The sequence below is a fragment of the Streptomyces sp. enrichment culture genome (genome assembly GCF_964272855.1).
Taxonomy (GTDB): domain Bacteria; phylum Actinomycetota; class Actinomycetes; order Streptomycetales; family Streptomycetaceae; genus Streptomyces.
Window position 1 is genome coordinate 1 of the sequence record NZ_OZ186849.1, and the last position, 56564, is coordinate 56564.

The following is a 56564-nucleotide window of genomic DNA, read 5'->3' on the forward strand; positions in this document are numbered from 1 at the left end:
CGGGCGGGCGGTTCGCGGTTCGTCCCCGGAGCGGGGCTGGGGTTCGTTCACGTTGTCACCTCCCCGGGCTCGGGTGGGCCGGTTGCGTCGGGTCACAGGCCGGGGGCGCCCCAGAGCGGGAACCAGCGGCTCAGGTCCTGCTCGATGCGCAGGTCGTCTTTGAGTACGGTCTTGACCCAAAGTTCCAGCGGGTTGTCGCGTGTGTTGGCGAGCAGCGGGGCGAACGGGTGGAAGGTGTCGCGCTTGGAGAGGTAGACGAGCGCGAGCGGGCGCAGTTCGGCGTCGTGGAAGGCGACCAGGGAACAGAGGAGGTGCGGGCCGAAGTCGCTGTCCTGCAGGGAGGTGTTGACCGCGTGGAGGTCGCTCACGAGGGCGGGCAGGTCGTCCGGTGGACGGCGGGAGAGCAGCCAGGAGTATCCGTAGGTGTCGCGGCTGAACTCCACCGGGGAGCCGCCTCGTTCGGAGTCGGCGGTGAGGAGGGCTCGGACCTCTTGCTGGACGTGAGCGAAGGCGCCGCCTTCGATCGCTGCGAAGTACGCCGTCCCATGCCGGTCGGGGTGAAGCCGATGGCCGCCTGGAGGTGATCGCAGCCGGGGGCAGGGCGAAGAGCTGGTCCAGGTCGGGCCGGATCGGCTTGCTCCGGCCGAACAGCACATCCCAGAAACCCATGGGCCAGCGTCTCCTTCGCTCAGTGCCTGCCTGGTTCGCCGCCCGTCGCCAAGCTCTGCGGAGAGCTCCGCGAGCGACTCCAGCCGGCTTTCCAGGGTGGGGTGGGTGGAGAACAGGTTCGCCACCGCGGTGCCGGGCCCGAGTGCGGGGGTGAAGAAGAACGCGTTGAACGCCTGGGCGGTGCGCAGGTCCTCGGTTGGGATGCGGGCGATGTTGCCGCTGACCTTGGTCAGTGCCGAGGCCAGGGCGGATGGCTTGGCGGTCAGCATGGCCGCGGCCCGGTCGACGGCCGGCTCGCGGTGGCGGGACAGGGCCCGGATGAGAAGGAAGCTGACGGCGTGGACGAGGGCCGAGACGGCCGTCACGGCCAGGAAGACGGCGGCGGTGTTCTGGTCCCGCTGGCTGCGCCCGCCGAACAGCTGGGAGCAGTAGGCGAAGCGGACGATCAGCCCGGCGATGACGCCCAGGAACGAGATGGTGATCACCGCCACGTCGCGGTGGGCGACGTGGGAGAGTTCGTGGGCGAGGACGCCTTCGAGTTCCTCGGTCTCCAGACGGCGCATGAGACCGGTGGTCACGCAGACCACGGCGTGGTCGGTGTCGACGCCGGTGGCAAAGGCGTTGGGCAGGTCCATGTCGGAGACCGCGACCCGCGGCTTGGGCATGTCCGCGCTCGCGCACAGCCGGTCCACGACCCCGTGCAGCCGCGGCTGCTCCTCGGGCGTGACGAGCCGGCCGCGCATGGCGTACAGGGCGATGCGGTCGGAGTACCAGTACTGGGCGCCCAGCAGGGCCGCGGCGATGACGACTACGAGGACGACGGACTTGAGCAGCACGATCAGCGCGGCGATGAACGCCACGTAGAGCAGTCCGAGCAGGAACATGGTGACCGCCGTGCGGGCGGTCAGCTGTCGGTCGGGCTCGAATCGGCTGCGCATCGCCATCACCCCGTCAGTCTGGGATCAGGCCCTCGTCGGACAGCAACTCGCGTACCTGCGGCAGGCTGGTCGTCTCGTCGGGCAGCACCAGATCCGATGGAGTGATCCGCTCCTCGGGCAGCGGTGTGCCGAGGCTGCGTACGGCGTCCAGCAGCGCCGACAGGGCGGTGGCGAAGGCCGTCTCGTCACCGGCGTCGGCGGCTTTCTGCAGGGCGGTGTCCAGGTGGTTGAGCCGGTCGAGGTGCTCGTCGGCGATGTCGTACTGGCCCTCGCCGAGAATCCGCATGATCATGACTTCTCCTCCTGTTCCGGCCGTCCTTCCCTTGCTTCCACCGCCTGCGGAGCGGACCCGCTCGGCAACTGTGCCTTCATCCTGGCCAGTTCGAGCTCCACGTCCTGGTCCGCGGTGACGCGCTCCAGTTCGGCCTGGATGTCGTCCCGGCCGGCCGGCAGGGTGGCGTCGTCCAGTGCACCGGAGGCGATCAGTTCGTCCAGGGCGCCGGCGCGTGCCTGCAGCTGCTCGGTCTTGTCCTGGGCGCGCTGCATGGCCAGGCCCACGTCGCCCATCTCCTCGCCGATGCCGGTCACGGCCTCGGTGATCCGGGTCTGGGCCTCGGCTGCGGTGTAGCTGGCCTTGATGGTCTCCTTGCGGGTCCGGAAGGCGTCCACCTTGCCTTCCAGGCGCTGTGCGGCGAGCGTGCTTGTCCTCCTGCTCCTTCAGCGACGTGTGCTCGGCTTGGAGGTCTGTGATCTGCGCGGCCACAGCGGTACGGCGGGTGAGCGCCTCGCGGGCCAGGTCCTCGCGCCCGGCGGCCAGCGCCTGCTCGGCCTGGCCCTGCAGTTTGTCGGTGGACTGCTGGAGTCGGCTGAGCTGGAGTTCGACCCGCTTGCGGCTGGTCGCCACGTCGGCCACCCCGCGCCGCACGCGTTGCAGCATCTGCAGCTGCTGCTCGTAGGAGTAGTCCAGGACCTCGCGCGGGTCCTCGGCCTTGTCCAGCGCCTTGTTCGCCTTGATCGGGAACAGGGTGGTGATGCGTTGGCCATCTGCAGCTGCTGCTCGTAGGAGTAGTGATGCTGGTCATGGTGACCTCCTTGCTCGCCGGCTATCCGTCGGGTTCGCGGGTTCAGCCCCCGGCCGCGCGGCTGCGCCACCGGCTCGCCCGCTGCTCACCGGCAGCCGAGCACCACTTCCATTGTCCGGGCGTGGGTCCCGCGTGGCAGTTTGATCGTGTGCCGTGCGGCCTTGTGCTGGTCACGGTCTGCTCCCGGAATCAGGTGGAGAAAGAGAGAAGCACCCGGCGGTGCCGGGTGCCGTGAGGCAGGTGTGACGCAGCCGCAGGATCACTGGAGCACACCTTGCACCGCGCAGCCCGCTGCCGCGCGACCCTGAGCTCGCCTCCGAGCCGCATTACCGCCCATGCGGCGGCCACCGCCGAGCAGTGACACCGGCAGCCCGTGGCGGGCACGGGATGCCGGGGCCTTCTCAAACGCCGACGGGCTTGCCCGGGCCAGGCACGTGGCGGAAACGGAACGGCTCCGGGTCGCGTCCGGGCCTTCTCAAACGCCGACGGGCTTGCCTGGATGAACCAGCACTCCCCGGTGCCGTCGCCGGTGACGATCCGCAGCACCGTGTCCGCCACGGCCTCGGCCGGGATGATCGGCATTTCCTGCTCGGAGAGCATGTCGCGCAGGTGGTCGATGATCCGTGACTCGGCGAACCCCCGGGCAGACGGCGTTGAAGCGCACGTTGTGCGGCGCGAGAGCCGGTCCCAGGGAGCGTGCGAGTCCCACGACCGCGTGCTTGTTGGCCGCGTACAGCGGATCCAGCGGCACCGCCGCCAGCCCCGCCAGGGACGCGGTCGCGACGATCGCTCCTCCGCCGCGGGCCCGCAGCGCCGGCAGGACCGCGTGCGTGCCGAACACCACGCCGTCGAGGTTGGCGCCCATCGCACGGCGGTAGCGCGCCGGGTCGAAGTCCTCACCGATGCCGCATCCGGTCGCCACCCCCGCGTTGAGGAACGCGATGTCGACGCCGCCGTACTGCTGCTGGGCGAATTCCACCAGCGCACGGTTGGCCTCCAGGTCGGAGACGTCGCAGGCACGGAAATGGCCGCCACCCCCGCGTTGAGGAACGCGATGTCGACGCCGCCGTCGATCATCTCGGCCACCTCGCGGCCGCCCCGCGCGTCGAGGTCCGCGACCACGACACGCGCGCCCGCCTTCGCCAGCGCCAGCGCCGTGGCCCGGCCCAGTCCGCTGGCGCCGCCGGTGACGATCGCCACCTTGTCCTGGAGCGCGGCCCCGCTCCCGGCGGCCGTCATGCCAGCTCCAGGACGAGCTTGCCGACGTTCTCGCCGCGGAAGAGCATCTGCAGCGTGTCGGGGAAGTCGTCGACGGTCCCCCTGACCACGTGTTCCTTGACCTTGATGCGGCCGGCGCCGATCCAGGCGGCGATCTCCCGGGCGGCCTGCGCGTAGCGCTCGGCGTAGTCGAAGACGACGAAGCCCTCCATGCGGGCGCGGCGCACCAGCATCGAGAGGTAGTTCGAGGGGCCCTTGACCGGGGTGGCGCTGTTGTACTGGCTGATGGCACCGCACACCACGACGCGCGCGTGCACCATCGCCAGCCGGGTCAGGGCCGCGTCGAGGATGTCGCCCCCCACGTTGTCGAAGTAGACGTCGATGCCGTCGGGGGCGTGGTGGCGCAGCGCCTTCCTGACGTCCTCGGCGCGGTAGTCGATCGCCGCGTCGAATCCCAGTTCGCCGGTGAGCAGCGCGCACTTCTCCGGCCCTCCGGCGATGCCCACGACCCGGCAGCCCTTGGCCTTCGCGATCTGACCCGCGATGGTGCCGACGGCGCCGGCCGCTCCCGACACCACTACGGTCTCGCCGTCCTTCAGCGCCCCGACGTCCAGCAGGCCGAAGTAGGCGGTCATGCCGGGCATGCCCAGCGCGCCCAGATACGTCGAGGGCGGGGCGAGGGACGTGTCGATCTTCATGGCGCCCTTGCCGTCGGAGACCACGTACTCCTGGACGCCGAACGTTCCGACCACGTGATCACCCGGCTGGAAGCCGGGGTGGTTCGACGCGGTCACCTCGACGACCGTCCGGCGCGCATCACCTCACCGATGCCCACCGGCGGCAGGTAGGAGGGACGGTCGTCCAGCCAGCCCCGCATCGCCGGGTCCAGGGAGATCACACGTGTCCGGCCCGCGAACCGGCCCGGGCCCGGTTCATCGACGGAACCCGCACCGTGCTCCCAGTCCTGGGGTTTGACTTCGCCCACGGGGCGGGCTGCCAGACGGATCTGGCGGTTGGTCGCAGACATCGCGCCTCCTGTCGTCGCGGCTCTCCGCGAGGATACCGACCAGTAGGTACGCCAGATGCCGTGATATTGACCACAAGCCGTCGGACGCCGGGAGCGACGGCACGACACCCCGCGGTGACGCCGGCACACCCACACGTCTTGACGCTGGGCCCGCCTGGAATCGGCAAGACCCCACATCGCCGTCGCCCTCGCCGTCGCGGCTTGCCGGGCCGGCTACTCGATCTTCGCCTACGAAAGCCCCACTTCACCGCGGTGACGATGCCGACGTCACAGGTCAGCGCCGTCAAGCCGGCCGGGAAACCTCCGGTGGCAGTCGCGGAGGCCGGACTCAAGGCGAGCCGGATCGCCCCGTACCCGAACTCAGGGCTTCAAGATCATCCCGTGGCCCCTTCTGTGCTCATTCCGGCGATCCCCCTGCGCGGAACTCTCCGCCCATGCCTCACTGCACGGTCCTAGGGGGTGTCTCGTCGATCAGGCCGGATCAGGGAGCGGCGTCTGGTGCCGTGCATCGCAAGGCGGAGGAGGGAGCAGATGCGGCGCATCGGGGACCGACGACAACGCGGCGAGGCGCGGTGCCAGGCGCCGCGAGCCCGGCATGATCGGCGAGACGCCCCCTAGCACTGGTCCGCCTTTGGTGGCCCTGGCCCCGAGCAGGACGCGCTCCACCGGGCGCCGACGATACGACGACACCAGCGGCGTACAGGTCGGGCACATCGCACGAAACACTCCGGGGGCACTCCGCGGAGAGCGCGTCGGCGAGCTGATGCACGGACCGGCTCGGTCGTTATGACTTAATGGCCGCGGAGAGCGCGTCGGCGAGCTGATGCACGGACCGGCTCGGTCGTTATGACTTAATGGGCCATCCGGCGACGTGCGAGCCCTCCGGTGCCGGGAGTCGGGCTGAGCAAGATATATGCGTGGTAACGAGCTATTTGCCGCACTTGTTCGGCGCTGCACTCATGTGTAAGGAGTGGTGAGAGTGATGGCGACGTCATCGACATGGTGCTCTCCGTGAGGAGGGCTGGCAGGCCCACAGCCGAAGAACACCTGGCGTCCGGCTCCGCCGTTTGGCCCCGACCACGTCTGAGGCACGTCCTGTCGGCCGCCGCGCTGGTGCTCCTTGTCGGGGCCGGCTGGATCGTGGTCACCGGCCTGCTGGCCCGCGCGGAGCTCCTCGCCGCTCAGCGGTCACTGGAGGCGCTTCGGCACTCGGTCAGGAGTGTGCCAGGGAACGCGGGCCCGGCAGCGGGGACGCCGGACCCGGTGGCGTCGATGCGTTCCGCCGCGGCACGCCGGGAGCGCACACCTCACCGGGCCTGGTATCTCCCGGTGCTCCGTTCCTCGGCCCGCCCGCGCGGACCGTGCGCGGCATCACGCCGCCGACCCGGCTGACGTCACGATGCGTACCGCCGCGGTGCATCGTGCGTCCCGAGCGCATCACCTCACCAGTGGGAAAGGCCTGGTATCTCCTCGAGCGTGCTCCGTTCCTCGGCCCGCCCGCGCGGACCGTGCGCGGCATCACGAGGGCCGCCGACCGGCTGACTCACGAGGTACCTCCGCCGATCGTGCGTCTCCGTTCCGAACTCGCCGGTGACTCCGGTGGGAAAGGCTTTGGAGCCCTGCTGTCCGCGTTGAGCGGTCAGGCTCCCGCTCTGGAGAGGGCGGCGCGGACCGTCGCGGAGCTGCGTGCGGAGGCCGGCGAACTGCCCCGCACCAGCTGGCCGCCCGCGGTCGGTCACGCGCGCGCGCAACTCGTCCTGCTGCTCGACCGGATGGTGCCCGCCACGGCGGATGCCGCGGTGGCGGCCCGGGTACTGCCGCCGTTGCTCGGACAGCACGGTCCGCGGCGGTACTTCGTCGGAACACGGCGGAACGACGGTACCGCGGCATGCCCGGCGCCTTCGCGCTCACCGCCGATCGGGGACAGCTCGCCTTCGAGACCTTCGGCAACGACGACGCGGTGACGGGCGCGAACCCCGAAGTCGATCTGGGCGCCGAGTTCACCGCCCGTTACGGCCGGGCCGAGCCGACCCGGTACTGGGCCAACTCCAATCTCAGCCCGCACTTCCCCCACGCGGCCCGTATCTGGGCGGCGACCTGGCAGGAGCGCAGCGGCCGGCACGTGGACGGGGCGGTGGCCCTGGATCCCACCGTGCTGTCACGACTGCTGCGGGTGACCGGTGCGGGACGACTGGCCGACGGCGCCGAGCTCACCGCGGACAATGTGCTGGATCTCACGGAGCGCACCGGCTATGCACGCTACCCCGACGACGCGGAACGCAAGGCGTTCCTCCTGGACGTGGCGCGCACGGCGACCGGCACCCTGCAGGACGCCTTCCGTGACCCTCGACGGCTCCCCGGGCTGGTCAAGGCTGCATACGACGACGCGGCCGAAGGACGGCTGAAGATGTGGAGTGCCCGGGAGGACGAGCAACGTCTGCTGGCCACACGGCCCTGGGGCGGCACGTTCCCCCAGGAGCCGGGGCGACGCGGCCGAAGGACGGCTGAAGATGTGGAGTGCCCGGGAGGACGAGCAACGTCTGCTGGCCACACGGCCCTGGGGCGGCACGTTCCCCCAGGAGCCGGGGCCCTTCGCGGGACTCGTCGTCAACAACGCCGCGGGCGGAAAGCTCGACTACTACCTCGAGCGGGAGCTGAGCTGGGTCCCCGGCCGCTGTACGTCTCGCGGACGGTTCGTCACCGCGCGGATCACCCTCACGAACACAGCTCCATCGTCAGGACTTCCCGCGTACGTGACCCAGCGGGGCGACAAGCCGTCGTACGGCACCCGGCCGGGCGACAACCGGCTGCTGGTCTCGTACTACGCCAGCGCGGGCGCAAACCTCACGGGCGCGTCCCTCGACGGCCGCCCCGTCATGGCCGCAAGCGGTGTGGAGCGGCAGCACCCGGTCTACACGCTGGATGTGGAACTGCCCGCGCAGAGCACCCGAACCCTCACGCTCAGACTGGTCGAGCCGATCAGCGACCGCGGGCCCCGTGCTGTGGCGCCAGCCACTGGTCACACCACTGCGGGCCCATGTGGCCCCCTACCCGGCCTGCGGTCACTGACCGCGTGGACGCGGCAGCGGGGCCAGGGGCGAACGTGGATTGGGGTCAGCCGACCCGGGCCGCTCTTCCGGCTGTTCCCCGCCTCTTCCGGGCCCCGTCCGCCAAGGTCGCGTAGACATCGTCGAACCACGCGGCGGTGGCGGCCAGGTCGACCGACGAGGTGTCGGCCCGCGCTCCGGCGGAGAGCGCCGCGTGCACCCCGGGACGCATGGCGCGCAGAATGGCCCCGGCCAGCCGCTGCGCGCAACCGGGTTGGACGAGGATGCCGTTCACACCGTCGCGGACCAGGTCGGGAATGCCGCCGACCGCTGGGGCCACCACGGGCACGCCGGACGCGAGGGCCTCCATGACGACCACGGGCATCGCCTCGTGGTGCGACGACAGCACCAGGGCGTCGGCCGCCGCCACCAGCCGGCCTGCCTGCCGCACCCGTCCCAGGTAGCGCACCCGGTCCTGCGAGCATGCCCACGTCGGTCGAGGACGAACAGTGCGTCGGGACGCCGCCGAGCACCTGTTCCCGCAGCGCATCATCGGACCATCACCGCGCGGAGCGACGAAGCCACGAAGCGTGCCGGGACGCCGGCCGAGCACCACTTCGGCCGCGTCGAGCATCATCGGATGGTTCTTCACCGCGCGGAAGTTCGCGACGAAAGCCAGGACGAAGGCGTTGCCGGGGATCTGGAACTCAGCCCGCACCTGGTCCGCCCGCGTGGCCCAGTCGCGCTGGACGGCGACGTCCACGCCGTGGATGCGGGTACGGACCGCACGGGCGCCCCGCACGGTCTCGGAAACGGCCACCTGCGGTGAGACGGCCACCGTCAGGTCGTTCAGACGGCGGGTGGGCCGGTCGAGCAGCCGGGTCAGCGGGTGACCTGACACACAGTGCACCGTCGAGACCAGCGCCGGCCGCCTGCGCATCAGGTGCAGGGCCGGGCGCAGCACCGCAGCGAGCGACGGTGAGTGGACGTTGACCACATCGGGAGCCAGCCGCCGCACCGCGCCGACGAGCCTGAGGTAGCGGAGCCACCGTGGGAAGCACCGGAGGTCGACAACCGTCACTCCGCAGTCCCGGAGCGTGTCCACCAGTTCCTCCGTCGTCGCCCGCAGGAAGACCACCGTGTAGTCGCGGCCCTTCCGCGGTGCCTGACGCAGGCGGTCCACCAGGAGAACCTCGGCGCCGCCCACATCGAGAGTCTTGATCACTTCGCAGATACGTGTCGAGGTCACCACGCCGCCCTCCTTGACGACCGAACCTCGGGCGGCCGCCGCTCAGCTGCTGCCCGACTTTGGTGTCGACGGAAAGCCCGCCGCCGGGAACGGCGCGCCGGTCTCGTCGGCTTCCCGGCTGTGCGGCACTTCCGTCGGCCTGGCCGGCCGGAGGCGACGCCCGAGCGTACCGCCAAGCCTGGCCGGCACGGTCGTTCGGGCGTTCGCGTGTTGCGCGGCACCGGCCCGGACCACGGTGCGCGGGGAGAGGCCTGCCGTGGACGGGATCTTGAGCAGCAGCCGCACCGCTGCGACGGCCACCAGGATGGCCGCAACGAGCGCGCCCGCCGGAGTGACCACCCCGTGCGTCACAAGTACGCCGAACAGGCAGCTCAGTGCTGCGACGAGGCTGAGGGCCCACACGATCTGCGGGACCGTCATCCCCGTCCGGCGCAGCCGGTGGGTCATATGGTCCGTGCCGCCTTGCAGCAGCGGCCTCGACTCCCGGTAGCGGGACGTCATCACCAGTGCGGTGTCCACCGTCGGGATCAGCGTGGCCAGCAGAAGGACGACGGGCCCGGACAGGCCGTCGGCATCCCGGTGGAGCACCACCACCGCGGAGCACAGCGTGAAGCCGAGGAAGAGCGAACCCGCGTCCCCGAGGAAGATCCGTGCCGGGTGCCTGTTGTGGAAGAGGAAACCCAGACAGGCCCCCGCCAGAGCCGCCGTCACCACGCCCAGTCCGCCGGCCTCGGCAGTGAGGCAGGTTACTCCGCCGATGACGGCACACAGCGAGGAAGCCACGCCGTCCATGTTGTCCAGCAGGTTGAACGCGTTCGTCGTGAAGACGATCCACAGGACGGCGAGCACGGTGTCGAACGCGCCGCCGAAGAGCGTCGGATGCCCCCCTACCAGGACCACCGCCGCGGCAGCCGACGTCTCGACGTACAGCCGGATTCCCGGGCCGAGCTGGCGCAGATCGTCGACGAGCCCGAGGACGCACACGATCGCCCCGCCGCCGAGCAGCACGGCGAGCGTCGGGTCGAGGACACCGCGGGCGAACGCGGCGGCGGTGCCCGCGCCAAGGGTGGCGACCGCGACCGCGACACCGCCCAGACAGGGCGTCGGCCGGGGGTGCGCCTTGCGGGCGTTGGGCCTGTCCGTGATCCCATTGCGCAGGGCGAAGCGCCGCAAGGGCTCCGTCAGTACGAGTGCGAGCAGCAGCGCCGCAGCGCCTGCCGCCGCCGTCCATGCCGCTGTGCTCACGCCCGCCACCCTGCCACCGGGGCGGTTTCGGAAGCGTGTGCGCCGGCCGCGGGGACAAGTTGCCCCAAGGGCCCTGAGGCTGCCGGGATGGGCGCCGACAGGGTGCCATGCCATTCGGATCGGGCATCCGCGATCGCGTCCGCGAGGATGTCGGCCAGGGTCCGGCGGGGCCGCCAGCCGGTGAGGTCGCGGAGTTTCGTGGTGTCCGGGACCCGGCGTTCCATGTCCTCGAAGCCGGGTCCGTATGCCTCGTCGTACGACAGATACTCCACGGAGGAGGAGCTCTTGGCCTGGGCGATGATCCGGTCGGCGAGCTCCCCGATACTGATCTCGCCGTCGGAGCCGATGTTGAAGATCTCTCCTTCCGCCTCCGGACGTTCCAGCAGGAGCAGCAGCGCGGCGACGGCGTCGGCGACATGCAGGAAGCAGCGTCTCTGGCGGCCGCTCGCATGGATCGTGAGGGGTTCCCCGCGCACGGCCTGCCGGGCGAAGCGTGGGATGACCATGCCGTACGCCGGGCTCTGCCGGGGGCCCACGGTGTTGAAGAACCGGACCACGGTCGACCTCAGGCCCCGCTCCCGGTGATAGAGACAGGCCATGATCTCGTCCACCGCCTTTGCCGTGCTGTACGACCAGCGAGCCACGGCAGGGCTGCCCAGGATTCGGTCGGAGGTCTCGGTGAGCCGCCCGGAGGAGTTCTTTCCGTAGATCTCCGAGGTGCTGGCGATCAGGATCCTGCGCTCATGACGATGCGCGGACTCGATGACGGTTTCGGTGCCTTTCGTGTTGGTGACGAAGGACGTCAGCGGCTGCTCGACAATGAGTTTGACCCCAACGGCTGCAGCAAAATGGATGACGGTATCGCACTCCAGCACCAGCCTGTCAACGAGCGGTGCGTCCAGAACAGAGCCGCGAACGAATCGGAAAAGCGGATTCGATGCTGCCTGGGCGAGGTTTCCCTGCTGCCCGGTGGAGAGGTCGTCCAGGACGACCACGCTGTGTCCCTCGGCCAGCACTGCGTCCACGAGATGGGAGCCGATGAAGCCGGCTCCGCCAGTGACCAGGTATTTCAAACAACGATCCATGCGCCGTCACTCCGGTTCGGGTGGTGGGTCTCGGTTCCCTGATTCAGCTAGATCACATCACTGAGCCGATTCACCTATGGGATCAACGGAGGTAATTGAAACATCGTCAGCCGCAGTCACGCCCTTCGGCGTTCCTTCTCGTTACGGAATTAGAGTGATGCGCGTCAGACACCTCGCGTACGTGCCGACCGGAGTGACCGCACGTGTATCAATGGGCTCGGCATAAATTGTCGATCGCCGAAAAAATCCGGAGTGATGAGGGTGCAACAGAGCAGCCGTACGGACGGGTGCCAGCTGATCGTCGTCGGCCTGGGCTATGTAGGCCTGCCCCTGGCCATGCGCGCGGTCGAAGCCGGGTGTTCCGTCGTTGGCGTGGACACCGACGAGCTGCGCGTCAAGCGGCTGGGCGCCTGCGACTCCTACATCGAGGGCGTCGACGGGGCGAGCCTGGTGGCCGCGGCGGAGAGCGGCCGCTTCCGCGCCACCACCGACTACGACCGGATCGACGGTTTCGACGTCTGTGTCATCACCGTGCCGACCCCGCTGCGGGAAGGCGTACCCGATCTCAGCTTCGTGGAGTGCGCCGGGCGGAGCATCGCCCCGCACCTCACACCGGGCGCCACCGTGATCCTGGAGTCCACCACGTACCCCGGGACCACCGATTGCCTGCTGCGCCCTCTGCTGGAAGCGGGCAGCGGACTCAAGGCCGGTGCGGACTTCCACCTCGGTTACAGTCCCGAGCGCATCGACCCAGGGAACCGCGACTGGCACCTGGAGAACACGCCCAAGGTCATCTCGGGGATCGACGAGGCCTCGCTCAGCAGCATCGAGCGTTTCTACGGCACCATCGTCGAGCGCACCGTGCCTGTGAGCTCCTGCCGCACCGCCGAGCTGACCAAGTTGCTGGAGAACACCTTCCGCCACGTCAACATCGCGCTGGTCAACGAGATGGCCATGATCTCACGGCAGTTGGGGGCCGACATCTGGGAGGCGGTCGAGGCCGCGAGCACCAAGCCGTTCGGTTTCATGCCGTTCAGACCGGGACCGGGTGTGGGCGGGCACTGTCTGCCGGTGGACCCCTCCTATCTGTCGTGGCAGGTCAAGAGGGAGCTGAGGCGAGACGTCCGGTTCGTCACGCTGGCCAGTGAGATCAACGATCACATGCCCGACCATGTCGTTCGGCGGATCACCCACGGACTGAACCAGCGCGGCAAGGCTGTCAACGGCTCACGCATCCTGCAACTGGGCCTGTCCTACAAGAAGAACACCGGCGACATCCGCGAGTCGCCGGCCCTCGTCCTCGCCCAGTCGCTGCTCGCTCTCGGCGCCCGCCTGGTCGTGGCCGAGCCGCACGCCGAGGCGTATCTCGTTCCTCCGGACATCACCCGGGTGGAACTCACCGAGGAGGAGATCCGGGTGGCCGACGCGGTCGTCGTGGCGACCGACCACGATGCCTTCGACTACGCGCTCGTCGAACGGGCCGGGGCTTACGTCTTCGACGCCCGCAACCGCTGCCGGGGCGAGCGTGTCGAGATCCTCTGACCGCGTACGCGCTGCCCGGAGGTGCGGCGGCAGGTGAACGGATCGTGACGCGCGGAGAGCACACCGAGAGCGACCACCACAAGATCGCCGGGCGTCGGCGAACATTGCGGCGCTGGCGGCATCTGCGCACCTTCGGCTCACTCACCGCCGCCAGCCAGGTGGAATCGGCGGTGTCATTCGCCACCACGGCCACGCTGGTCCGGCACGTCGGCGGCGCGGAGGCGGGGAAAGTGCTCCTGGTCCAGTCCGTGGCGACGGTCTGGTTCCTGCTGTGGGACCCGCGCTTCGAAGACGCACAGCAGCGGTTCGTGCCGTTGGAACAACGTTACGGCCGCGGCCGGGGAACCCGTCTGTACCACAGGCTGCTGTGGCTGGATGTCGCGGCAGGGCTGCTGGCCACGGTCGTGGGTGTCGTAGGGGCGCTGGCCGCCGCGGCAGTCGGATGGATCTCCGCCGAATGGCTCGCCCTGCTCCTGCCGGCCGTGCTGGCGGCCGGCGCGGCCACGCCCTCGGGGAGCGCTTCGGCCGGGTTCGCGATCGCCGACCAGCTCTCCCGGCTCGGCGTGATCCGCCTGGCACTCGCCGTGTTCGGCTGCCCGGTGACGCTGACCGCGCTGCTGATGGTGGGCACGGCGGGCTACCTGGTGGCCACCGCCATCACCGGACTGGTCTACACGGTGGTGGTCACGGTGCTCGCCTGGCGGCAGGTCCGCCGGGCCTGCGGTCCGCCCTCCGCCGACCCGGTTCCGGTGCCACCGGAGCTGGTGCCCTTCCTGGTGAAGAGTTCGGCGACCGGTTCGGTCTCCCTTGCGTCGGACAGCGGCCTCTCCCTGCTGGCTGGGCTGCTCGGCGGCCCCGCCCTGGTGACGTACCTGAAAGTCGCCGGCGCCCCCGGCCGTCTCTTCGCGAGCTTCGTCAACCCGGTGGCGGCTCAGCTCTATCCGCGCCTGGCCCGGGCCGCGGCCCAGGGGAGCCGCACGACGGTGGTGGGCGACGTCCTCCGCTCCAGCGCGCTCACCGGAGGAATCGGGGTGCTTGCGGTAGTGGTCGCGGCTGCTCTCCTCGGCCCGCTCCTCGACCTGGTGTACGGGCCCGAGTACACGGTGCTGTACACGGCGGCGGTGGTCATGCTGATGGGGGCCGCGCTGCGGGGCGCGGTGATCTGGGCCAAGGTGCTGCCCTCGGCCCTGGGATTCCCGGGGGTCAGACTGGTCTTTCTCAGCGCCGAGGGCGTCTGCCAGCTCGCGACACTGGCCGGTGCCATCCAGCTCTGCTCCGGTGCGCTGTGCGGCACGACGGCGTTCGCGTGGGGTTCACTGGGTCTGGTTCTGCTGAGCACGACGGGCTGGTTCGCCGTGCTGTGGTTCCTCCTCCGGTCACTAACCGGACCGGGTGCCTCAGCGGAGACGGGTCCGGCGTTCGGTGCGCCCCGGACTCACCCCGCAGCCTGAGGAGACGTCACCGCATCGTGCCGGTCACCGCCGACCGGCACTGCCGGGGCTTCGGACCGGCCGTCGTCGAGGAACCGGCGGTGTCACTGCCCGGACTGCAGCCGCGCCCGGATCCGCTCCGCATGGTTCTGACCGGCCTGGTGCTCACGTGACAGCGCTGCGGTTTGCGGCGGAACAAGGAACAGGCCCCGTCCGGCGGCGGTGGAGTCAAGTCTGGGCGCCCATCGCGCAGCTCGGAGCTGAGCCAGGCGGCGAGCGCAACCCCGAAGCCCGCCGGAGCGACTTGAGCTCAGAGACGAAGTACCGTGCGGTGCCGTCGCACCGGTGGCATAGCGGCTTCTTGCCGATCCGGTCGCGGCCCGGCACCAGACGCGGACCGACTTCCCTCGTCGGACAACGCACCCGATTCCGCACATCGGACGCCCTATGCGTACGCGGGCAGCGAGCGGAACCAGCGAACGGTCTCGGTCAGTCCCTCTTCCAGCGGAACCGCACGCAGACCGGTGAACAGACCGCGCAGCAGGCCGTCGTCGGCCTGGGAGTCCCGCACGTCGCCGCGACGGGGAGCCTCGTGGCGGACCTCGATCGCCAGGTCCAGCGTCTTGGCGAGGTGATGCGCGAGTTCCAGCACGCTGACCCGGGTACCGAAGGCCAGGTTGACCGGGTCAGCGCACGTGACCCTGCGCTCGACAGCGTCGGCGAGCACCCGGACGACCGTGCCGACGTAGGTGAAGTCACGGGTCTGGTGGCCGTCGCCGAACACCGTCAGCGGTTCACCGCGCAGCGCCGCGTCGATGAAGGACGGAACGACCGCGGCGTAGGCGTGTCCGGCCGGCTGCAGCGGGCCGTAGACGTTGAAGAAGCGGAAGACGAGGGCCGGAAGACCGAAAGCCGACTGGTGGGCGAGCACGTACGACTCGGTCGCGACCTTGCTGGCGGCATAGGGACTGAGCGGACGGGTCGGCAGGCATTCATGCTTGGGCAGGTCGGTGACTGAGCCGTACACCGACGACGACGACGCGGCGACCAGGTGCGTGGCTGCACGGCGACAGGCCTCGACCACGCGCATGCTCCCGGTGGCGTTGACCTCGTGGCTGGCGAACGGATCGGCCAGAGAACGCGGCACGGACGGTCGCGCGGCCAGATGGACGACGGTGTCGGCCCGGGCCACCACGTCGTCGAGCAGTTCGCGGTCGAGGATGCTGCCCTCGACCAGTTCCACGTCCGTGCCCGCGAGGTTGGCCGCGGTACCGGTGCTCAGGTCGTCGAGGGCGACGACCTTGCCGATGGAGGGGCGAACGGCCAGCTCGCGGCACAGGTTCGCTCCGATGAACCCGGCGCCTCCGGTCACTACGACGTTCAACGGTCGGCACCTTTCGGTAGGGGGGCTGGCCACCAGCCGCGCGCCACGGCGATGGAGGCGTAGAGGTCGTGGGTGTCCCGCACCAGGCGCTCGGCCCCGAACCGCTGCGCTGTCCAGGCCCGAGCCTGTTCTCCCATCCGGCGGCGGAGCCCCTCGTCGCGCAACAGGGTGACGGTGTGGCGGGTGAGCTCGCCGGCCTCCGTGCGGGCCAGCAGACCGGTCTTCCCGTCCTGGACCACCTCGGCCACGCTGCCCACGTTCGTGGCCACGGCCGGCACCCCGGCCAGCCCGGCCTCGATCAGGCTGACCGGCATCCCCTCGTTGTCCGAGGTGAGCAGCACCACGTCGGCGGCGGCATAGACAGTCTCCACATCGGCGCGCCAGCCCAGCAGATGGAGCACGTCGCGCAGATCGGCGGCCGATTGCAGGTCGTTGTGCAGGTCTCCGTCCCCGCACACGAGGAATCGGGTGGCCGGTACCGCGCGGCGCACCTCGCGGGCCACCGCCAGGAAGCGGTCGGGCCGCTTGATCCTGGTCACCCGCCCGACATAGGCCACGACGAGGCCGTCGTCCGGGAGGCCGAGCCGCTCGCGCGCCTCCGCGCGCGTGGGAGCCGCGGCCGGTGTGGTGCCGGGCGGTACCACGGCGTACTGCCCGGGCCGACCGATGCCGGCGGTCAGAAGGTCGTCGCGGACGCCGCGCCCCACTGCCACGAGCCGGTCGGTGACGGCTGCCAGGCCCTGCTCGGCCCGGACAACCAGGCGGGTCTTGGCGGGTGAGAAATAGCCGTGCAGCAGATGGCCGTGGAAGGTGTGCACCCGTACCGGCACCCGCGCCAGCACCGCTGCCGCACGCCCGAGCGCTCCAGCCTTGGCGGTGTGCGTGTGCACGATGTGCGGCCGGAACCGGCGCATGGCTACGACCAGGGCGGACAGCGCCCGCAGGTCGTCGGTCGGCCGCACCGCTCGGCCCAAAGTGGGCACCCGGCTGACCGACACGTCCCGTGCCCGCTGCTCCACGTAGTCGGCCTCGTCCGGGCCCACGTACCCGGCGTACAGCCGTTGGTCGAACACCTCCGGGTCGAGCCCACGCATCAGTGTGGAGACCTGGAGGGCCGGACCGCCCACGTTCATCCTCGCGATGACTCGCATCACCCGGATGCGCGAAGGGGCGGCGCCGTTGATGCGACGTCCGGCAATCACCATGCTGTCTCACCGCGTTCCCGGTCGACCGCTGGGTCGGGCACCGATCCCCGCCCACGACGAGCGCTCATGGTGACCCGCCGGGGGCGAAGCGGCGGCATCGACACGCCGCCGGCCGGGGCAGCGGACACACCTACGGCGTACGCGCCTCGCCCGTCCGGCTCGGCCCGCGGGCGCGCCGGCCCGGCCGGCCCTTCAGGGCGGCCGATCCCCATCCCCGCGTAGACGAAGAAGAGCAGCGTCTGCATCGACCCCGCGTACAGGGTCATCTCCGTGAGGGACATGGCGAGCACCGCGACGGTGAACAACAATGGCGCGTCGCGGCGGCGGGCCAGGCGCCGCAGGAGCCCGCCCAGGAACAGCACGAGCGCCAGCAGCGCCGGCAGCCCCACCGAGGCGAACACATTGACGAAGAGGTTGTAGGGCATGACCTGCCGCGTTGCGTCCCACCCGGAGACCAGGAAGTGTTCCATGGTCGACACACGGCCCCACCCGGTGCCGAAGAGCGGGTTCTCCAGGCCGGCACGGATTCCGTTCACGACACTCTGGTGACGGAGCACCGCGCTGAAGCTGTTCAGGCCCAGCCACTCCGTGACCAGGTCGACCGTCTTCAGCCCCGCGAACGCGAGACCCGCGAGAATGAGGACCAGTCTGGCGACTGAGATTTTCCGCTGCACCCGGACGACGAGCACGACAACCGTGGCGAACCACACACTGCGCGTCTGCGTCAGGAAGATCCCCCACAGGAGCAGCGCCCCGACGGCCCACCTGCCACGGAACCGCAGTTCGGAGGTGAGCAGTGGACACAGCGCGGCCAACAGCAGCACGCCGGTCTGAAACGGATCGTCGATGTCCACCCCGACGAGCCGTGCCTGCCCCCCCAACATCCCCACCACGACGTTGACGAGGGCATAGCACAGGACGCCAACGTAGACGAGCCTCCGATCCGTCCCCCGGCGTGACAGGAGCAGGAACACCGCACCGTAGACGGCGATGCGGAGCAGCGGGGTGACCGACGTGCCCGCGCAGAGAGTGGACAGGAACGACCAGGCCAGGAACAGCGCGAGACAAGCGCCGGTCCACCCGTTGCGTTCCCCGCCCGTACGCCACTGGGTGAGACCACGTAGCAGGTGGAGGAGCAACAGCACGTCGGTGATGAGCAGCGGACCCACCAGTGGGGCCTGCAGCGCGGCGATGCCGAGCCCATGCCCCAGCACCACGGCGCCGGCCAGCACGAGTGCGGGTGGCAGGAGCATCCCCAGCATGGCCAGGACGACCAGCGTCGATACCAGAGGCCAGGCCGAGCCGTACGTGACCAGCAGCCCGGCGATCAGCAGTACGCAAGCTGCGCCGGCGACCACGAGCACGACGGACTGCCCGGGCAAGGTCCCGGTGCCGTGCTTCCGTCGGCGGGGCGGCTGCAAGCGCATTCTCGGCAATGTCACCGGCCTCAGTGTGGTCGCGCGGCATGAAACCGGATGTCCGGCACGCGGGAGTCCGCACCCCTCGTACGCCGTTGGAGCGTATCGATTCCCCATGGTCGGCCCGCCGACGTCGCCTGCTGTCTCCGCCCTGCAACGCTCGGGGGAGCACCGCAACTCTGGGGGCTTGGATGCACAGTACGAAGGCGACGTCCGCGGTCCCGCAGCCGGTCCACGAGCTGCGTCGCTTCGACGAAGTGGCTGACGAACTGCTCGACGTTCTCGTCGAGATGGAGCGGCGCGCGCACGAAGCGAGCGAGCACTACGACACCGCGCCGTGGCAGCGTGAGAACTTCGCCCTGGACCTTCCCGGCAAGCGGGAACTGAGCCTCGTCGCAACAGTGTCGGGGAGACCGGCCGGATTCCTGATCGCGTCACGACGGCCCGACGGCACGCATGTGCACCGCGTGGCGACCGACCCCCGCCATCGGCGTACCGGTGTCGCCTCCGGACTGATCGCCGCTTTCCTTGCGCGGACGCCCGGTGTGGTCACCCTCGTCTGCGACGCCGGCAACCGGCCCGCGCTCGCTCTCTACACGCGTGCGGGTTTCCGTGTCACCGGCACCACTCCGGAAGGCAAATTGTCCCTGGCGACCGGCGCCACGACCCATCGGTGACCGTTGCCCGAGAGGAAGACGTGATGTTCTGCAGCAACCCGATGTTCGAGCGCAGCCTGTTCGTGGGGGCTCATCTCGACGACATCGAGCTGGCGGCCGGAGGTACCGCAGCCCGTCTCGTCGAGGCGGGCGCCCAGGTGCGCTTCCTCGTGATGAGCCCGTCGGACTACACCAGTTACGACGGCAGCCACTTCCGTGACGCAGAGGTGGCGGTCGCCGAGGGCAGGGAGGCCGCCGCGACACTCGGGGTGAAGGAGATCGACGTCCTGTCGTTCCCCGCCAAGGACGTGGAGAACCACTCGACCGTCGTGGAATCGATCAACAGGGTCGTCGACGAGTTCCGCCCGACGATGGTCTTCACCCACTGGCCGTTCGACACCCACCGGTCCCATGCCAACACCGCGCTCGCCACCATCGCGGCGAGCCGGTACTACAACTCCGTCGTCATGTACGAGCCCATCACACCGTCGGGGCGCAGCTACGTCGGTTTCCGCCCGCAGCTCTACGTCAACATCGACAACACCATCGACAAGAAGCTGCGGGCCCTGCGCCAGCACGAGTCGGAGTACACCAAGTACGGCGAGCAGTGGATCGAGGGCGTCGAGGCCCGCTCCCGGTACCGCGGCTACGAGATGCGCGCCCGGTACGGCGAGGCCTTCGAGGTGTCCCGGCTTGAAGGCGTGCTCGTATGAGAGTCACCGTCCACCAGCCCGAGCACCTGCCGTGGCTCGGCCTCCTGGCCAAGGTCGCCGCGTCCGACCTGTGGATCGTCCTTGATTCGGTGCCATACCGGAAGAACTACTTCCAGAACCGCAACCGGGTCCTGCTGAACGGGCGGTCCACCTGGCTGACCGTGCCGGTGACCGCGCCGTTCGGTACGCGGATCCGTGATGTGCGGATCTGCGAGGTGCCCTTCTGGCGCCGGCGTTACCGCGGGCGTCTGGCCCAGGCTGCGTCGGGGACCCGGGCCGCGGACCGGATCGAGGACCTGCTGACGCTGATCGACGCGGCACCGCCCGGTGGCTCGCTGGCCGACCTCAATCTCGACCTCGCCGACTACCTGCTGTCGCAGTTCGACGTCAAGGTGCCCATGGTCCGGTCCTCGGAGCTCGACGCCACCGGAAGCAAGTCCGAATTGATCGCCGGTCTCTGCCGGGCGGCAGGCGCGGACGAATACCTCGCGGGGCCGTCGGGACGCGACTACCTGGACCTCGACGCCTTCGCCGCACGCGGGATCGCGGTCCGCTTCTTCGACTTCGACCACCCGACGTACGCCCAGGGCCACGATCCCTTCGTGCCGTGCCTGTCGGCTTTCGACGCGTGGTCGCGGCTGGACCCCGCCGAGCTGCCGCCGCTGCTGTCCGGCTACCGGCTCACCGCGTCATGACGACCGCCCCCCAGCCCATCGGGCTCACCGCTGTGACGATTTCGGGGTTCCGCCAGGCGGATGTGGACGACTCCGCCGACTTCCGCACCTGGGCCGCGCTGGCGGGCCGCCTCGGCCGCGCCGAGTGCATCTGGGCCGGCCCGCGCCTGGAGTGCCGGCGAGGGCCGCTGCACGTCCACAGGCGACCGCGGCGCCCGGGCCCGCGGTCGCTCGTCTGGGTGGCCGGATCGGTACGGATCGGGGTCCGGCTCGCACGAGCAGCCCAGCGCCGGGGCGAGACAGTCGTGGTCAATGGCGGTGAACCCTGGGGGTGGCTCGCAGCCTGGCTCGTCTCGCGCATCGTGCGGTGTCCCTGGCTGATGGACATTCACGGTGACTACTTGTCACTGCCGGTGGAATCCCTCGGCCGTCGGCGCCGAGCCGTCCTCCGCGTGGCCGTCGTCTTCTTCGGCCGTCGTGCCAGTGCCCGCCGGGCGGTCTCCCGCTCCATCGCCGACTCGCTGAAGGAACGCGGTCTTCCGTGCACCGAGGTCCCGCCGCGGCTGCTCCCCGTCTGGCAGGAGCCGCTGAAGCGTGACCGGCCGCCGCTCGCAGCTCCGTGCCCGGTGCTCGTGACGGTCGGTCGCCTCGTCGCCTCGAAGGGCTTCGACCTGCTGCTGACGGCACTGGCCGAACTGATCCGGACCCAGCCCGCGATCCGCCTGCGGGTCGTGGGCGACGGACCGCTGCGCGACCGCCTCACCGACCAGGCCGCACGGCTCGGTCTGTCGCACCATGTCGAGTTCCTCGGGGCCCGCGGCGTCGACGAGGTGCGCTCGGAACTCTCCCGGGCCGACCTCTTCGTCATCTCCTCCCGTGACGAGGGGCTGCCCAGGACTCTGCTGGAAGCCGCGGCCGCCGGCCTGCCGGTCCTCGCCACGGCGGTCGGCGGGATTCCGGCAGCTGCGGCGGGCTGGGAGACGGTGTCGCTGGTCGATGCCGATGCCGCCGCGATCGCCACGGGAGTGCGCCGGGTCCTGGCCGACCCTCCCGGGGAGGGGAAACTCGCCACGGTACGTGACCACGTTCTGTCGACCTACGGCTTCGACATCAACATCGAGGCGCTGGCCGCGCTCTTCCAGGACGTCAGCGCCAAGTGACCTCCAGTGTTTTAGCGTTTCGCTCTAAATTGCCCCGATATAACCAGATACGTTATGTGACGCAATGACACCGAGGAACATCGAGGAGGGCGCCGTGGGTCGAGCATCGACGGTACGCCGCTGGGTCAGGCACTCTGGCATGAAGCCCGTGGCGTCCGTATTGAGCGGATACGTGGCCCTGCGCACACTGGGGACGGGCATCCAGCGGTACACCGCGCCAAGCGTCATGGACTTCACCCGCTCGGGCGGGAAGCTCACCACATCGGCGGCCGGCTTCCTCGGGGAGCTGGGCTGGGAGACGGCCGAGATCGAGCGGGTGCTGGACGAGTACCAGGAGGTCGCCGGGAAACTGGCCGCCCGCTACGCGGAGACACAGCTCTTCTACCCGCTCACGCACGGCGTGGAGGCGGAGACCAGCGCAGTGCTGTACGGGCTCAGCCGGCTGCTGAAGCCCCGGTCGGTGGTGGAGACCGGCGTGGCCGACGGCCGGTCCTCCTGGCTGATCCTCGCCGCCCTCGAGCACAACGGCTCAGGGCTGCTGTACAGCTTCGACATCAACAACACCGCCGGCCGGCTGGTGGGTGAACACCCGCAGTGGCAGCTGGAGATCCTCGACCGGAGAAATCCCGAGGACAGCTTCAGCCGGGCTCTGGAGCGCGTGGGCACCATCGACCTGTTCTTCCACGACAGCGACCACCTCTATCTGCCCCAGCTGTTCGAGTACGGACAGGCCTGGCCCAGGATGGCCCAGGGCGGGGTCTTCGCGAGCGACGACGTCGACTCCAGCAGGGCCTTCCTGGACTTCTGCGGGCAGCACGGTCAGCGTCCGTCCTTCCTCTTCGACTCCAGGAAGATCACGGGAGCGGTGCGCAGGATCGGTGTCGCCCCGCGGGGCGGCGAACCGGCTCGGCGGGTGGGCTAGATGGGCGGCACGACGCGGAGCCGCGGATCCGGCAGACCGACCACCACCGTGCCGGACCCGCGCCCCCGGTTGGTCTACGTCGTCCCGCACCTGTCCGAGGACGAGTCCGAACACTTCGCGCACATCCCGGCGCTGCTGGCGGCTCTGGGAACGCGCGTCGACATCGCGGCCGCCGTGGAACGCGGCAATCCTCCGGCATGCCTCGCCGGGGTCCGCCTCCTGCTGCGCGTCCCCGGCGGGAGCCGGATCGGCCGGATGCTCGGGACCGCTCTCACGGTCCACCGCCTGTCCCGCGCCGGCTACCGGACCTACTTCCTGCGCTACTCCACCCTCTTCCTGATCGTGCTGATCCTGACCCGTCCGCTGTACCGCCATCGCATCCTGCTGTGGCGCAGCGGGCTGCCCGGGGTACGGCCGCCGGAGGAGCCGAGGACCCTGCGGATGAGGGCCCAGGAGTTCGTCAACCTGGTCACGGCACGGCTGGTGCACTGCCTGGTGACCGGTCCGGAGACCATGGTGCCCCTGATGTCCGGGCTGTGGGGCGTGCCCAAGCAGCGAATGCGGCTCCTGTACAACGACGTCGACGCGGGGCGCTTCGCCCCGCTGGACGACGAAGCCCGCAAGGCGGCACGGACGCAGCTCGGCTGGGGGGCCGACGAGTTCGTCGCGCTCTTCGTGCACCGGCTGTCCTATCGCAAGGGAGTCCGCCTCCTCGTCCCTCTCCTGAAGGCGGTGGCCTCGTCCGAGCAGGTCCGTGACTCTGGCCTGAGGGTCCGGCTCATGGTGGCCGGAGACGGCCCGGAGCGGGCTCGGCTGGAACGCGAGGCCGCCGATGCGGTGAGGGACGGAGGCATGCAGGTGCTGGGCCCGGTTCCCAATCGCGACCTGCCGCGGCTGTACGCGGCCGCAGACGCCGTGGTCATGCCGAGTTACGAGGAGGGGTTCCCACGGGTGCTGCTGGAGGCCATGGCCTCGGGCACTCCCGTGGTGACGACCGATGCGGGCGGTTCGGTGGACGTGGTGGGCGCCCACTATCCCTACGTCGCGCCGGTCGGCGATCTCGACGCGCTGGCCGGTCACCTTCTGTCTCTGGTGGCCGCCTCCCCCGAGGAACGGTGTGAGCTGGGGCTGCGGCTGCGGAAGCGGGCGCAGAGCGAGTTCTCGCCCGAGCGCGTGGCCGCGATGCTCCACGCGCTGCTGTGAGGCGCCGGCGCGGGGCAAGCACCCGGCGGCGGAACGCGGTTGGCCGGCCGCGCTCCGCCGCCGGGTGCTGCCGGGCCTGCGCGCCGGGCCGACGGGCCGCCAGCGCGTGCACGGGCCGCGGCAACACGGCCCGTGCCACGTGAGCGGCCCGGATGCAGGGCGGGCGGCAGAGTCCGAGGCGGTGACGCACCATGCCGGCCGCGGACGGCGACTGCGGGCTCACCCGGCTCAGCCGTTTCCGCACGCGGTGACGGCGCAGCCGGTCCTCCGCGAGCGCGTGCAGATTCTCGAGCACATCGCACTCACTGCCCTCGCAGTGGAGCTTGAGGTAGATCTCGTCGTCGGCCGGCGTGCTTCCCAACAGCCAGTCCGTGGCCCCCACGAGGTCGATGGTCTCCGACCGCACCAGCCCGCCGCCCAGCTGGAACTTGTCGGGGGTCGGCACGACGCGCACCCGGGTCCCGGAAGCCCTCCAGGATGCGTCGGCAGGGTTTCGCGGCTCGAGCGAGTGGATCCGCTCGAAGCCCCAGCGGGGGTCGAGGGCGACGTCCAGGGTCTCGCCGTGCCCGGCGACACGGAGGAAGACGCGCAGCCGCTCACCTCTTGCCGCGTCACGCCGTCACAACAGCCGGGTGGGGAGTGCGGCCGCCGTGATAGGTGGACAGCCATCTCCACTGGCGCTCGATACCCTCGCTCAGCGAGACCGAGGGTTCGTAGCCGAGCAGCTCACGAGCCTTCGTGAGGTCGGCTTCGGTCACCTGCACATCACCCGGCTGGTGACGGTCGTCATGCACGGGAACTTCGGCGCCGGTGATCTCGGCGATGCGGCTCAGCACGTCGAGCACGGAGACGCTGTCCCCGCCACCGACGTTGAGCGCTTCGGCGGTCGCCTCCGCGCTCGCCGCCGCGATGGTGGCCGCGACGGCGTCCGTGACGTAGGTGAAGTCCCGGCGCTGGCGGCCGTCCCCGTAGAGCCGCAGCGGCTGCCCGGTGAGGACCGCGCGCAGCATCCGGCCGATGGCCATGTCCGGTCGCTGCCGGGGGCCGTACACCGTGAAGTAGCGCAGCGCGACCACACTGGTGGGGCTTGCCGGAGCGAGCGCGTAGGCGAGAGCGAGACGTTCGGCCGCGAGCTTGGTCACCCCGTAAGGGGACAGAGGCGCGGTGAGACACCCCTCGTGCAGGGGTCCCCTGCCCACGGCGTCCCCGTACACGCTGGAGGATGAGGCGAGGACAACGCGGCGGACGCCGGCGGACACGCACGCGTCCATCAGGCGCTGCGTCGCGAGCACGTTGCACGCGACGTACTCGCCGAAACCGTCCCCCCATGACGGCCGGACACCCGGGATGGCGGCGAGATGGAAGACAGCGTCCGCGCCGTCGACCCAGGGCTTGATCTCGTCCGTGACGAGATCGCCCTGGACCAGCCGAAAGCACGGGTGGTCCAGCGCGCTCGCGAGGTTCTCCGCCGCCATGGAGTTGTCTCGGGGTGAGCGCCGGTCGACGCCGAGAACGGTGGTCCCGCGTTGCAGCAGGGCTTCTACGAGGTGAGAGCCGACGAAGCCCGCCGCCCCGGTCACAACAGCGCGTTCGACGCAGTGCGCCGCACTCATCACGGATCCCCTTCCGTCGGCACGGCCCGCGCCGCATCAGCGAAGTCACGGACCGCCATGTGAACCAAACGCCACATTCTTACCGAATTGGGCGATATTTTCGGCTCAGACATTCTGAGGACCTCCGCGATTGGGCCCGCAGGAGGGAACCGAGCGTCGGCAACGGCCTCGCGTTCCCGTCCGCGTCAGACCGCGTCGGCGAGCCGCGCCTCCACTTCCCGCCGCCGCTGCCGGCATACGGCCAGCACATCGGGCTGGCCCGGACGCAGCGGATCCGGCGCTGAGACAAAGCCGTTGCGGTGCGGGTCGTAGAGCAGCACGTCGTAACCGTGGTCACCGAGCCACTCGCGGACGTCGCGCACCGTGGAACCGAAACGACGGAGGAACTTGTCGACGAGTTCGAGCATCCACACCGCCGGCTCACCCTGGGCGACGAGGCGGCCCGCACCGCGGAGAGCGAGGTGTTCCGTGCCCTCGACGTCGAGCTTGCCCATGGCGAAGGGACGCTCGGGCAGCGTGTCGTCGAGGCGGCCGAGCCTCACCCGCAGGGTGCTGCCACCGTCGGCATCCGTCCGGATACGTGAGCCCTCACCCCTGACGACGAACGGCACCGTACCCTGCTCGGCGCCGATCGCCATCTCATGGACCGTCACGCAGTCGAGGGCATTCACGCCGACGTTGTCCCGCAGCCGCTGGGCGAACGCAGGCACGGCCTCGAAGGAGTGCACGGCTCCGCCGGGACCGACGAGCTTTGCGGCGAGCAGGGTGAACATCCCCTCGTTGGCGCCGCCGTCGACGAAACCGTCCCCGGGACGCAGATACCGCTGCATGAAGGTCATCTCTTCATAGTCGGGAAGCCCCCCGAAGTACACGAAGCGACCCGGCTGCCTGCTGTCGGGATAGGCGCGGAACAACATGTCGCCGTACACGGCCAGGTTCACTGGCCGCCCAACCAGTCGCTTCCAGGCCTGCCATCCCGCCATGGCGGCGAAGGCCCGGGTCCGGCGGCCGCGATTGGCGGGGTGCTCCCAGACCATTCTGGCCATGCCATGAATTGTTGTCGGCAACGCCTGCTCCTTTTCAGCGACCCTCTGCGAGTGAGCGCCGCTGCCCCAGCGACGCCCGATACCACTCCTCGACGCGCTGGGCGACCCGGGACCAGTCCAGTTCCGCGGCCGCGCGCAGCCCGAGTTCACTCATCCGGTGACGGCTCGTCTCGTCATCGAGCACGGTTGCCAGGGCGTTCACCAGGCCCGCCTTCGACCCGGACGGAAAAATCCGATAGGCCTCACGGACGGTCACCACGGGATCGAGCAGGGCGTCCGAGGAGACCACGACGGGCGTGCCGAGCGCCAGCGCCTCCAACGCTGCCGTGGGCACACCCTCGCCCTTTCCGGGGAGCCTGCGTGAGGCGAGCACGAACACTTCGGCCCGCCGGACAAGGTCGTAGACATCCTGCCGGGGCAGGGGTCCGATCAGTTCGACGCCCGGACCCGCCGCCGCGAGCCGGCTGAGGCGTTCACGCTCCGGCCCCTCGCCCGCGATGACGAGGCGCGTCCCCGGTCGACTGCTCGCCAGTTCGTGGAACGCCTCGATGAGCAGAGCATGGTTCTTCATCGGGTCCAAAGCACCGACGCTGACGATCAGGCCTCGCTCGCGGGCTCCGGTGTCGACGGGGAACGGTATGGCGGACAGTTCCAGGCCGCTGGACATGGTGAGGATGCGTCCGCGATCCACGCCGCGCGCCACAAGGTCCGCAGCGGCCGCCGACCCCAGGGCGATGAACGCCTCCACGAAGCGGAAGGCCTGCCGGGCGAGCCACTGGTGCCGGTCGGCGAGCGCCGCATGCACCGTCAGGAACAGCGGAACGCCCAGACGTCGGCAGGCGGGCCCCAGCCAGGCCGCCTCGATGTGGTCGCCGTGCAGATGCACCAGGTCGACCGCGCGCCGCACGGAGCCCACGGACAGCGCCCTGACCGCCGCAGCCGTTTCTGCCGAGAACGCGAGCCGGTCGGACACCGGCGCCAGCATCCGCGACCGCGCGGTCCTCCGCAGGGCCAGCCGCGTGGCTCCGGCCGGGGCCATCGCGCCGTGGCGGAACGAGAGCGTCACCTGGTTCCCGCCCTCGACCTGATGACGCGTAAGGCATTCGACATGACGTTCCATCCCGCCCCGCGCAGGAGGGACCCGGTAGCTCACTCGCACGATGTGCATCGCTGCGTTGCCTCACCTCGGCTGACGGACCGACAGCTGACATCCCCGAAGGATCACGGCGGATTCCCGCTCCCGCTTCCTCGCCTCGCCGGTCGTCACCGGAAAGGACGAGCGGCGGTACCTGAAGGGCGCGCGGACGGAGATGTCTGCGGCAGCCTCACCGGCCGTCCGGCGTCCGGGGCGATCCCCCCGAACCGCCGGCACGCCCGGCCGGGACGAACACCACGCGAAACATCCGGGGCCAGAGCTTCCCCGTGACCAGGAACTGGTCGGTTCCGGGAATGGCCGCGACACCGTTCAGCGCGGATCCGGGGACGCGTTCGCCGTCGCGCAGCAACCCCGAGGCGTCGATGCTCGCTGTCACAGCACCGCTCATGGGATCGATGCGCACGATCCGGTCGGTGAAGAGCACGTTGGCGTACACGACGCCGCCGACACACTCCAGTTCGTTCAGGTGTTCAACCGCTCGCCCGTTCTCGGTCACGGTGACCTGCCCCGTCCTCGCAAGCGTCCGGCGGTCCCGGAATGTCAGCCGTGCCGAGCCGTCGCTGGTCACCAGCCGGTCCCGAGCGCGCTGGTGGCACACCCCCCAGCCGTCGTCCGGATAGGCGACTCTGCGCAGCTCCCTGAGAGTACTGGCGTCGCGCTCGATGGCGATGCGGTTCTGCCAGGTGAGCTGCCACAGGGTCCGGCCGAGTACGGTGATCCCCTCACCGAACAAGAGAGCGGGCAGTGCCGCCCGGACCCTGGGCTGTGCGCCCAGGGATCCTGCGCGCACCGAGGATCTGCCGAACAGGCCGGTGCTTTCGTAGAGGGTGCCACCGGCGATTTCCAGGCCTTGAGTGAACGCCTGCGGATCGTGGGGAAAGGACTCCATCACGTCGACCCGCAGTTGTTCGATAACAGGATCGGCGTCCTCCCGCACTCCCGCGGCCCGGATTCCGGCTGCCGCCTCGGAGTCGGGAGGTCCCGCCGTGGTCGAGGTCGCGGCGGTGCTCAACGCGAGCAGCAGCACACCCGCGAGGACGGCCGGCCCTCGGCGGCGCATGCGCTCAGGCACCGTGACCGCCGGGCCGGGCTCGTAGCGCATCACCGAGGGGTGCCGACGCGCGGGCCCACGTGTGGGGCCCGCGGCGGAGTACAGGTCCGCGGACGAATTCACGGCCGTCGGCAGTACGACCTTTCGGCGCCCTGCGGATGCGTTGCTCCGTCATGAACTGCGGCGACGGCGAACGGCCAGCATCGTGCCACCGCCCACCACGACCAGCCCCACCCCGGCGGCGCTCAGCGCCAGAGCCTTGCCTCCGCCCGTGTCCGCGAGGGAAGCACCGTGGTCACCGTCGCCTCGACCGTGGTCGCCTCCCTGGTCACCGCCGTAGTCACCGTCGCCTCGACCGCGGTCACCGCCGTGGTCACCGCCGTGGTTGCCGCCGTAGTCACCGTCGCCTCGACCGTGGTCACCGCCGTGGTCACCACCCTGGTCACCGCCGTGGTCGCCGCCCTGGTCGCCGCCGTGGTCGCCGCCGTGGTCGCCGCCCTGGTCGCCGCCGTGGTCGCCGCCGTGGTCGCCGCCGTGGTCGCCGCCGTGGTCGCCGCCGTGGTCGCCGCCGTGGTCGCCGCCCTGGTCGCCGCCGTGGTCGCCGCCGTGGTCGCCGCCGTGGTCCGGCGGCTCCTCGTCCGAAGACTCCACCGTGATGCGGGCAGAGAGCGTCAGGTCGGGATTGCGGGCGCTCAGCTTGAAGGTGTGGGGCCCCGGCTTGACGTACGCCGGGATGGTCACCGTTCCGGTGACAACGCCCGCCGAGTTGGCCCTGAACGTGCCCAGGATGATCTCGCGTGAGAGCAGCGACGCGGTGACCGGTGCCTGATTGGGGGCGAAACCCGAGCCCGCGAAACTCAGGGTTCCTCCGGCGGGCACGGTAGTTGTGGACAGGGCGAGGCCCGGGGGCGGGGGAGGGTAGGGCTGCGCATAGCTGGGTTGTGCCCCCACCAGCGGTGCGGCTACGAGCACGGCAGTCGATGCTGCCGTTGCCAGAGCAGCCTGCCATCTCGGCGCTGTCGTCATTTTCTCCACTCTCCCTGCTTCAGTCGGGGTCAGGCTGCGATGTCAGCTGCCAAAGCTCCCAAAGAACCGGATACACGGAATAAATTGAACATACGCTCCTTGGCTAACCAGACTCTGTTCAGAAGCCGCCGGATGGTGGAGTGGGCATACCTCGACGAATCACACCGCTGCTCCGCGCAGCGAAGCGACGCAGGTTTGCGTCGTCAGGGTCGTTTGGCGGGCGACACCGGGGCGGCTACGCCGGGTGACGCGCCGGACTGCCTATGGTCAGCTGCGTGCATAGGGGTCATACCGACCTGTTTCGGGATGTTTCCCGCGGTCCTACAAGAGGTGCAGCTTGGATCTCCACGGATTCCTGAAGGCGCTTGCCAGACGTCGGCCGACCGTCGTGGCCTGCCTCGCTCTAGCGATCGGGGCGGCACTCGCCTCGACGCTGCTGAGCACCCCGGTCTACGAGGCCAGGACCCAGCTCTTCGTCGCCACCCGCACCAGCGAGGACACCACCCAGCTCAACCAGGGACAGAGCTTCTCCCAGGCGAGGGTGCAGTCGTACGCGTCCATCGTGAACACCCGCCAGGTGACCGAGCAGGTGGTGCGGGCTCTGCAACTGCAGACCACGCCGGAGGAACTGGCGTCCAGGATCACCGCGCGGGCCCCGCTCAACACGGTGCTCATCGACATCTTCGTGCGGGACACCGAGCCCGAGCGCGCGGCCCGTATCGCCAACGCGGTGGCGAAGCGGTTCAGCACGGTCGTCGAACGACTGGAGACACCCGGGCTCCCGGCAGAGGAGCGACCGCTGGAGAAGAGCATCGCGGCGCCGCATCCCCCACCGGCCTCACCCGTCTCCCTGGGCGTCACCCAGGATGCCGTCGCCCCCACCGCCCCGGTTTCTCCCCGCCCGCTGCTGAACCTGGGCGTAGGCGCCCTGGCCGGCCTGCTGCTGGGCATGGGGCTCGTCGTACTGCGCGAGACCCTCGACACCACGTTCAAGTCCTCGGAGGCGCTGGGCGAGTTCACCTCGCTGCCGGGGCTGGCCAGCATCCCGTACGACAGGAACGCCTCCCAGGACCCTCTCGTCAGCATCGACGGGCACTCGAAGCGTGCCGAGGCCTTCCGCAAGCTGCGTACCAACCTGCAGTTCTCGCAAGTCGACGACCAGCCCAAGATCATCGTGGTGACGAGTTCGATGCCCGGCGAGGGCAAGACGAACACCGCGATGAACCTTGCCCTGTCGCTCGCCGAGGCAGGCGTCTCCACGTGCCTGGTCGATGCGGATCTGCGCCGTCCGTGTGTGGCTGCGACCCTCGGGCTCGTCCAGGACGCCGGTCTGACTACGGTGCTCATCGGGCAGGTCTGCCTTGAGGACGTGATGCAGCAGTTCGGTGAGGGACTGTCGGTGCTGGCCAGCGGCCCCGTACCGCCCAACCCCACGGAGCTGCTCGCCTCGACGCGTATGAGAGAGGTGCTGCGCGAGCTGGCGAGCACCCACGAGGTCGTGATCGTCGACAGCGCCCCGCTGCTGCCGGTCGCCGACACGGTCGGACTCTCCCCACTGGCCCACGGCGCGCTGCTCGTCGTCCGCGCCACGGTAACCCGACGGGACCAGGTCCGCGCCTCCATGGAGTCGCTGGACCGCGTCGGTGTCCGGGTCCTCGGCACGGTCTTCAACATGGCTCGGGTCCCCAAGGGCGACTGCTACGGCTCCTACTCGGGGTACGGCGAACTGCCCGCTCCGCGTGTGTCGCTAGCCCAGAAGGAGGCGATCCCCACCAAGGGGACGCCCGACGCGAGCGAGCAATGACGCGGATCCTGTTCGTGTGTACGGGAAACGTGCACCGCTCGGTGCTCGCCGAGCGGCTGCTGATCGCCCGGCTTCCGCCCGGCTCGGCAGTGCGGTCGGAGAGCGCCGGCACGCAAGCCTGGCTCCACTCCGGAATGGACGCCGCCACCAGGGTGGTACTGGAAGAACTGGGCGGTGACGGCCGCGGGTTCGCCTCCCGTCCGCTCACCGCACAGCTGGTCGCGGGGGCGACACTCGTCCTCGGGCTCGCGCGCGAGCACCGGGAGGCGGCCGTGCGCCTTGCACCGTCGGCGATGCGGCGCTGCTTCACTCTGAAGGAGTTCCTGCGTCTCGCCGCCGGGACGGCCGACAAGACGGGGCACAAGGAGAAACCGGGGAGCACGGGAAGCTTTGAAGGTGTGGTGGCGGCCGCGGCGGCCCGCCGAGGTGCCACCACCCCGGTCCCGGCGGCCGAGGACGACGTAGCGGACCCCCGGGGCCTGCCCCGCCAGGCGCTCCACGGCTGTGCCCGCGAGATCGACGCGGCGGTGAGCGGGCTGACCCGGCTGCTGGTTGTGAGAGCGTGAATCTCACGGAATGGGCGAAGACGCAGGGCGCGCATCCGCAGACCGCGTATCGCTGGTTCCGTGAGGGGACGCTGCCGGTAGCGTCTCAGCGGGTCGGGCCACGCATCCGCGCTGTACTTCAATGAATGAAACGAAACCGCAGAAACGCGAAACGCCGCTCACCTATCCAGTGAAGAGCATCCTGGCCGGTACTCACGACGAAGCGCGCCGCCTGCACGACTTCCGAGCCGCCCAGCCGGCTGAGGTGCTCGGCATCTCGTTGCCCGAGGCCGACAACCGGCTCAAGCGCCTGGTCGAAGCCGGGGCCCTGCGCCGCGAGCGCGCGGCCGCCCCGGAACGAGGCGGCAAAGAATTCACCTACCGTCTGCCCCGGGCTGATCGCGACCGATAGGACATGTAGCGGCTGGTGGCCGAAGGCCTTCCGTTCAACCGCGGTAGGCGATTGAGCAGGGCTTCGGTCGGCTGAGCCGGCACCGCGCCGTGGCCTGGGGGTGTCTTTGCTTCGGCGGCCCGGCCGCTGATCTCCCCAGTGGCAAGACGGCCTGCAGAAAAGACATCCGCTGCCCGGCGCCGAAGCCGGACAGCGGACGGTCCCATGATCTCGTCGTGCCGTACGCGTTCACACACCGGATGGGCGGTTATGCGCGCACCCGCTCGTCGGTCGCCACCGGATCGGCGCCGGACGGCGTGGCGACCTCATCGCCGCGCATCACCAGCAGGGTGATCAGCCCGCCGAGCGCGGCGATGGCGGCGGCCCAGATGAACGCCGCGCTGAAGCCGTCCGTCAGCGCGGGCAGGTTGCCCAGCCGGCCCGCGCCCTGCGACGTGGCAACCGCGGTCAGCGCCGAGAGTCCCAGCGCCGATCCCACCTGGTAGGTGGTGTTGACGATGCCGGACGCCAGACCCGCCTGCTCCTGCGGGGCCCCGGACATCGCGGCCATCATCGCCGGGATGTACGCGAGGGACATGCCGAGCGCCGCGACCAGCGAGGCCGGCAGGACGTCGACCGCGAAGGTGCCCGTGGGCTCGACGGCGGACAGCCACAGCAGCCCGGCCGCGAGGACCAGCAGACCGCCTCCGATCAGCGGCTTGGCGCCGAACCTCGCCATCAGCCTGGCCGTGATCGCCGTCATGAAGATCATCAGCAGGCCGGTCATCGGCAGCAGCGCGGCACCGGACGCGAATGCCCCGTAGCCGAGGACCTGCTGGAGGTACAGGTTGAGGAAGTACCACATGGGGATCCACGCGGCACCGAGCAGCGTCATCGCCAGGTTGGCCGAACCCAGGCGCGGGACAGGCCAGATGCCGAGAGACATCAGCGGCTGGCGCACCGTCTTCTGGGTGACGAAGAAGAGGACGAGCAGCGCGGCGGCAGCGATCAGCTGAAGCACGGTACCGCTCGAGGTCCGACCCGCCTCGGGCGCACGGACGATGGCGAAGACGGCGAGCGCCAGGCCGGCGGTGACTGCGGCCGCTCCGAGCACGTCGACGGCACCGTGACGGCCGCCGACGGCGGGCAGCAGCTTGGTGGCCGCGAGAGTGGCGACGCCGATCGGGACGTAGACGATGAAGATCCACGGCCAGCTCAGCCACTCGGTGAACACTCCGCCGAGGAACACGCCGGCCGTGCCACCCGCGGGGGCTGCGGCGCCGTAGAGGGCCATGGCCTTGCCCAGTTCCTTCGGATCGTGTGCGAAGAGCATCATCAGCAGGTGACGAGCAGGCTGTAACCGTAGGCGGCACTGGTGCCCAGGGTGTGCGCCCACTCGGGGGGCGTCCAGCCGCCACGACCGGCTCGCTCATGGGACCGAGCGCCACCGACGGGCCGGCCCGCCGGCCCGTCGGTGGCCGCGCCGGTGGACCTGTCGCCACCTCAGCGGACGGCAACCGCCTCGGCCGTCGTCGTGCCGGCCCCCCATGGCGTTCGAGGAGCTTCCGCTCCGTACAGCCACGCCGCCTCCATTCGGCCATTCTCCCCATCGGTCGTGGACACACGACCCTCTGAATGGAACGCTCGATCCAGACCACGGCGGCGGTCTCACGGAGCACAGGCACGTCGGCCCACGCCGCGCGCGTTCCTCGCACGAGCCGCACATCGTCCACCACACGAAGTCCTCGCAGCAGCCGAGTCCCGGCACACCCAGACGCCTTGCGAGAAGGGTGCACCGCATGAAGGTCAGAACCGTCCCGACAGCGGTCGCCGCCGCTCTCCTTGTCACTGCGGCGCATCCCGCCGCCGGTGCCTCCCCCCTCGCCACGGCCTTGCCGGCGAGGTTCACCGTCGACACCCCCACCGGCGACCCCAACGGGGGGCCCGGGACTCCCACCTGGCCGCGCTACACGGCCGCCGAGGACCGCATCCAGGAGCTGGCACCGGACCGGGTCTCACCCACCACCGGCTTCGCGGCCGACCACCACTGCGCGTTCTGGTCCCCCTCCCTCACTCCCCGAGGAGCGGTACGGTGACGTCGACGTGGGCCCTGGCCTGGGACGGGCGCCGCACCTTGCGGCAGGGCCCGGACGCCCTGGCGAACCGTCAGCGGGAACGTCTGGCCGCGATGGCCGGCTTCGCCCGCGCTCACTCCCCGTACTACCGTGAGCTGTACCGGACCCTGCCGGAACGCATCGAGGACCTGACCCTACTGCCGGTCACGCGCAAGGAAACCCTGATGGCCCGCTTCGACGACTGGGTCACCGACCCGGAGGTGACGCTCGACCGCGTACGTGCCTTCGTCGCCGACCGTGACCGGGTAGGCCGGCGCTTCCTGGACAGGTACCTGGTCACCACCACGTCCGGAACCACCGGACACCGCGGCGTGTTCCTGCTCGACGACCGGGCGGCGGCGGTGGCCAGGGCCCTGTCGCTGCGGGCCGCCCGGCGCACGCTCACCGCTTCGGCGACGGCCCGGATGCTCGCCCACCGCGAGCGGTCGGTGCACATCGTCGCCACCAGCGGCCATCTGGCCGCTTATGCCGTCCTCGCCCGCTCCCGCGCAGCCGGCCGCCTGCACGCCCGGGGCAGCCGGGTGCTGTCGGCGCACAGCCCGCTGCCCGATCTGGTGGAGCAACTGAACCGGTACCGACCGGTGTTCCTGAGCGGCTACGCCACGGTCCTCTCGCTGCTCGCCGCTGAGCAGCTGGCCGGCCGCCTCAGCATCGCTCCGGCCGTGGTGTCGCTGATCGCTGAGGGTCTCGGTGACCGGGACCACCAGCGGATCCGCTCCGCGTTCCGGGCGCACGTGGTCAACACCTACGGCTGCAACGAGAGCCTGGCCCTGGCCTACGGCTGCGCGTTCGGATGGCTCCACGTCCACAGCGACTGGCTGATACTGGAACCCGTCGACGCCGACCACCGCCCCACCCCGCTGGGGCAGGAGTCCTTCACCGTGCTCCTGACCAGCCTGTGCCGATGGGCGCAGCCGATCCTGCGCTACGACCTCGGCGACAGGGTCCTGCTGCGCCCGGACGCGTGCCCGTGCGGAGACCCGCTCCCCGCGATCAAGGTTCGCGGCCGCGCGGCGGACCTGCTGTCCTTCCCGCGCCGGGGCGGCGGCATCGTCCGGATCGTGCCCATGGTCTTCGAAACCCTCCTGGAGAGCATCCCGGACATCGAGCTGTTCCAGATCGTCCAGACGTCGCCCACCACCCTCAGGGTGAGGATCCGGTCCACCGCCGGAGCCGATCGGGACCAGCTGTGGATGGCGGTGCTGAAGGAGTTGACCGCCCTCCTCGGCGCCCACGGGGCGGACCGGGTCGGCGTCGAGCGCGCCCACGAGCCACCCGAGCAGTCGCCGGGCGGCAAGTACCGGGTCGTCATTCCCTGTTCGTGACGCCATGCGACGGGGCGTCCTCGCCGGGGACGCCCCGTACCGGAACGCCGTGGTGAGCGGCCAGTGCCAGCAACGCCACACGCAACGGCCCCGTCTCCAGGGCGATCCCCGGATCGAACCAGCGGGCCACGGCTGTTCCGCTCGCCGTCCTGAGCGTGAAGCGCGCCAACTCGTCCGCTGTCTCCGGGCGGTCACGCAACCCGAAGACGGCGCTCACCGATTCCCGTGCCCAGACCACCAGCGCGTCGCGGTACTGACGCACCTCGGCCACGGCCGCCGCACTGGCGTCCTGCTGCACCATGCCCAGCCCCAGCAGCAGCCGCAGCCCGTGCGGATGACGCTCGAACGCGCCCCCGACCTCGGCCAGGAAGGTGTGTCCAGGCGCTGGGTGACGTCGGCGCCCGGCACTTCGGTCGGAGGCAGGGCCGCCAGCAGGTCTGTCCTGGCGCGCTCCAGCACCGCGACGTAGCTGGTCCGCGGGATACCGCCCGTCCGCTCGCGCCGCGGACCGCCTCGCCCCCGGCACGGGAAGCTCCACGCCGATCGACACACCGCCGCGCCCCGGACCTCCCGCATGTGAAGCGGATCCGCCGCAACCACCGCCCTGCAGGGTCTCGTCGGGGCCTGGGGCTGCTGGAACGACGACTCCTGCGCCGACATCCTCGCTCGCCGACCTCGGCTGTGACCACGACCAGTTCCGGCGGCTGCCCTGGCAGCGGGACATCGGCCCTGCACGGCTTCCGCCGCTCACACATCCGCTGGGAGTGAGGCGACGACATCCACGAAGCCTTCCTCGGCGTCGCCACCTACCTGACACCCACTGCCGTATCCAACGCCTTCGCCAGGACCGCTTAGCGGCCGTGGGCGGCCGCGAGTTGTCCGACGAGCGTGGCGAACGGCATGTCCAGGTCGGCGTACAGGTCCCGCGCGAGGGGATGCGCGTTGTCGGCGAGTATCTCGACAGCGAGGCTGGCGTAGTCGCTCACGATCACGCCCGCCTGCTGGAGCCGCAGCAGGCCGGTTTCCCGCTTGGTCGTGGAGAAGGTGCCGGAGGCGTCGACGGCGACGTACGCTCCGTAGCCCTCGGCGGCCGCGGCGATGGCGGGGAACGCCGCACAGACTTCGAGAGAGACTCCGGCGATGAGGATCTTGTCCCGCCCGGTCGCCCGGATCGCACTGCGGACCCGGTCGTCGTGCCAGGCGTTCACGGTGCTCCGGTCGATGATCTCGAGCTCTTCCGGCAGTGCGGCCCGCAGTTCGGGGATGAGGGGGCCCCACATGCTGTCGGCCGCCGTGGTCGTGACGACGACGGGGAGGTTCAGGCGCAGGGCCGCCTTGGCCAGGCAGGTGACGTTGTGCGTGAGCTCACCTACGCTGATGTCGCGTACGCCGGTGAACAGCCCGATCTGGTGGTCCACCAGGAGGAGGGCGGCGTTGTCCGCGGTGAGGGGCTCGTGGAATGGGTTCGTCATGGCCGTTTCCTTGGGTGTGTGGTGGTAGTGGATGACCTGGGACGATGTTTGACCAGAGACCCCTCGATCCGTAAATGTTTCATCTGTGGCTGAATCCTCGTTCGCCGAGTTCGACTTCACCTCCGCTGACCTCGCACGGCTGAGGTTCGCCTTCTCACCCGTGGGTGAGGCGGTGGCGAGCCTGCGCACGCTGCAGGACCCCGGTCGCCACACGCTTCACCTGCCGTGGATCCGTACCGTCCGCCCCCGGCTTGCCGGACTGGATCTGCGGTTGCTGTTCGCGCTGGTTCCACTCGGCCCCTACATTGCCGACTTCCTGACTCCGCCGCCGACCCAGCCGTTGCCGGACGTCGGGGCCGAACTGGAGCGGGTCGCCGCGGCGGATCCGGACGAGGCGGCCCGGGAGGCCGCGAGGGTGCCGGGCGCCGGCACCCCTCCCGTGCGGGAGTTCCTCGCCGACCCGGCCGCGGGTGTGGCTCGAGCCGCCGCCGAGCTGCGCCTGTACTGGGAGACTGCGCTGGAGGCGTTCTGGCCGCAGATCCGGGGACTGTTCGAATCGGAGGTGCTGCGCCGCTCCCGGCAACTGGCCCGCGACGGCGCCGGCGCGATGTTCAATGACCTGCATCCGAACATCACCTGGAGGGCGGGCCGTCTACGTGTGCGTACCCACGGCTGGCGGCGCAGCGGCCCCCTCGACGGCGACGGCATGATCCTCATACCGAGCGTCTTCCACTGGCCGGACACGCCCGTGATGGCCGAGCCGTATCAACCGAGTCTGGTGTACCCCGCCCCCGGTGTCGGCACGGTCTGGTCGCAGGGGGTCGTCCCCACCGCGGACGCGCTCAGCGCTCTCATCGGCCGCACCCGCGCCCGGATCCTGGTCGCGCTCGGCGAAGCGGCGACCACCAGCATCCTGGCACGTCGACTCTCCATGGCACCGGGCGCGATCAGCCAGCATCTCAAGGTGCTCTGCGAAAGCGGTCTGGTCACAAGACAGCGCAGCGGTCGCGAGGTCTTCTACCAGCGATCGGGGCTCGGTCACTCGCTGTGCGCGGCGTCTTAGGGGATGCCAGGCGGGACTTTTGCGGACACGCCCGGGCTTGTCCGGCGAGTGGTGCGCGGGTGTGGCCGGGCGTTGGAGTGCTCGGACGGTGCGGGCACGCGGAGTGCGGCGCGGATCACTCACAGATCATCTCGGATCCGGGGCATGCCCGCCCCGACTCTGCTTGGCTGGTGGCTCTGACGATCACAGGAGGTCTGTACAAATGGCACTCACGCACTGGGGGTTCATCTACACGGCGGACGGCAGCGCGGCAGGTGGCGATGTCAGCGTCGTGGACACGGGTACGTGCCGCAGTGTCTTCGTCGGGGTGGAGAAGCCTGAGGAAGGCATCGAGGCCGCCCGCCGCCTGGTGAGCGAAGGCGTGCAACTGATCGAACTGTGCGGGGGGTTCGGCCCGGTATGGGCCGGGCGTGTCATCGAGGCGATCGACGGCGCGGTCCCCGTCGGCGCCGTTGGCTATGGGCCCGAAGCGGTCGATCAGTTGCACGCGATCTTCTCCTGACGGGCGCTTGCGCCGACTCCTGCTCTCCGGATCGGTGACTGCGGCATCCAGGCAGCGGCAGCGAGCGCAGGACGGCGAAGACGGCAGCGGCAGCGGAGACGATCGCGCCGAGCAGCAGGGCCAGATGCCAGTCCGTGACCAGCAGCCAGTGCGCGCCTGTGGCAGTCACCACGACGGAGACGGCCACGCTCGCGCCGGCGAGCACCCCGGCGGGGACGAGGAGGCGCCGTACGACGCTCCAGTGGGTGCTCAGGCCGCCTTCGACGAGGATCACCGCCAGGGCGGCGGAACCCAACGCCCGGTCGGCTGGGCGTCGTCGAACTCCGAACCGACCACGTCCGCGCCGGCGATGACGCCCACCGTGAGGAACAGCGGCAGGCCAGTCCCCACACCCTGGCCGCCGGCATCGACCGCGAGACGCTCAAGCGCCAGATGTTCGACCGCGCAGGCTTCCGGGTTCCGCGGAAACGTGTCCTGCCGTCGTGCTGATGTCGAGAGTCGTCGGTACGTGTTGAGGGCTGTCCGACACAGCTGAGCGCAGCAATCGGATGTCGTACTCGGTCCAGCAATCGGAGATCTCGACGCCAACCTCGCTATTGCATCGGGCGCACAACAAGTTCGGCCCGTTGAGTCCGTCCAGTCTGCAACACCCGTAAAGCCGAGCCGGGTCCACATGGGGCCGCAGCAGCACACCGTCCAGCGGGTTGATCACCCAGGTGGCAGCCGAATCGGCAGGACTGTACGGATCCGGGTCACGGGAGAAGGAACCCACCCGCACTGTCGACGGACCGTACGTGTAGTGCTCTCTACCCTTCACTGACGGCAGCGGCTTCCACTCGCACTGCTCCAGCGGATTCGACAAGGGAGCACCGCACGACCGACACCTGAAAACGACGAGCATCTCGATACTTCTCCCGTTCGAACCGCACCCACTGTCGCCATCCAGTGCCCAAGCCTGCCAGGAGAGCAAAACAAGCTCCACACTGAGGTCACGTGCTGTTGGAACCGGAACCGCTGCACGGAAGTTGAGCCGCAACCGCATCCCCGTGAACAAGAGAAAAGGGCCGTCCCCAATGTCCTGTGCCGCCTTCGGGGCCACCGCGCGTCGAGGGCCGGCGGTGTGGAGGGTGCCCACTCGCTGCAGGTCGGCGGCTGTTCACCTCAGTGCTCGCTGTCGTGATGGATGGCGAACTCCGGCGGTCGCGGAGGCGGGCGGCGGGGTCGCACGCGACGACGGCACGCTCACCGACCCGCCCACCCCCGCCGTCCCCCGCCAGGGACGTGCGCCAGCTCTGAGCCGATTCGACGGCGATGACCGCGGTCACGGCCGTGGCGATGACGCCGCACGCGCCCATCACCTCCACGACTCCGCCGACGGCAGTCACCAGGCGCACATTGACGACGCTCGTCGCACGTGGGTCCTCGACCAGATCCAGTGGGTCCGGGACCGGAGCCTTCCTCACTGAGGCCGCAACCGCGCGTACGGCGCGGAGCCCGCACGCACGCCGTACGGAGTCCTGCGGAGCACCGTCCGCAGCCAATAGCCGGGGCTGCACTCCGGTCGTTCAAGGGCGAGCGATCACGAACCGGAGTGCCGCCCCACCCCCGGCAGCACTTCCACCGCTGCCAGTCCGGAGCGCCTCATCTGCGAGTGCGGCACGGCCGGCCACCGTGCACGGGACGCACGGCGACCTGCATCGAACAGCTCGGAGAGGGGCCGGCGCCGGCCGTGCGCGAGAGTGCTCAGCCGGTGCCGGTAGGCGGCCTGGTCGATCCGGTCGTGCAGGCGCAGGCCGACGCACCACCGTTCAGCGTCCTCCAGGACCGCCCGCCTTTTCTTAAGGCGTGCCAGGGGCGGGAAGCGGCTCTCGTCGGGCGTGATCAGGCGCGCGAGTTCGTAGGCGATCACGGCCTGGATCGGTGCGCCGGTCAGGATGGCTGTCAGCGCGCTCATGGCGTTCACCTCGCCATGCCGTTATGGCAGGGGGCCGGCCCGGTCAGGGTCGGCCGGATCCGGGGTGCTGGCGGTGGTCGTGCTTGCGCATCGGGTCGCGGTCGTCCATGGGCCGGTCGTCGCCGCCGTGCGTGCCGCGCATCATGAAGAACATCATCAGCGGGCAGGCGGCGACGACGGCCAGGAGGGCGAGCGTGCCCAGGGGCACGCCGAGTGCCAGCGCGCCGACGAAGGCGATGGCGATGGCGATCGCGTACAGACCGTAGTTCCTGTTGTTGTTCATCACGGCGCCTTCTTCCCGAGACAGCCGGTCCGGCCGCGCGCAGTCGAGTCGGCCGGGGGTCAATGGATGGCGGGTGGACCGGAGGCGGGCAGCGCATCCAGGCGCCGCCGGTAGTCCTCCTCGTCGATGTCGCCGGGGGCGAACCGCTCAACGAGCAGCTGCTCGGGCGAGGGCGCGGCGGGGCTGCGGGTGGGCTCGGTGGTGCGGCTCAGGGTCCGGAAGAGCAGGACGGCGGCGGCGATGATCAGAGCCCGGAACGCGCTCATGCCGGCCGACATCGCGGACAAGCCCCAGCCGCTGACGTCGTGGTCGAACCAGAACATCATCACGTTCGCCTCCCCGGTGACCCGGACGGCGGGGCTGCGAGCCCCGCTGCCCGCCTGGTCGTTCACCATCATGGTCACCCGGTCCCAGCCGCACGGTGCAGGGCCATGTGGTCCCTCACTGGTGGGCCGTTCCGCCCCTACCTGGTACGGGTAGGAGCGAGGGACGCTGGAAGGGAGCGCACACGCAAGGAGGGCGATCTGCCATGGGTGTCGCCGATGTCGTGGTCGTGATCCTGGCCGCGGTCCTGATCGGAGGGCTGGGCTGGTTCTTCTTCGGCCCTCGCAAGGCCCGCACCGCGCAGCTGGAGGGCGGGGTGCAGCGGGTCGAGGTGACCGTGCGGGGTGGCTACAGCCCCAACGTCATCAAGGTCCGCCAAGGGGTACCGGTGGAGCTGGTCTTCGACCGGCAGGAGAGCGGGGAGTGCACCAACCGGGTCGTCTTCCCCGACCTGCGGGTCAGCGCTGGCCTGCCGGCCCATGCCCGCACCACCGTACGGGTCAGCCCGGAACATGCGGGCTCCTTCGGCTTCGCCTGCGGGATGAACATGATCCACGGCACCCTGCTGGTCGAACCCGCAGACCGCCCCAGCGCCGCCGAGGCCGCGCCGGGCGGCGAAGGCCCGGGCGAGGCGGCCTCCCCCGCCGACGGGGAGCGGCTGGGCGAAGGCAGTGGAGCCGAGGCGGAGGCGGCCGAGGCCGCCGAGCGGCGCGCGGAGATCTCCGATCTGACCCGCCGGGTCGTCGTCGGCGCGGTGCTCACGCTGCCGGTGCTCTTCGCCGTCATGGCCCATGAGCTGTTCGGCGCGGACTGGGTGCCGGGCTGGTTGCTGAACCACTGGGTGCAGCTTGCGCTGATCACCCCGGTGATGTTCTACACCGGCTGGCCCATCCACTCCACCGGCTGGCTGACCCTGAAGCACCGCAGCGCCGACATGAACTCCCTGATCACCCTGGGGACGACGGCCGCCTACGGCTACAGCCTGCTGGTCACCCTCGCCCCCGCCCTGCTGCCGGAGGACGTACGGGAGGTGTACTTCGAAGCGGTCGGGGTGATCCTCACCCTCATTCTGCTCGGCCGCCTGCTGGAGGCCCGCGCCAAGGCCGGCACCGGCGAGGCCATCCGCTCCCTGCTGGGCCTCCAGGCCCGCACCGCCCGCGTGATCCGCGACGGCACCGAGGCGGAGATCGCGGTCGAGGACGTCGCGGTCGGCGACGAGGTGGTGATCCGGCCCGGGGAGAAGGTCCCGGTCGACTCGGTCGTGCTGTCCGGGTCCTCGGCGGTGGACGAGTCGATGGTCACCGGTGAGCCGATGCCGGTGACGAAACACACCGGGGACACGGTCATCGGCGCCACCGTCAACACCACCGGTTCCCTGCGGGTGCGGGCGAGCAAGGTCGGGGCCGACACGATGCTGGCCCAGATCATCCGCCTGGTGCAGCAGGCGCAGGCGTCGAAGGCACCGATCCAGCGGCTGGCCGACGCGGTGTCCGCATACTTCGTCCCGGCCGTCATCGCCGTCGCCGTCGCCGCGTTCGCGATCTGGTACACCGTCGGGCCCGCCCCCGCGCTCACCCTGGCTCTGGTCTCCGCGGTCGCGGTGCTGATCATCGCCTGCCCGTGCGCGCTCGGCCTGGCCACACCGCTGTCGGTCATGGTCGGCACCGGCAAGGGAGCCCAGGCAGGCATCCTCATCCGCTCCGCCGAGGCGCTGGAGACGGCCCACAAGCTGGACACGATCGTGCTGGACAAGACCGGCACCGTGACCGCGGGAAAGCCCGTCCTCACCGGCATGCACACCGCCGACGGCTTCCAGGACGAGGAGCTGCTGGCCCTGGTGGCGGCGGCCGAGGCGGACAGCGAGCACCCGCTCGCGGGCGCGATCGTCGCCGGGGCGCGGGAGCGCGCCCTGGCCCCGCCTGCGGCGAGTGGCTTCGACTCGGTCACCGGCAAGGGCGTGAAGGCCACCGTCGACGGCCACACGGTCTTCGTCGGTACCGCCCGGCTGCTCGCCGATGCCGACATCGACACCGGCGCCCTCACCGAGGTCGCCGCCAGCTTCTCCGCCGAGGGCAAGACTCCGGTCCTGGCCGCCGTCGACGGCCGGCCTGCGGGTGTTCTGGCCGTCGCCGACACCGTCAAGGACGACTCGGTCCAGGCCATCGCCGCCCTGCACCGGCTCGGCCTGCAGACGGTCATCATCACCGGCGACAACGCCCGCACCGCCGCCGCCATCGCCGCCCAGGTAGGCGTACCGCGTGTCCTGGCCGAGGTCCTGCCCGAGCACAAGGCCGACGAGATCCGCCGACTGCAGGCCGAGGGCCGCACCGTGGGCATGGTCGGTGACGGCATCAACGACGCCCCCGCCCTTGCCGCCGCCGACGTCGGCCTGGCCATCGGCACCGGCACCGACGTCGCCATCGAGGCCGCCGACATCACCCTCATCTCCGGCTCCCTGACCGGCGTCGTCACCGCCATCCGGCTCTCGCGCGCCACGATGCGCAACATCAAGCAGAACCTGTTCTTCGCCCTGATCTACAACGCCGTCGGCGTGCCGCTCGCCGCCGGTGCCCTCTACCCGCTGTGGGGCATCCGCCTCAGCCCGATCATCGCCGCCGCCGCCATGGCGCTGTCTTCCCTGTCCGTGGTCACCAACGCCTTCCGTCTGCGCCGCTGGCACACCAGCCCGCTGCCGGCCGCCACCACAGAGCCAGTCGAACCCCAGGTGGAATCCGCAGCCGACCGCACCCCGGCCCCCACCGCTGCCGCAGCACACGAACACCACCAGCCCGAGTCCGCCGTGGGCGAAGAGCCACAGCCCGGTGCCAAGGACAGTGCGGTCGATCCGGTGTGCGGCATGCGCCTGAACCCGTCAACTGCCGCCGAACGGCGCGACACCGACCACGGCAGCTACTTCTTCTGCTCCGCGCGCTGCGCAGCCGCCTTCGACGCCCACCCGGACCACTACCTCGCATCGGCGGGGAGCAGGCCCCCGGAAGGAGGCGAGAGCCGATGACCACGGCCACCGCTCACACCCCGCCGTCGCCGCCAGGTGGTCCGCCATCGGGCTACACCGACCACAAGGACGACCACCTGACCCGGTTGCACAAGGTGGAAGGCCAGGCACGGGGGATCACCCGCATGGTGGGAGAGGACCGGTACTGCCTCGACATCCTCACCCAGATCAGCGCCGTCACCCGCGCCCTGCAGGAGGTCGCCGTCGGCCTGCTCGACGACCACATCCGGCACTGTGTCCACGATGCCGTCCGAACCGACGACGCCGTGGGCGAAGCCAAGCTCGAGGAACTCGCCCTCGCGCTGCGCCGCACGCTGCGGTTGTGAACGCCTTCACGAGCTCAAAGACGCAGAACCCCGCGGGGGTATATTGAGCGCGGCTCGAGCCCTGCGACGGGCTCGGCCAAGACGAGCCCGGGCTGAGGCGATGGCGAACGTGAAGCCCGCGCCCCTGCCGCCCACTGGGCACACGCCGCCGTCATCGCCCTGCTCACTGCGCTCACCGTGCTGGCCCACCATGAAACGCGGCCGTCAGCCCTGCACGCTGAACCGTCAATCACGCACGCCGGACACCGCATGTCCGGCACGATGACCCCGCCCGCTGCCACCGAGCCCCACGCGGACCACTCGCTGGGTGTGCTCCTCCACGGCATCGACAGCAGCGCCTGCGCCAACTCCGGCATGCAGCATTGCACTGCCGCGAACGTCGGCACCGTCAAGCTCCCCGTACCGCCCCCGGGCCACGCCGAGGCACCGGAGAGCCCGCACCTGGCTCAGCCCGACCCTCTGCCCGCACGGACGGTCAGCCGTGCACCGCCCGACCTTGCGGTCCTCTCCCAACTGCGCATCTGAGGCCTGTCGTCTGGATCAGGCCGGCTGCGAGGGACGGTGCGGCCCGGCCGAGCCGAGCGGGGTCTGGTGCGTGCAGCTGCGAGGCGGAGGAGGGAGTCGACGTGGCGCGTCGGCGAGTGACGACAACGCGGCTGGGGGTCCCCCCTGCTCGAAGAGCTTGGGGGAGTGCGTGCCGGACTCCGCGACGCCGGAATGATCCAAACGACAGGCCGTAGGCCGCGCCCACGGCACCCGTGTGCCTTCTTCGCCGTGACCACATGCAGCTCGAACAAGAGGACTCAGCCCTGTGAACAGCATCAACCGCCGCTCGCTCCTGCTCGCCGGACTCGGCACCGTCGGGGCGAGCGCGCTCGCCGGCTGCAGCTTCCACCACCCCTACCCTGGTCAACCCCTCCGGTTCCGCCGTCGCCGCAGCGGAGAAGAAGCGGGGGCGGCACCGGCAGGCAGCGCAAGATCACCCCTACTGCGGCTGCCGCCACCATCGACCTGGGCGGCGGCATCGAGGCCAGGGCCTGGGCCTTCGACGGGCGCACCCCGGGCAAAGAGATCCGTGCCGGGGCACGGCGGGCGCCGGTGGTTCGGCACCTGTTCCATGGACCCGGCCCTGACCTGGACCGCTTCCAACTCCTGCGTTGTCCGGCTGAGTACGCGTACTCAGGTGCCGCCTGCCCAACTCTTCCATGCTGGGGGCGAACACAGGACCGTCTCAGGGGGATAAAACGCATGGACCACGCCCTGCAGCTGCGCACTGCCACGCCTGGGGATCACGACTGGATCCACGAACTGCGCCACCGCGTGTACGCGAAGGAGCTCGGCCAGCATCCGGTGGATCCGTCGGGAAGGCTGAGTGACGGACTCGACGGCGACAACGTCTATCTCGTGGCCGCGCGCGGCGAGACGCGGATCGGCTTCGTCAGCCTCACCCCGCCGTGGGCCGGCCGCTACTCCCTCGACAAGTACCTGACGCGCGAGGACCTGCCGGTCCTGACCGAGGAGGCGCCGTTCGAGATCCGCCTCCTGACCGTCGAGGAGCACTGGCGGTCCACCGCGGCGGCGCCACTGCTCATGTACGCGGCGCTGCGCTGGGTCGCGGCGCGGGGCGGCCGCCGGGTGGTGGGGATGGGACGCACGGAGCTGCTCGACATGTACCTCGCCGCCGGGCTGCGGCCGGTGGGACGCACGGTCCGCTCGGGCGCGGTCTCCTTCGAGGTGCTCAGCGGCTTTGTGGCCGAGCTGACGAGGACGGTCACGGAGCGCCATGGCCGGGTCCTGCAGCGGCTGCGGACGGGCCTCGACTGGCGGCTCGACGTGCCCTTCGCGCCGCGTGCGGATGGCTGTGAGCACGGCGGGGCGTTCTTCCGGGCGATCGGCACCGACTTCCGCACCCTGACCCGCCGTCACGATGTGGTCGCGGCGGATGTGCTGGACGCCTGGTTCCCGCCGTCCCCGGGGGTCCGAGCGGTCCTCTCGGAGGATCCGGGGTGGGCGGCCCGGACCTCACCGCCGACGGGCGCGGAGGGACTCCTCGCGGAGATCGCCCAGGTCCGCGGGCTGCCGGTGGAGTCGCTGGTCGTCGGGGCGGGCTCGTCCGATCTGATCTTCCGCGCGTTCGGCCGGTGGCTCACGCCGGGCAGCCGGGTGCTCCTGCTCGATCCGGGCTATGGGGAGTACGCCCACGTCACCGAGCGGGTGATCGGCTGCCGCGTCGACCGGCTCCAGCTGCGCCGGGAGGACGGCTGGCTGCTCGACCCGGCCCGGCTCGCCACCGTGACCGGCGACGGACGGTACGACCTCGTCGTGGTGGTCAACCCGAACAACCCGACCGGCCGCCACGCCCCGGCCGACGCGCTGCGCGCGGTGATCGAGGCCTCGCCCGTGCGGACCCGGTGGTGGATCGACGAGGCGTACCTGGGCTATGCCGATCCGGCGGACTCGCTTGCCGGGCTCGCCGCGGTCGACGCCAGGGTCGTGGTCTGCACCTCGCTGTCGAAGATGTACGCGCTGTCGGGGATGCGGGCCGCGTACCTGGTGGCCGATCCGCGGACGGCCGGGGAACTGCGGCGCTGGACGCCGCCGTGGCCCGTGAGCCTGCCGGCCCAGCTGGCCGCCGTGACGGCGCTGCGCGACCCCGCGTACTACGCGCAGCGCTGGGCCCGCACCCATGTGCTGCGCCGGGGACTGGCGTACGACCTCGAACAGCTGGACGGGTTCTCCTCGGTCGACGAGGGGGTGGCGAACTTCCTCACGGTGACCCTGCCGCCGGCCGGGCCGAGCGCGGCGCAGCTGGTGCGTGCATGCCGGCGGCACGACGTGTTCCTGCGTGACCTGTCGCCGATGTCCCCGGCGTACGAGGGGCGGACCGTCCGGATCGCCGTCCGCGACACGGCGGAGAACGCGCGGATCGTGGCCGCGTGCCGGAGCGCCCTGGACGCACTGCGCGCGCCGGCCGCAGTGGTGCCGGGCGCGCCGGGGCGGGCCTCGCGGTGACGACGGTCGCCCATCTCGTGCCGTACCTCGGCGGGGCACTGGCGGTCGGGGGCGTCGCGGTGGCGGCGACCCGGCGCGGGGAACTGATGGTCCGCTGGTGCGTGTGGGCGTTCGCAGTGCCCCTGGTGACCGCCGCGTTCTGGCTCGGTCCACCGGGGATCGCGCTGCTCGCGGCCGTGGCCGGTGTGGTCGCGGTGGCGGAGTTCGGCGGGCTGCTCCGGCTGGGGCGGGTGGACCGGACGGTGCTGGGCGCGGCGATCGTCGGACTCGTCCTGACCGCCTGGCTGGCCCCCGGGGAGGTGCTTCGGACGGCGGCGGCCGGGGCGCTTGCGATCGCCGGGGTGCCGTTGCTCTCAGGCGACGCGGAGCACGGACTTCGCCGCATGGGGGCGGGCCTGCTGGGGCTCGTGTGGCTGGGCGTCCTGGCCGGCCTCGTATCGTCCGGCGCCCTCGGCCTCGTTCTGTTCGTGGCCGTGTCGATCGCCGACATCGTCGCGTACGCGGCGGGCCGCCGGATCGGCGGCCCCCGGCTCTCCCCGCTGTCGCCCGCCAAGCGGTGGAGCGGCACGCTGGCCGGCGCCGCGGCCGGTCTCCTCACGCTGGCCGTGCTGTCCTCCCTGACGTGGCAGACGGCGGCGGCCGTGGCGGTCGGCGGCCCGCTCGGGGACCTGCTGGAGTCGATGGTCAAGCGGGGTGCCCGCGCCAAGGACGCCGGCCGGTGGCTGCCCGGCTCCGGCGGCATCCTCGACCGGATCGACTCCCTCCTCCTCGCTCTGGCGGTGCTCTTGGTGCTGGAGTGAGCCACGGGACGGTGGCTTCGTACGCGGCAAGGGGCTTTGGCTCAGCTTCTGTGACGCGGCCGCTCTTCCCCGGCACCGCCTACAGCGACCACGCCCTGGTCGTGTTCCTCGAGGGCGCCGGCGTCGCCGACCCGGAGGCCACCCTGGACGACCCGCGGCGGGTGGAACGGCGCGGCGGCCCTGCCCACGTGTCCAGCGCCGCCTGACGACAGGAGCGGCGGTGCCGGGCAGGGGCTGCTTCCTGCCCGGCCGCGGTGACTACTCCCAGGGCCGGGGCAGCGCGTGCCAGAGGGCTTTGGGCCAGTCGGGCGGGTTGGTGAGGAACTTGTCGACCAGCCGGGCCGTGATGGACCGGGCGGCGCCCTGGGCTGTCGCGGCGGTCAGGCTGCGACAGCGGGCTGCTGCGGGGCGGGCGCGGGGTCGGGCGGTTGGACGGGCGCGGGAACGTTGTCCCGGGTCATGATGCTGCTCCCCTGAGCAGAGGGGTCGAGGACAGCGGACACCTGCGATGGTGTCGTCCGTGCCGTCCGTGTGGCGCGCGCCGCGCGGACGGCGGTCCTGCGGCGGCTCTCTGCCTGAGAGTGTCCCTGCGGGGTCGCGGCCCGGCCCAGGCGGGCGGGCTCAGCGTAGCGGCGACCGGCGCGTGGGTTGCCCGGGGTGTCTGGCGAGTGGTCATTGGTACTGCCTCCAGGCGAGTTCGAATGGCGGGCGGACAGTGACAGGTCTCAGGTGCTTGCATCGTCCTGCGGGGTTGGCCTCTTCACCCCGTAGGGCCGGGAGCAGTTGGCCCGACAGCAGTGAAGGGAGAGGGTTCCAAGGCGCGGCGAAGGCCCGGACCAAGCGGTCCAGGCCCCTGTCGGTAGGCGTCTAGGGGGTCGAATACCGGTGAGAGAGTCGGTGACTGGGCACGGTCCCCGCCCGTGACGAAGTCCAGGTCATCTGATCTGGACCTTCGCACCTTGTAGAACTGTTAGCGCCTCGGTGCGCGCTGGCCCTTACATCTTGGTTATGGGGGAATCGGCACCCAAGGTGAGGGTGACCTGGGTCAAGGTTCTACGCCCATCGCATCCCGATGACGCAGAACTGCTCCACCCGCTCAGGCGAGAGCGTTGCGACCCGCGAGCGCTGGTGTGACGGATCAGGGATCTTCAGGACTTTGAGTTGCTTTGGTCTGGTGTCTTGTCTTTGGTCTGGGACTCGGAGCGGCTGGAGCGGTCGCGTCGGTGCGTGCTGGGCGTGGTCTGCTGGGCTGTTCGGTTTTGCTGTTCGGGTGGTTGGCCTGTGGTCCTGTAGTCGTGTGGGAATGATTTTGTTTTTCCGGTGGGTGTGTTGGCACGTCTGTAGGCGGCCGTATGTATTCGCTGGGTTGGGCGGTGGTCAGCGGCGTGTGTGGGTTAGGTAGGCGTGGAGTGGGTCGTGGGCGGCGGGGGTGAAGCGGGGCAGGCTGAGGCGGCGGGCGATGTGGGCGAGGGCGGCCGTCGGTGATGAGGTGTGGCTGGTTGGGCAGGGTGGCGGGGGTGCGGGCGAGGGCGACGGTTTCGGGGTAGGTGATCAGGTCGCGGGTCAGGAGTGCGGGGGAGGCGCTGCCCGTGGTGGTGAGGTGCGGGTAGGTCGCGTAGAGCTGGGGTCAGGCGGGTGCGCCAGCGGTGGGTGAGGTGTTGCTGGTGGTCGTACCAGCGGGTGGTGATGGCGCGTGCTGTGGTCCAGGCGGTGGCGGCGCGGGGGTGTCGTAGGAGGCGCTGGTGGGCGTGGTGTGCCGTGGCGAGTTCGGGCACGCCTTGGGTGCGCACGGTGGTGGTGAGTCGTGGGTCGGGGGTGGTGGCGCGGGCACACCAGCCGGTGCGGTGGCCGATGAACCCCAGGCGGTGTCGGTGGTGCCGTGACTGCGGTGGCGGGTGCACAGGGTGCAGGCGCGGACGGGCTGGTGCTCGGCCTCGAGCCGTTTCCAGCGTGCGGCGGCTGCGGTGTGGTGGGCGTCGTCGTTGGGGGCGAGGCGGGGCAGGGCGCGCGTCAGGTGGGGGAGTGGGATGCGGGTCAGGGCGGTGGCTCTGTTCGCGAGTACCGGCAGCAGTTGTTCACCAGTTTGAGCAGTGTGCGCGGTCGGCTGCGATTCGAACGGTGCAGGAGTCCGGGCAGTGCGGAGGCAGCCGATTGCGGCCGAGGGCCCTGGATGCCGAGGCACTTCAGACCATGGCGGCCGGCTGCCCGGACACCGTCGTCGAGTACGAGCCCGCTGACTGTCCCGATGCGCCTTTCCGCCTCGCCCGGCAGGCTGACTATGGGGGTGGGAGGCTTACTTGGATTCGACTCGTCCTACCGGGTCGGGGCCGGTCGTCAGTGCCTTGCATTCGTTCGGCCACGTAGGGGTGCCGGGGTGAAGCTGGGTGCTTAGGTAGGCCGCGGTGAGCCGGGCGAGGGCGGCGACTCGCTCGGGGTTCTCGTCCGTCGTCTCGGCGGCGTCGTATCCGGCGATCCCGCCAAGTCCGTGCTCCGCGTCGAACAGGGTGAGCAGGGTCTTGGGGCCAGGGGCGAGGGTGTAGGGGTCGGCGTGCCAGTCTGGCCCCATGTCTGTGAAGTGCCGGGAATCGTCCTTGTCGCCGGCGACGACCAGCGCGGGCGCGGTCATGGTGGAGAAGTCGACGGCCCCGATGATCGGCCACTGCTCGGCCATGGGCCCGTTGAGGACTTCGCCACCTCTGCCGGGCGCGGCGAGCAGTACGCCTGCCTTGATCCGGGGCTCGACGAGGTGCACCACGCTGCCGGTGTCGGGGTCGCTGAGCCCGGCGCCCAGCAGGAGGGCGGCGGTGAAGCCGCCGAGCGAGTGTCCGACGACGGCGACCTTGGTGGGGTCGATCCGCCCCGCGAGCTGCGGCACGGTGCGCTCGATCACGTCGAGCCGATCGAGGATGTGGGTCATGTCCTCGGCGCGGGAGCGCCAGAAGTCGGGTGCGCCGGGTGCGTCGGCGACCAGGTGGCTCAGTGTCCGGGAGGTGAGGTGGGTGGGCTGAACGACGGCGAATCCGTGAGCGGCCCAGAAGTTGGCGAGCGGCGCGTAGCCGTTGAGCGAGGAGAGGTTGTTCGAGGGGCCGTGACCGTGGGAGAGGAGGATGACGGGGAGGCCGGTTCCCGTTGCGGGCGCGGAGACGCGCACCTGGAGGTCCACGGGACGTCCGGGCACGGAGAGCACTACGGGGCTGAAGGACAGGACCGGGACGGGCGCGCCAAAGGCGTCGGCGCTGGTGGCAGTGGATGTGCTCACGAGGGGCTTTCCTTCCGGTGGCACCTGCCTTTGCCGGTCTGCTGCGACGGGCGACGGGCAGGGCGGACAGGGGCATCCGCTTCGACTAAGCTGAAACGGAGCGGTGCTCCACTTAGTATCCGGATCACTGCTCCGCTTTGTCAATCGGTGTGGAAGGAGTACACGGTGACCACCGACAGCCCTGCAGGGAAGTCGCCGTCCCGGGGCAAGCGGGCCGACGCCCAGCGCAACCGGGAGGCGGTGCTCGCTGCCGCCGCCGAGGTGTTCGTCACCTCCGGCGTCGACGCGCCGATCCGCCAGATCGCGGCACGGGCGGGCGTCGGGATGGCCACGATCTACCGCCACTTCCCGACCCGGGCGGATCTCGTCACAGCCGTCTACCACCACCAGATCGAGGCATGCGCCGAGGCCGGCCCGAACCTGCTGGCCAGTGCCGACTCCCCACTCGAAGCACTGCGCCAGTGGATCGACCTCTTCGTCGCCTTCCTCGTCACCAAGCACGGACTCGCCGACGCCCTGCAGTCCGACAACGACCGCTTCGCCGCGCTGCACGCCTACTTCCTCGACCGCCTGCTGCCCGTCTGCGCCCAACTGCTCGACGCTGCGGTCGAGGCCGGCGACATCAGGCCCGGCACGCAGCCGTACGAGTTGATGCGCGGCATCGGCAACCTCTGTATCGGCCGCGACAACGACCCCCGCTACGACCCCCGACGCCTGATCGCTCTCCTCCTCCAAGGACTCCAGCGACCTCATGCGTCCTGATGCCGACGAGCGACATCGCGACCCGGCCCCTCCGCGACTTCCACGCGAGCTGAGCGGCCGCCTCTCAACAGCCGGAGACGCCGGCAGGCAGCAGCACCCCTGAACTGGTGCTGTCGTTCCTCATGAACATCGAACACGACATCACAAGGACGCTGCTCAACGTCGTGAACATCTGCTGTCGTGACTCGTGAACAAAGCCAGGGCGGCGAGGTGGTGGCAGGGGGCAGGGCTGAGGTGGAGTTCGGCTGTCCGTAGCGTGCCGTGGCCGGTCAGGGTGACGCCGGCGCTGTCGAGGAGTGGGGGAACGTCAGCTGTAGGTGTCGGCGAGGCGCTGGCCGTATGAGGCGGTCGCCTCGCCGAGCAGCGGCCGCACGCGGAACACGCCCGGTGCTGCTGACGGGATCCGCAGCCACGCCCCTGCGGTGACGACGCTGGGCTGCGCGGGGACGGTCGCGGCTCGGGCACGGGCCGCGACGTCTGTCCGGCTCACGGGGTGCTGCTATCCCGGGGCCGGGTGCGGGGTCGGTAGTGCTGTTCGGCGAGGTGGTCGAGGCGGATGGCTTCGAGGGTGGTTTTGGTGATGCGTTCGGTGCCGTCGACCAGGGCGGTGATGGCGGCCTGGCGGATGAGGCGGGCAAGGCTGCCGATGCGGCCGGCGGTGCGCTCGTGCAGGTACGGGGCCAGCTTGGGGAGGGTCCCGGGCCGGTGGTGGCGCAGGTCGAGCGCGGCCTCCATCGCCTTGACGAGCTCGCGGAAGGGTTCGCTGTCGCCGAGGCGGGCGGGGAAGGCGGCGCAGTCGACGAGGGAGGCGCGTCCGGCGAGCTGTGCGCCGCGTACCCCCGTGAACAGGGGTGTGGTGGCGACGTCGATACCGGCGTAGACGAAGGTGGCGCCGATGCGTTCGGTGAGGTGCGGCCGGAAGGAGCGGTGCTCCTCCCGGCCGCGCCTTTGATCAGGTCGGCGCTCTGGGCGCCGGTGGTGGTGCGGGGATTGAGCCGGTGGATTTCGTCGATCATCACCAGCTGCACCCGGGCAGCGATGTAGGTGTGGCAGACGGCGTTGGTGATCTGGGCCTGGGACATGCCGACGGCGACGGGGATGCCGAGGTAGCGGGCGAACTCGGTGGCCAGGGTCTTGGCGCTGGCGGCGGGCGGGACCAGGACGTAGGCGACCGGGACCCGCCCGGCTGCTGCCGTGGCGCCGTGGCGTCGGGTGTGGGCCAGGTGGGAGGCGCGCCCGATTTGGAGCAGGGCGGTGGTTTTCCCGGCGCCGGCGGGGCCGGTGACGATCAGGGATGGCCGTGCGGTGACCGTCTGGTGGCGGCCGAGGATCATCAGGGTGCGCACGTTCTTGACGAGGGTGTCGATGGCTGGGGTGCGCACGGTGACGAACCGCGAGTGGTAGGCCAGGCGTTCCTCGAGGCTGCGGCGCGGCGCCCCGGGTGGGGGAGGAGCCGCCACGGGGGTGGTGGCGAAGGCCTGGAAGCCGTCCCACGTGGTCACCGACTGGGGCTGCGGATCAGGGGCGTCGCCGCCGGCGCTTGCCGCAGCACCGGGAGACCGGTCCGCTGTCGACGGGGACCCACCGGCCGGTGCATCGCCCGTGCACGGCGAGGCGTCCACCACTGCTCGGCTTCCGCTTCGGCGTGTGATTGGGCGGTGGGGTGGCAGCGGGTGGGCGTCAGCGGGCTCGTGGTGTGGATGTCCTGGTAGGGGGTGTGGGGCGGGGTTGTGGTTGCTGTCATGGGGTGACCAAGCAGATGTTGTGGGGCGGCTAGCAGGTTGGTTGCTGGCTGTCATGGCTTTCGCTGTTCCTATGTGAGGGGCTGGCGGGGTCGGGTGGGCTGGGCCGTATGACGGTTCAGGGGGTTTCGGCGGGTGGGGCCGGGGTGGGATCGGCTGCTGTTGTGCCGGCCGGGGGTGCGTCGTTGGCGCGGGGTGTGGTGGTACGGCGGCTTCTTGCGGTGGATGGGGAGGGGACGCTGTCGGCGCTGCATGTGCGGATCGCGGCGGAGCTGGCGGGTGTGTCGGAGCGGACGGTGTGGCGGTGGCTGGCCGATGGACGCCGGGGGCATGTCGAGGCGCGGCCGCGGCAGGACGGGTTTTCGCTGAGCGACGCCTTGTGGGAGGTCCTCGCTGAGGCGGGTGGGAACGTAGCGGAGTTGCGGCGCAGGATGCTCCGGGCCCAGCAAGAGGGGGCGTTGGAGGAGTGGGATGCGGAGTGTGTGCCCTCGCTGCCGACGTTGCACCGCGTGATCAAGCGGGATCTGGGGGCGGGCCGGGTTCTTGAAGTGGCTCGTCCGGCGGGGGCCAGGGTGGGGCTGGAGCCGAGCCGGTATGACCGGGCACTGGCGGATTTGGGTTTGGTGGACGGGGCGGGTGGTCCGCTTGTTGTCGACGGGCCGCCCGCCGACGTGCCGGTGCCGGAGGGCGCCGCGGATGCGGGGGTGCGGGGCGGCGGGGTGCGGTTGTACGTGCCGGGGGCCCGGCTGGTGTCCACACGGCAGGTGGCCGGTGTGGCGGAGGCTGTGGGGCATACGGTCGCGGCCCGCGGGATGTGCTGTGTGTACGGGGATACGGGCCTGGGGAAGACGGTCGCCGTCGAGCAGTCGTTGCATCTTCTGCCCGGCCGGGTGCGGGTGTGGCGGGCGGTGGCCGGCGTGGCGCCCGGTCTGCCGCAGCTGCGGGCCTCGCTGTGTGAAGCGCTCGGGCTGCCGTCGGGGGCGCTGCCGCACCGGGCCGGGCCGGCCAGCCAGGCTCTGACGCGGGCGCTGGCCGAGCCGGGTGTGCTGTTCATCGATGACGCCCAGCGGCTGACGCCGCCATTGATGGATTATCTGCGGCAGTTGTGGGACGCGCCGGGCTGTGCGGCGGCGCTGGTGCTGTGTGGGGCTGGAAGCGAGCGGGCCCTCGCCCGTGCTTCGGCGTTGCGCTCGCGAGTGCTGACCTGGCATCAGGTCGGCCGGCTTGATCCGTCTCAAGTGCCGCAGACGCTGACTCTTTTCCATCCCGTGTGGGCGCAGGCGGACCCGGACGACCTTGCGCGGGCGGACGAGCAGATGGCGCGCGGCAATTTCCGCACGTGGGCGAAGATCACGTCGCATGTCTACGCGGCCCGCGAGCGCGGCCCCGCACGGCGTGTGGACCGGGAGCTGATCGAGCAGGCCTGCGCGCGTCTTGGCCCCTACCCGTGACGGTCCGGGCTGCTCGGAGGGCTCGTGTACGGGGCCTTCATCTGTTCCGACGAGGTGAACGAAGACGCGCTCTCCATGGAAGTGGAAGGGACGGAGGGGCACGGCGTGGACGGGCAGCCGATGGCACCGCCGCAGGATCCGGCTGGTGTTCTGGGGGAGGTGTCTTTGACGGCGTTGCGGGCGCCGGCGGTGCGTCGTCTGCTGGCGCTGCGCGTCGAGCGGCGGCTGTCGCGGGAGCATGTGCGCCTGGCCGGGGAGTGCCTGGGGGTGTCGGAGCGGACGGTGTGGCGGTGGCTGGCTGAGGCCTCACGGTCGCCCCGGGCCGCGATCTGCCCCGGGGAACGCAGCGGTGACCGGTTCGAGATCACCAGGGAGATCCGGGTGCTGTTGGCGTACTGGCACGGCAACGCTTCTGCGGTCCACCGCCAGTTGGTGGCCCGGGCCGAGACCGGCGGCCGTGACGGTCAGCCGACGACGGCGTCGGAATCCGCGGCTTCTCCCGCGGGCGCCCCGCCGGCTGCGGTGCCGCTGCTGGACCCGGTGCCGTCGCTGTCGACGTTCCTGCGCGCAGTGCGTCGTGATCTCACCGCGGGGGAGCGGGCCGGTCTTGCCGAGGGACCGGACGCGGCACGCGCGCAC

47 protein-coding genes and 9 pseudogenes (1 of these 56 running past the window's edge) are annotated in these 56564 nt (G+C 70.6%); 29 read left to right on the top strand and 27 right to left on the bottom strand.

The window, feature by feature from the left end; all coding sequences use genetic code 11:
- Positions 1-92: 92 nt before the first annotated feature.
- The 7 genes and pseudogenes from pspAB to ACSU6L_RS41110 all read right to left on the bottom strand — a co-directional run bounded on the left by pspAB (position 93) and on the right by ACSU6L_RS41110 (position 4934).
- Positions 93-656 carry a PspA-associated protein PspAB gene (gene pspAB, locus ACSU6L_RS41080; protein WP_437065489.1) on the bottom strand — a complete coding sequence of 188 codons (564 nt, stop codon included), beginning with the start codon at positions 654-656 and terminating at the stop codon, positions 93-95.
- A 57-nt stretch (positions 657-713) separates the two neighbouring features.
- Positions 714-1607: pseudogene (gene htpX / locus ACSU6L_RS41085) on the bottom strand (zinc metalloprotease HtpX); the annotation flags it as partial.
- Positions 1608-1620: 13 nt separating this feature from the next.
- Complete coding sequence (gene pspAA, locus ACSU6L_RS41090) at positions 1621-1899, bottom strand: PspA-associated protein PspAA (RefSeq protein WP_437052225.1); 279 nt, start codon at positions 1897-1899, stop codon at positions 1621-1623.
- A pseudogene (locus ACSU6L_RS41095) lies at positions 1896-2640 on the bottom strand (PspA/IM30 family protein). The gene pspAA and the pseudogene ACSU6L_RS41095 overlap by 4 nt, the downstream one beginning before the upstream one ends.
- A gap of 524 nt (positions 2641-3164) precedes the next feature.
- Entirely contained in the window at positions 3165-3689 is a 525-nt protein-coding gene (locus ACSU6L_RS41100) for an SDR family NAD(P)-dependent oxidoreductase (protein WP_437065490.1), read from the bottom strand.
- 101 nt (positions 3690-3790) lie between these two features.
- Positions 3791-3928 (bottom strand): annotated as a pseudogene (locus ACSU6L_RS41105) (SDR family NAD(P)-dependent oxidoreductase); the annotation flags it as partial.
- Positions 3925-4934: pseudogene (locus tag ACSU6L_RS41110) on the bottom strand (NADP-dependent oxidoreductase). The pseudogenes ACSU6L_RS41110 and ACSU6L_RS41105, both read right to left, overlap by 4 nt.
- A 141-nt stretch (positions 4935-5075) precedes the next feature.
- Between ACSU6L_RS41110 and ACSU6L_RS41115 the strand changes: the two are divergent.
- Positions 5076-5160 (top strand): annotated as a pseudogene (locus ACSU6L_RS41115) (ATP-binding protein); the annotation flags it as partial.
- A 1491-nt stretch (positions 5161-6651) separates the two neighbouring features.
- On the top strand, positions 6652-8118 hold the full coding sequence (locus ACSU6L_RS41120; protein WP_437065492.1) for a DUF4012 domain-containing protein: 1467 nt from the start codon (positions 6652-6654) through the stop codon (positions 8116-8118).
- On the opposite strand, the gene ACSU6L_RS41125 is transcribed toward ACSU6L_RS41120, so the two are convergent.
- Genes ACSU6L_RS41125 through ACSU6L_RS41135 form a run of 3 tightly spaced genes read right to left on the bottom strand, consistent with a single transcriptional unit; the run spans position 8049 to position 11548 of the window.
- The gene (locus tag ACSU6L_RS41125; protein WP_437065434.1) at positions 8049-9233 is read right to left on the bottom strand and encodes a glycosyltransferase; all 1185 of its coding nucleotides are present in this window, start codon (positions 9231-9233) and stop codon (positions 8049-8051) included. The two genes, ACSU6L_RS41120 and ACSU6L_RS41125, sit on opposite strands and share 70 nt — an antisense overlap.
- Before the next feature lie 39 nt (positions 9234-9272).
- Positions 9273-10475 (bottom strand): MraY family glycosyltransferase, encoded by a 1203-nt coding sequence (locus ACSU6L_RS41130; RefSeq protein WP_437065436.1) that lies wholly within the window; start codon positions 10473-10475, stop codon positions 9273-9275.
- Positions 10472-11548: an NAD-dependent epimerase/dehydratase family protein gene (locus ACSU6L_RS41135; RefSeq protein WP_437065437.1), complete on the bottom strand. Its 1077-nt coding sequence runs from the start codon at positions 11546-11548 to the stop codon at positions 10472-10474. Before ACSU6L_RS41135 ends, ACSU6L_RS41130 begins: the two co-directional genes overlap by 4 nt.
- A gap of 267 nt (positions 11549-11815) precedes the next feature.
- On the opposite strand from ACSU6L_RS41135, the gene ACSU6L_RS41140 reads away from it, so the two are divergent.
- The 3 genes from ACSU6L_RS41140 to ACSU6L_RS41150 are packed head-to-tail and all read left to right on the top strand — an operon-like array spanning position 11816 to position 14705.
- Positions 11816-13102 (top strand): nucleotide sugar dehydrogenase, encoded by a 1287-nt coding sequence (locus ACSU6L_RS41140; protein ID WP_437065439.1) that lies wholly within the window; start codon positions 11816-11818, stop codon positions 13100-13102.
- Between the two features lie 44 nt (positions 13103-13146).
- Positions 13147-14553 (top strand): hypothetical protein, encoded by a 1407-nt coding sequence (locus tag ACSU6L_RS41145; protein WP_437065440.1) that lies wholly within the window; start codon positions 13147-13149, stop codon positions 14551-14553.
- A 17-nt stretch (positions 14554-14570) separates the two neighbouring features.
- Positions 14571-14705, top strand: a complete 135-nt coding sequence (locus ACSU6L_RS41150) for a hypothetical protein (protein WP_437065442.1) — start codon at positions 14571-14573, stop codon at positions 14703-14705.
- A gap of 272 nt (positions 14706-14977) precedes the next feature.
- On the opposite strand, the gene ACSU6L_RS41155 is transcribed toward ACSU6L_RS41150, so the two are convergent.
- Genes ACSU6L_RS41155 through ACSU6L_RS41165 form a run of 3 tightly spaced genes read right to left on the bottom strand, consistent with a single transcriptional unit; the run spans position 14978 to position 18548 of the window.
- Positions 14978-15916, bottom strand: coding sequence for an NAD-dependent epimerase/dehydratase family protein (locus tag ACSU6L_RS41155; protein ID WP_437065443.1), 939 nt, complete (start codon positions 15914-15916; stop codon positions 14978-14980).
- Positions 15913-17121: a glycosyltransferase gene (locus tag ACSU6L_RS41160; RefSeq protein ID WP_437065445.1), complete on the bottom strand. Its 1209-nt coding sequence runs from the start codon at positions 17119-17121 to the stop codon at positions 15913-15915. Before ACSU6L_RS41160 ends, ACSU6L_RS41155 begins: the two co-directional genes overlap by 4 nt.
- Entirely contained in the window at positions 17115-18548 is a 1434-nt protein-coding gene (locus ACSU6L_RS41165; protein WP_437065446.1) for an O-antigen ligase family protein, read from the bottom strand. The genes ACSU6L_RS41160 and ACSU6L_RS41165 overlap by 7 nt, the downstream gene beginning before the upstream one ends.
- A gap of 182 nt (positions 18549-18730) precedes the next feature.
- Here ACSU6L_RS41165 and ACSU6L_RS41170 point away from each other — a divergent pair, with 182 nt between their 5' ends.
- From ACSU6L_RS41170 to ACSU6L_RS41195, 6 genes are all read left to right on the top strand, one after another.
- The gene (locus ACSU6L_RS41170; RefSeq protein ID WP_437065447.1) at positions 18731-19216 is read left to right on the top strand and encodes a GNAT family N-acetyltransferase; all 486 of its coding nucleotides are present in this window, start codon (positions 18731-18733) and stop codon (positions 19214-19216) included.
- A 23-nt stretch (positions 19217-19239) separates the two neighbouring features.
- Complete coding sequence (locus ACSU6L_RS41175; protein ID WP_437065449.1) at positions 19240-19908, top strand: PIG-L deacetylase family protein; 669 nt, start codon at positions 19240-19242, stop codon at positions 19906-19908.
- Positions 19905-20603 carry a WbqC family protein gene (locus tag ACSU6L_RS41180; RefSeq protein WP_437065450.1) on the top strand — a complete coding sequence of 233 codons (699 nt, stop codon included), beginning with the start codon at positions 19905-19907 and terminating at the stop codon, positions 20601-20603. The genes ACSU6L_RS41175 and ACSU6L_RS41180 overlap by 4 nt, the downstream gene beginning before the upstream one ends.
- Positions 20600-21742, top strand: a complete 1143-nt coding sequence (locus ACSU6L_RS41185) for a glycosyltransferase (RefSeq protein ID WP_437065451.1) — start codon at positions 20600-20602, stop codon at positions 21740-21742. The genes ACSU6L_RS41180 and ACSU6L_RS41185 overlap by 4 nt, the downstream gene beginning before the upstream one ends.
- A gap of 148 nt (positions 21743-21890) precedes the next feature.
- On the top strand, positions 21891-22664 hold the full coding sequence (locus ACSU6L_RS41190; RefSeq protein ID WP_437065452.1) for a class I SAM-dependent methyltransferase: 774 nt from the start codon (positions 21891-21893) through the stop codon (positions 22662-22664).
- Positions 22665-23867: a glycosyltransferase family 4 protein gene (locus tag ACSU6L_RS41195; protein ID WP_437065453.1), complete on the top strand. Its 1203-nt coding sequence runs from the start codon at positions 22665-22667 to the stop codon at positions 23865-23867.
- A gap of 611 nt (positions 23868-24478) precedes the next feature.
- Here ACSU6L_RS41195 and ACSU6L_RS41200 read toward each other — a convergent pair.
- The 4 genes from ACSU6L_RS41200 to ACSU6L_RS41215 all read right to left on the bottom strand — a co-directional run bounded on the left by ACSU6L_RS41200 (position 24479) and on the right by ACSU6L_RS41215 (position 28742).
- A complete protein-coding gene (locus tag ACSU6L_RS41200; protein WP_437065454.1) occupies positions 24479-25480 on the bottom strand; it encodes an NAD-dependent epimerase/dehydratase family protein in 1002 nt (333 codons plus the stop codon).
- A gap of 185 nt (positions 25481-25665) precedes the next feature.
- Positions 25666-26517, bottom strand: a complete 852-nt coding sequence (locus ACSU6L_RS41205) for an FkbM family methyltransferase (RefSeq protein ID WP_437065456.1) — start codon at positions 26515-26517, stop codon at positions 25666-25668.
- Positions 26518-26560: 43 nt separating this feature from the next.
- A complete protein-coding gene (locus ACSU6L_RS41210) occupies positions 26561-27694 on the bottom strand; it encodes a glycosyltransferase family 4 protein (RefSeq protein WP_437065457.1) in 1134 nt (377 codons plus the stop codon).
- A gap of 157 nt (positions 27695-27851) precedes the next feature.
- A complete protein-coding gene (locus tag ACSU6L_RS41215) occupies positions 27852-28742 on the bottom strand; it encodes a glutaminyl-peptide cyclotransferase (RefSeq protein WP_437065493.1) in 891 nt (296 codons plus the stop codon).
- A 282-nt stretch (positions 28743-29024) separates the two neighbouring features.
- On the opposite strand from ACSU6L_RS41215, the gene ACSU6L_RS41220 reads away from it, so the two are divergent.
- From ACSU6L_RS41220 to ACSU6L_RS41240, 5 genes and pseudogenes are all read left to right on the top strand, one after another.
- Positions 29025-29534 (top strand): hypothetical protein, encoded by a 510-nt coding sequence (locus tag ACSU6L_RS41220; RefSeq protein ID WP_437065459.1) that lies wholly within the window; start codon positions 29025-29027, stop codon positions 29532-29534.
- 562 nt (positions 29535-30096) lie between these two features.
- Positions 30097-31563, top strand: a complete 1467-nt coding sequence (locus ACSU6L_RS41225) for a polysaccharide biosynthesis tyrosine autokinase (protein ID WP_437065461.1) — start codon at positions 30097-30099, stop codon at positions 31561-31563.
- Positions 31564-31577: 14 nt separating this feature from the next.
- Complete coding sequence (locus ACSU6L_RS41230) at positions 31578-32129, top strand: low molecular weight phosphatase family protein (protein ID WP_437065462.1); 552 nt, start codon at positions 31578-31580, stop codon at positions 32127-32129.
- Positions 32126-32227: pseudogene (locus tag ACSU6L_RS41235) on the top strand (IS607 family transposase); the annotation flags it as partial. The gene ACSU6L_RS41230 and the pseudogene ACSU6L_RS41235, both read left to right, overlap by 4 nt.
- 23 nt (positions 32228-32250) lie before the next feature.
- On the top strand, positions 32251-32520 hold the full coding sequence (locus ACSU6L_RS41240; RefSeq protein WP_437065463.1) for a hypothetical protein: 270 nt from the start codon (positions 32251-32253) through the stop codon (positions 32518-32520).
- A gap of 247 nt (positions 32521-32767) precedes the next feature.
- Here ACSU6L_RS41240 and ACSU6L_RS41245 read toward each other — a convergent pair.
- Positions 32768-33850, bottom strand: a pseudogene (locus ACSU6L_RS41245) (MFS transporter); the annotation flags it as partial.
- A 448-nt stretch (positions 33851-34298) separates the two neighbouring features.
- Here ACSU6L_RS41245 and ACSU6L_RS41250 point away from each other — a divergent pair.
- Positions 34299-34595, top strand: a complete 297-nt coding sequence (locus ACSU6L_RS41250; RefSeq protein ID WP_437065465.1) for a hypothetical protein — start codon at positions 34299-34301, stop codon at positions 34593-34595.
- Positions 34592-35959, top strand: coding sequence for a phenylacetate--CoA ligase family protein (locus ACSU6L_RS41255; RefSeq protein WP_437065467.1), 1368 nt, complete (start codon positions 34592-34594; stop codon positions 35957-35959). The genes ACSU6L_RS41250 and ACSU6L_RS41255 overlap by 4 nt, the downstream gene beginning before the upstream one ends.
- Here ACSU6L_RS41255 and ACSU6L_RS41260 read toward each other — a convergent pair.
- Positions 35943-36260, bottom strand: coding sequence for a hypothetical protein (locus ACSU6L_RS41260; RefSeq protein WP_437065468.1), 318 nt, complete (start codon positions 36258-36260; stop codon positions 35943-35945). The genes ACSU6L_RS41255 and ACSU6L_RS41260 overlap by 17 nt on opposite strands.
- 550 nt (positions 36261-36810) lie before the next feature.
- A complete protein-coding gene (locus tag ACSU6L_RS41265; RefSeq protein ID WP_437065470.1) occupies positions 36811-37431 on the bottom strand; it encodes an isochorismatase family protein in 621 nt (206 codons plus the stop codon).
- Positions 37432-37516: 85 nt separating this feature from the next.
- Between ACSU6L_RS41265 and ACSU6L_RS41270 the strand changes: the two genes are divergently transcribed.
- Complete coding sequence (locus tag ACSU6L_RS41270) at positions 37517-38494, top strand: helix-turn-helix domain-containing protein (RefSeq protein ID WP_437065471.1); 978 nt, start codon at positions 37517-37519, stop codon at positions 38492-38494.
- Positions 38495-38696: 202 nt separating this feature from the next.
- On the top strand, positions 38697-38996 hold the full coding sequence (locus ACSU6L_RS41275; protein WP_437065473.1) for a DUF6506 family protein: 300 nt from the start codon (positions 38697-38699) through the stop codon (positions 38994-38996).
- Positions 38997-39045: 49 nt separating this feature from the next.
- On the opposite strand, the pseudogene ACSU6L_RS41280 reads toward ACSU6L_RS41275, so the two are convergent.
- The 4 genes and pseudogenes from ACSU6L_RS41280 to ACSU6L_RS41295 form a co-directional block, all read right to left on the bottom strand.
- A pseudogene (locus ACSU6L_RS41280) lies at positions 39046-39377 on the bottom strand (cation:proton antiporter domain-containing protein); the annotation flags it as partial.
- 1198 nt (positions 39378-40575) lie between these two features.
- Positions 40576-40950 carry a hypothetical protein gene (locus ACSU6L_RS41285; protein WP_437065474.1) on the bottom strand — a complete coding sequence of 125 codons (375 nt, stop codon included), beginning with the start codon at positions 40948-40950 and terminating at the stop codon, positions 40576-40578.
- Positions 40951-40993: 43 nt separating this feature from the next.
- Positions 40994-41233, bottom strand: coding sequence for a DUF2933 domain-containing protein (locus ACSU6L_RS41290; RefSeq protein ID WP_437065475.1), 240 nt, complete (start codon positions 41231-41233; stop codon positions 40994-40996).
- Between the two features lie 59 nt (positions 41234-41292).
- Positions 41293-41631, bottom strand: coding sequence for an SHOCT domain-containing protein (locus ACSU6L_RS41295; protein ID WP_437065495.1), 339 nt, complete (start codon positions 41629-41631; stop codon positions 41293-41295).
- Between the two features lie 131 nt (positions 41632-41762).
- Here ACSU6L_RS41295 and ACSU6L_RS41300 point away from each other — a divergent pair, with 131 nt between their 5' ends.
- From ACSU6L_RS41300 to ACSU6L_RS41325, 6 genes are all read left to right on the top strand, one after another.
- Entirely contained in the window at positions 41763-44573 is a 2811-nt protein-coding gene (locus ACSU6L_RS41300; RefSeq protein ID WP_437065476.1) for a heavy metal translocating P-type ATPase, read from the top strand.
- Positions 44570-44899: a metal-sensitive transcriptional regulator gene (locus ACSU6L_RS41305; RefSeq protein WP_437065477.1), complete on the top strand. Its 330-nt coding sequence runs from the start codon at positions 44570-44572 to the stop codon at positions 44897-44899. The genes ACSU6L_RS41300 and ACSU6L_RS41305 overlap by 4 nt, the downstream gene beginning before the upstream one ends.
- Positions 44900-45148: 249 nt before the next feature.
- Positions 45149-45424 carry a hypothetical protein gene (locus ACSU6L_RS41310; protein WP_437065479.1) on the top strand — a complete coding sequence of 92 codons (276 nt, stop codon included), beginning with the start codon at positions 45149-45151 and terminating at the stop codon, positions 45422-45424.
- 723 nt (positions 45425-46147) lie between these two features.
- Positions 46148-47911 carry an aminotransferase class I/II-fold pyridoxal phosphate-dependent enzyme gene (locus ACSU6L_RS41315; RefSeq protein ID WP_437065480.1) on the top strand — a complete coding sequence of 588 codons (1764 nt, stop codon included), beginning with the start codon at positions 46148-46150 and terminating at the stop codon, positions 47909-47911.
- Entirely contained in the window at positions 47908-48711 is an 804-nt protein-coding gene (locus ACSU6L_RS41320) for a phosphatidate cytidylyltransferase (RefSeq protein WP_437065481.1), read from the top strand. Before ACSU6L_RS41315 ends, ACSU6L_RS41320 begins: the two co-directional genes overlap by 4 nt.
- Positions 48712-48761: 50 nt before the next feature.
- Positions 48762-48917 (top strand): hypothetical protein, encoded by a 156-nt coding sequence (locus ACSU6L_RS41325; protein WP_437065482.1) that lies wholly within the window; start codon positions 48762-48764, stop codon positions 48915-48917.
- Between the two features lie 2087 nt (positions 48918-51004).
- Here the strand turns inward: ACSU6L_RS41325 and ACSU6L_RS41330 are convergent.
- Entirely contained in the window at positions 51005-51970 is a 966-nt protein-coding gene (locus ACSU6L_RS41330; protein WP_437065483.1) for an alpha/beta hydrolase family protein, read from the bottom strand.
- Between the two features lie 165 nt (positions 51971-52135).
- On the opposite strand from ACSU6L_RS41330, the gene ACSU6L_RS41335 reads away from it, so the two are divergent.
- The gene (locus ACSU6L_RS41335) at positions 52136-52732 is read left to right on the top strand and encodes a TetR/AcrR family transcriptional regulator (RefSeq protein ID WP_437065484.1); all 597 of its coding nucleotides are present in this window, start codon (positions 52136-52138) and stop codon (positions 52730-52732) included.
- A 307-nt stretch (positions 52733-53039) separates the two neighbouring features.
- Here ACSU6L_RS41335 and ACSU6L_RS41340 read toward each other — a convergent pair whose 3' ends face one another.
- On the bottom strand, positions 53040-53222 hold the full coding sequence (locus ACSU6L_RS41340) for a hypothetical protein (RefSeq protein ID WP_437065486.1): 183 nt from the start codon (positions 53220-53222) through the stop codon (positions 53040-53042).
- A pseudogene (locus tag ACSU6L_RS41345) lies at positions 53219-54234 on the bottom strand (TniB family NTP-binding protein). Before ACSU6L_RS41345 ends, ACSU6L_RS41340 begins: the two are co-directional and overlap by 4 nt.
- Before the next feature lie 350 nt (positions 54235-54584).
- Here ACSU6L_RS41345 and ACSU6L_RS41350 point away from each other — a divergent pair.
- On the top strand, positions 54585-55925 hold the full coding sequence (locus ACSU6L_RS41350) for an AAA family ATPase (protein WP_437064682.1): 1341 nt from the start codon (positions 54585-54587) through the stop codon (positions 55923-55925).
- 189 nt (positions 55926-56114) lie between these two features.
- A protein-coding gene (locus ACSU6L_RS41355; protein WP_437065236.1) for a Mu transposase C-terminal domain-containing protein crosses the window boundary here: on the top strand, positions 56115-56564 show its beginning. 1242 nt of this gene lie beyond the right edge of the window; 450 of the gene's 1692 nt are visible here — the first part of the coding sequence; the start codon lies at positions 56115-56117; the stop codon falls past the right edge of the window.

What these genes read in the sequence shown, in the direction of transcription:
- pspAB (WP_437065489.1), bottom strand. Translation starts at nt 656, where the DNA reads ATGTGCTGTTCGGCCGGAGCAAGCCGATCCGGCCCGACCTGGACCAGC.
- pspAA (WP_437052225.1), bottom strand. Translation starts at nt 1,899, where the DNA reads ATGATCATGCGGATTCTCGGCGAGGGCCAGTACGACATCGCCGACGAG.
- ACSU6L_RS41140 (WP_437065439.1), top strand. Translation starts at nt 11,816, where the DNA reads ATGAGGGTGCAACAGAGCAGCCGTACGGACGGGTGCCAGCTGATCGTC.
- ACSU6L_RS41160 (WP_437065445.1), bottom strand. Translation starts at nt 17,121, where the DNA reads ATGGTGATTGCCGGACGTCGCATCAACGGCGCCGCCCCTTCGCGCATC.
- ACSU6L_RS41165 (WP_437065446.1), bottom strand. Translation starts at nt 18,548, where the DNA reads ATGCGCTTGCAGCCGCCCCGCCGACGGAAGCACGGCACCGGGACCTTG.
- ACSU6L_RS41170 (WP_437065447.1), top strand. Translation starts at nt 18,731, where the DNA reads ATGCACAGTACGAAGGCGACGTCCGCGGTCCCGCAGCCGGTCCACGAG.
- ACSU6L_RS41175 (WP_437065449.1), top strand. Translation starts at nt 19,240, where the DNA reads ATGTTCTGCAGCAACCCGATGTTCGAGCGCAGCCTGTTCGTGGGGGCT.
- ACSU6L_RS41180 (WP_437065450.1), top strand. Translation starts at nt 19,905, where the DNA reads ATGAGAGTCACCGTCCACCAGCCCGAGCACCTGCCGTGGCTCGGCCTC.
- ACSU6L_RS41185 (WP_437065451.1), top strand. Translation starts at nt 20,600, where the DNA reads ATGACGACCGCCCCCCAGCCCATCGGGCTCACCGCTGTGACGATTTCG.
- ACSU6L_RS41195 (WP_437065453.1), top strand. Translation starts at nt 22,665, where the DNA reads ATGGGCGGCACGACGCGGAGCCGCGGATCCGGCAGACCGACCACCACC.
- ACSU6L_RS41200 (WP_437065454.1), bottom strand. Translation starts at nt 25,480, where the DNA reads ATGAGTGCGGCGCACTGCGTCGAACGCGCTGTTGTGACCGGGGCGGCG.
- ACSU6L_RS41205 (WP_437065456.1), bottom strand. Translation starts at nt 26,517, where the DNA reads ATGGTCTGGGAGCACCCCGCCAATCGCGGCCGCCGGACCCGGGCCTTC.
- ACSU6L_RS41210 (WP_437065457.1), bottom strand. Translation starts at nt 27,694, where the DNA reads ATGCACATCGTGCGAGTGAGCTACCGGGTCCCTCCTGCGCGGGGCGGG.
- ACSU6L_RS41215 (WP_437065493.1), bottom strand. Translation starts at nt 28,742, where the DNA reads ATGCGCCGCCGAGGGCCGGCCGTCCTCGCGGGTGTGCTGCTGCTCGCG.
- ACSU6L_RS41240 (WP_437065463.1), top strand. Translation starts at nt 32,251, where the DNA reads ATGAATGAAACGAAACCGCAGAAACGCGAAACGCCGCTCACCTATCCA.
- ACSU6L_RS41250 (WP_437065465.1), top strand. Translation starts at nt 34,299, where the DNA reads ATGAAGGTCAGAACCGTCCCGACAGCGGTCGCCGCCGCTCTCCTTGTC.
- ACSU6L_RS41260 (WP_437065468.1), bottom strand. Translation starts at nt 36,260, where the DNA reads ATGGTGCAGCAGGACGCCAGTGCGGCGGCCGTGGCCGAGGTGCGTCAG.
- ACSU6L_RS41265 (WP_437065470.1), bottom strand. Translation starts at nt 37,431, where the DNA reads ATGACGAACCCATTCCACGAGCCCCTCACCGCGGACAACGCCGCCCTC.
- ACSU6L_RS41275 (WP_437065473.1), top strand. Translation starts at nt 38,697, where the DNA reads ATGGCACTCACGCACTGGGGGTTCATCTACACGGCGGACGGCAGCGCG.
- ACSU6L_RS41285 (WP_437065474.1), bottom strand. Translation starts at nt 40,950, where the DNA reads ATGAGCGCGCTGACAGCCATCCTGACCGGCGCACCGATCCAGGCCGTG.
- ACSU6L_RS41290 (WP_437065475.1), bottom strand. Translation starts at nt 41,233, where the DNA reads ATGAACAACAACAGGAACTACGGTCTGTACGCGATCGCCATCGCCATC.
- ACSU6L_RS41295 (WP_437065495.1), bottom strand. Translation starts at nt 41,631, where the DNA reads ATGATGGTGAACGACCAGGCGGGCAGCGGGGCTCGCAGCCCCGCCGTC.
- ACSU6L_RS41300 (WP_437065476.1), top strand. Translation starts at nt 41,763, where the DNA reads ATGGGTGTCGCCGATGTCGTGGTCGTGATCCTGGCCGCGGTCCTGATC.
- ACSU6L_RS41305 (WP_437065477.1), top strand. Translation starts at nt 44,570, where the DNA reads ATGACCACGGCCACCGCTCACACCCCGCCGTCGCCGCCAGGTGGTCCG.
- ACSU6L_RS41310 (WP_437065479.1), top strand. Translation starts at nt 45,149, where the DNA reads ATGTCCGGCACGATGACCCCGCCCGCTGCCACCGAGCCCCACGCGGAC.
- ACSU6L_RS41315 (WP_437065480.1), top strand. Translation starts at nt 46,148, where the DNA reads ATGGACCACGCCCTGCAGCTGCGCACTGCCACGCCTGGGGATCACGAC.
- ACSU6L_RS41350 (WP_437064682.1), top strand. Translation starts at nt 54,585, where the DNA reads ATGACGGTTCAGGGGGTTTCGGCGGGTGGGGCCGGGGTGGGATCGGCT.